This is a genomic window from Paracidovorax konjaci (genome assembly GCF_900112675.1).
Lineage (GTDB): Bacteria > Pseudomonadota > Gammaproteobacteria > Burkholderiales > Burkholderiaceae_C > Paracidovorax > Paracidovorax konjaci.
In genome coordinates, this window is the sequence record NZ_FOMQ01000007.1 from 115,344 (window position 1) to 170,805 (window position 55,462).

Sequence of the window (55,462 nt, forward strand, 5' to 3'; positions counted from 1 at the left end):
AATCAAGGTCTTGAGTTTTCGCAAATCCATGGGGACTCCAACGCCTAAAACGAAATAGGGCGCGAATTTACCCCAATTTATGCCTTCAACCCCTATCCTGGCGCAAATTCCATTATCTTCATATGGAAAGACAGGAACTTCAGGCCAGCGAGGCCCACTGGGTGAGGTCTTCGGCGGTGACCTGGCCCATTTTACGGTGCCGAATGCTGCCATCTGCGCCCAAAAGCACGGTAAATGGAAGGCCTCCCGTGAGGTTGCCCAGGCTGCGCCCCAGGTCGGTTCCTTGCAGGCCTGCGAGCCCGACCGGGAAATCCAGGGGCACGCGGGCCAGGAACTGGCGCACCGCCGAGGGCTGGTCTATGGCCAGGCCGACGACCTGCCAGCCCTTCTCTTTATGCGCGCGATAGAAAGCGTTGAGCATGGGCAGCTCTTCCACGCAGGGCGGGCACCAGGTGGCCCAGAAGTTCACCAGCATGGGCCTGCCCCGGAACGCCTGCATGTCGAGCGCCGCGGCGCCCTGCTGCGGCGCGTCGAAGCGCTGCGCCCACAGGGCGGCCTCGGCGCCCGGCTCCACCGCATGGGGCTGCAGGCGCCACCAGGCCAGGCCGGCACCGCCCGCAGCGGCTGCGACCGCCGCGCCGGCATAGAGCGCGCGGCGCCGCGAAGGGCTCTGGGGCGGCGGTGTGCCGGCGCCCTGGCCCGGGGCCTCGGGAAGATCGGTCATGAAGGCGTGTCCTCGTTGTCCAGAAGTTTGCGCACGGCCCGCACGTCGCCCCGCTGGACCCGACCGCGCGAGTCCGGCCGGAGCGCTCCGCGCAGATCGTCCAGATCATAGACAAGCAAGTGCACACCGATCGCCTCGCCCAGCGCGGGCGAGTGGCTCGACAGGCTCAGCGCTTCCACCGATTCGCCGTGGAAGCCCGTGACCGTGCGGGGTTCGTAATCCACATGGTGGTCGATGAGCGAGATCTCGGCCGATTTGCAGTCATCGCAGAAGAGCTGCAGGTAAATGTCCGAAAGCCGCGTGGCCGTGCCGTACCACACCGCTCCGCCCAGGTGGGGCCGGAACTCGGCCATGCGCTCCATCCAGAGCAGGGCCAGCTCGCGCAGCGCGCGCAGCTCGGCCGGCTGGGTGTCGGCGCAGAAGAGGCCGATGTATTCGCGCACGGCGTCTTCGACCAGGTCGTTGTCGGGCAGCGCGGTGCGGGCCGGCAGCCCCAGCTGGCGGACGGCCCGCCGCTTGGCGGGCCCCCACTCCATTCCCTCCTCGACGACGAGGCGGGCGGCGGCGTTGGCGATCTCGGGGGCGAGGGCGTTGGGCATGGCGGCGTCCCGGGCGGAAGGAGAAGAAGCCTGCATTGTGGCGCGGAGCCACCGCCGCGCGGCGTCCAATGCGCCCGCGGTGCGCGGGGTCTTGGCAGGCGCCTGCCGTGCACACTCCTGAAAAAATAGCAGCGCTTCCAGCCTCGGCGGCGGCACCGGGCGGGCCGGACCCCAACCGTAGAATCGGCGCCCATGCATATACACATTCTGGGCATCTGCGGAACGTTCATGGGTGGCCTGGCCGCGCTGGCGCGGGAAGCCGGCCACAAGGTCACGGGCTGCGATACCGGGGTGTACCCGCCGATGAGCGACCAACTGCGGGCGCTGGGCATCGAGCTCATCGAGGGCTATGGTGCCGGGCAGCTCGATCTGGCGCCGGACATGTTCGTGGTGGGCAACGTGGTGAGCCGCGCACGGCTGGCCGATGGCAGCCCCAAGTTCCCGCTGATGGAAGCCATCCTGGATGCGGGCGCGCCCTATACCAGCGGCCCCCAGTGGCTGGCCGAGCATGTCCTCCAGGGGCGCCACGTGCTGGCCGTGGCCGGCACGCACGGCAAGACCACCACCACCTCGATGCTGGCCTGGATCCTGGAATGCGCCGGGCTGCAGCCCGGCTTTCTGGTGGGGGGCGTGCCCCTCGATTTCGGCGTGTCCGCGCGGCTGGGCACGGCGCAGCGGCCGGTGGCCTCGGACGGGCCGGCCGGCAGCGCGCCGCTCTTCGTCATCGAAGCCGACGAATACGACACCGCTTTCTTCGACAAGCGCAGCAAGTTCGTGCACTACCGCCCACGCACGGCCGTGCTGAACAACCTCGAATTCGACCACGCCGACATCTTCGACGACCTGCGCGCGATCGAGCGGCAATTCCACCACCTCGTGCGCACCGTGCCGCCTTCGGGGCGCGTGGTGGTCAACGGCCTCGAAGAAAGCCTGGCCCGCGTACTGCACGAAGGTTGCTGGAGCGGCGTGGCCAGCTTCGGCGCCGCCGTCAGCGATTTCTCCGCCCGGGGCGAACCCCAGGCCTTCGACGTGCTGCGGGGCGACCGCCCGGTGGCGCGCGTGGAGTGGGCGCTCACCGGGGTGCACAACCAGCTCAACGCTCTGGCGGCCATCGCCGCGGCCGAGCATGTGGGCGTCGATCCCGCCGACGCGGCGTCGGCGCTGGCCCGGTTCCAGAACGTCAAGCGACGCATGGAACTGCGCGGCACGGCCAACGGCATTGCGGTGTACGACGATTTCGCCCACCACCCCACCGCACTGCGCACGACCCTCGACGGCCTGCGCCGCCGCCTCGGCCCGCAGGCGCGCATCCTGGCCGCCTTCGAGCCGCGCAGCAACACGATGAAGCTGGGCACCATGAAATCGCAGCTGCCGTGGGCCCTGGAAAGCGCCGACCTGGCGTTCTGCCACACGGCAGGGCTGGACTGGGACGCGACCGCCGTGCTGGCCCCCCTCGGAGACCGGGCGCGCACCGCGGCAGACGTCGATGCGCTCGTGGCACAGATCGCCGCAGCGGCCCGGCCGGGCGACCATGTGGTCTGCATGAGCAACGGCAGCTTCGGGGGCATCCATACCAAGCTGCTCGATTCGCTACAAAAACAATAGCAAACTTCTGAATAGATACGGCGGCATGGAGCATTTTTCACCCCGAATCCACGCCTGCCACGCTCCGGGCTCCCGGCCTTCACCATCGGCCTGCGTTGCGCCAGACACCCAGCGGGAAGCCGCGGACCGCCATGCCGCGCAGCGGGCCCAACCCGCCACGTTCACCGGTTGACGGGCATCGGTATCAGTAGCTGATCGCCATGGCCGGCAGATCGACCCGCACGACCGGCCGGGCCAGCGCCGCGGTGGCCGCCAGCGCGAATTCGCGGCCCCAGCCCTGGGCCAGCAACGCAGGCCCTGCGGCCTGCGCCACCGTGAGCACCTTGTCGGCCGTCAATACCTTGCCGCTGGCACGCAGCGGCTCGCATTCCAGGCGCACGAATTCGTCGTCGAGCCAGCGGCGCGCGATCTCGTGGGCCATGGGCGCCTCGCCTTCGAGGTCGAATCGGAATTCCTGGCCGGGTCCGAGGAGGACGGTGACTTCGCTGCGCATGGGGATCTCTTTCGGCGGGTCGAGGGAAACGCAGGGAGGCCACCACCCGCACGCACCGGGCCCCGCTGCATCGGGCATCTGCCGAAAAGCTTACACGGCCCTTCGCGCCGGGGTCCGCGGGAAACCCCTCCCCCGGCCTGCCGGCCGGGTGCGGTCAGCGGGGGACGACCTTGAAGTTCACGCCGTCCGAATCGATGGAGACCTGGATGTTCTCCCGGCCGGCTTTGCCGGGCACCTGCACGGGGATGCCCGCGGGAACCACCAGCCGGCCCAGGCGGTCCACGCGGACTTTCATGTCGAGCAGTGCGCGGAATGTCTGCAGCCACTCCTGCAGATCCGCCATCTCCCGGAACACGGGAGACGCTTCAAGCAAGGCCTTCAACGCCTCCAGCCGATCGTCCGGAGGGGTGCTGCCCGCAGCGTTGCTTTCATTCGATGGCATGGTGCTTCCTGACTGAGCAATGAGCAAGGGTCCGCTGTCAGGCCGCCAGGGCCACGGCGCTGCGGCGCGCCGCGACGGCGGTGGACAGTTCGGCCAGCACCCCGAGCGAATCGTCCCAGCCCAGGCACGCATCGGTGATGCTCTTGCCGTACTCGATCGCGCAGACATCGTCCTTGCCGGGCGTGAATTTCTGCGCACCGGCCACCAGATGGCTTTCGATCATCACACCGAAGATGCTGTGCGATCCGCCCGCGATCTGGCCGCCGATGTCGCGCGCCACGTCGCGCTGGCGCTCGTGCTGCTTGCTGCTGTTGGCATGGCTGCAGTCCACCATGAGCGTGGGCGGCAGCTTGGCGGCTTCCAGGTCCTTGCAGGCGGCGGCCACGCTGTCGGCGTCGTAATTGGGGGTCTTGCCGCCGCGCAGGATCACGTGGCAGTCGCGGTTGCCCTGCGTGTTGACGATGGCGACCTGGCCGTTCTTGTGCACCGACAGGAAGTGGTGCCCGCGGCTCGCGGACTGGATCGCGTCGGTGGCGATGCGGATGTTGCCGTCCGTGCCGTTCTTGAAGCCGATCGGGGCGGAGAGCCCGGAAGCCAGTTCGCGGTGCACCTGGCTTTCCGTGGTGCGCGCCCCGATAGCGCCCCAGCTGATGAGGTCGCCGATGTACTGGGGCGAAATCACATCGAGGAACTCGCTGCCGGCCGGCACACCCAGGCGGTTGATGTCGATGAGCAATTGGCGCGCAATGCGCAGGCCCTCGTCGATGCGGTAGCTCTCGTCGAGGTAGGGATCGTTGATGAGGCCCTTCCAGCCCACGGTGGTGCGGGGCTTCTCGAAATACACGCGCATCACGATCTCCAGCGTGTCGGCGTACTGCGCCCGCACCGACTGCAGGCGGCGGGCGTACTCCAGTGCGGCGGCAGGATCGTGGATGGAACAGGGGCCGATCACCACGAGCAGCCGGTCGTCGCGGCGCGCCATGATGTCCTGGATGCGCTGGCGCGTGCGGGAGATGAGGGTCTCTATCGGCGTGCCCCGGATGGGGAAGAAGCGGATCAGATGTTCGGGAGGAGGCAACACGGTGATGTCCTTGATACGTTCGTCGTCGGTCTGGCTGGTTTTCTCGACGTGGCGGTACCAGGCATCGCTGGCGGACTGGGCGGAGTGGACTGGGGCCGTCATGGCTGCTTCCTCGTGGGTGGATTCGGTGAAAAAGAAAGAGATCGGGACAGAAAACGGGAGGCTGGAAAAACAAAAAACCGCCGGGCTTTTCAGCTTCGGCGGTCGTCAGGGGGTAGGTGCTTTGGGTGGTTGCGCGCTAACCTCTCATCCGCCAGGGACAGAGAACCAAAAGGACCAAAAATAAAACGCGCTGCGAATCGGCATGGCTGGCAATGTAGCACTCTTTTTCGCGGCGCGGCACACTGCCGCGTTGTGCGATGGCGACAGGAGCCACGTCCGGCGCGGCATACAGGCGATCAGCGCCCAGCACGGCCCCGCGCCAGCCAGCCTCCGAGGCGGCCCCACCAGCCGCGTCGGCGCCCGGGCGGCGGCTCGCTGCCGCCCAGCAGGCCTTGCAGCTCACTGGTACCCATGCCGCCCTGCTCGTACATGTCGATGACGAGCACGGCCTCCCCGAGCGCACGCCACGCATGGCTTTCGAAGGCCTGGAAACACTGGGCTTCGTTGCGGCTGCGGCGTTGCAGGGCTTGCTGCCATGCCAGCGTGGTGCGGACGAGCTGGCGCATGGCGTTCTCGTAGGCGGCGAATTCGTAGAGCGCATGCCACGCCGAACCCAGTCCGGTCAGAAACCGCTGGTGCTCTCGGGCCTCTTCGAGCAATTGGCCGGCACACTGCAGCACGGCGTCGGGATGGGCGCCGGGCGCCCGGCGGGTCTGCAGGGCTTTCTCGACCAGCCCCGACAGCGCGGTGAGGGCATCACGGAACTGCCGCGAATCTTCGTCCGCCACGCCCTCGCGCAGCAGCCGGCTGATATCGCCGAAGGTCTGCAGGCTGGTGGGGAGCTGCGTGCGGGTGATGGCCATGGTGTCGGGGCGTGCAACCTCAGCCGCGCGGCCCCTTCCCGGCCGAGCATTGCTTCCGAGGCTGCGGGGCACCGCCCGGCAGGCACGGACGGCAGTCGGGGAAGGGACCGTCAGGCATGGGGCCAATGTAACAAGACTTTTGCAGGCCGGAGCATTCCCTGTGCTGGCGAGCACGGCCGGAATCCGCGTGAGGGCCGAACCGAGGGGCCTGGTTCGCTCGACCGTTCGGCAGTTGTCGTACGGCCATCGGGTGCATCCAGGGACGCAGACGGCTACGGCAGATTCCCCAGCGCGGAGGCGCTCGCAAAAAAGCCCGGCGGGATAGCCCACGCCGGGCTTTTGGTGGTTCTGCCTGCGCAAAAAAACGCGGGCCGCCGGCACGCGGCCGGCCCCACGGGCAGAGGGTCAGGTCATGCCGTCCCGCCGACGGTCAGGCCGTCGATGCGCAGCGTGGGCTGCCCCACCCCCACCGGTACGCTCTGGCCTTCCTTGCCACAGGTGCCCACGCCGCTGTCGAGCGCCATGTCGTTGCCGATCATCGTCACCTTCTTGAGCGACTCGGGGCCGCTGCCCACGATGGTGGCGCCCTTGACGGGATAGAGGATCTTGCCGTTCTCGACCCAGTAGGCCTCGCTGGCAGAGAACACGAACTTGCCGCTCGTGATGTCCACCTGCCCGCCGCCGAAGTTGGTGGCGTACAGGCCGCGCTGGATGCTGGCCACGATCTCTTCCGGGTCCTTGTCGCCGCCCAGCATGTAGGTGTTGGTCATGCGGGGCATGGGAATATGCGCATAGCTTTCGCGGCGGCCGTTGCCCGTGGGGGCCACGCCCATCAGGCGCGCATTCATCGCATCCTGGATGTAGCCCTTGAGGATGCCGTCCTCGATGAGCACGTTGCGCTGGCTGGCATGGCCCTCGTCGTCCACATTGAGCGAGCCGCGGCGGTCGGCGATGGTGCCATCGTCCAGCACGGTGACGCCCTTGGCTGCCACGCGCTGGCCGATGCGGCCACTGAAGGCGCTCGAGCCCTTGCGGTTGAAGTCGCCTTCGAGGCCGTGGCCCACGGCCTCGTGCAGCAGCACGCCGGGCCAGCCGGGGCCGAGCACCACGGTCATCTCTCCGGCCGGCGCGGGGCGGGATTCGAGGTTGACGAGCGCCGCGTTCACGGCCTCGTCCACGTACTGGTTGATCTGCGCATCGTCGAAATACGCGAGGCCGAAGCGTCCCCCGCCGCCGGCGGAGCCCACCTCGCGGCGCCCGCCCCGCTCGGCGATCACCGTCACCGACAACCGCACCAGCGGGCGCACATCGGCCGCGAGCGTTCCGTCCGCACGGGCGACGAGCACGACGTCGTACTCGCCCGCCAGGCCCGCCATCACCTGCGCCACGCGCGGGTCCTTGGCACGGGCGCGTTGCTCCACCTTTTCCAGCAGCGCCACCTTGGCCGTGCTGTCGAGCGTGGCAATGGGGTCCACGCCGGGGTAGAGCGACCGGCTGCTCGCGATCTTCTTCCTCGAGGCGACCTTCGCCCGGCCCTGCTGGGCGGCGGAAGCGATGGAACGCACCGTGCGCGCGGCGTCGATCAGGGACGCTTCGGAGATGTCGTCGGAATAGGCGAAAGCCGTCTTCTCGCCGCTCACCGCCCGCACCCCGACGCCCTGGTCGATGCTGAAGGAGCCCGTCTTGACGATGCCCTCCTCCAGGCTCCAGCCTTCGCTGCGGGTGTACTGGAAGTACAGGTCCGCGTCGTCCACACGATGCGCCCGGATTTCCGCCAGAGCGCGCGAGAGGTGGATTTCGTCCAGCCCGAAGGGTTCCAGCAGCAGCTGGCGGGCGATGGACAGGCGTTCGATGGTCGGTTCGCGGGAGATCATGGGCGGATTCTAGAAGCCCGGGGCAGCCCTCGTCCGATGCACGGGCACATCCCGCACGGCGGCGTGGCCTCTCGTTCGGCCTGCAAGAATGCGCTTCGCGCTTTTGCCCGCTACTTTTCAGGAGACTTTCCGCATGCCCTCCCGCCCACTCCCGCCGCTGCGCGCCCTCGCACGCGCCCTGAACGACGGCACGACGACGAGCGAAAGGCTGGTCGAAGAGGCCCTGGAGCGCATTGCCGGGCACCGTGCCGCCGGCGGCACGGCCTACATCGGCGAGGTGGATGCGCAGTCGGCCCGCCTAGCGGCCCGGGCCAGCGATCTGGCGCGTGCCGCAGGCCCCGTGCCTTCGGTGATCGCCGGCCTGCCGGTCTCCATCAAGGACCTCTTCGATGTGCAGGGCCAGGTGACGGGCGCCGGGTCCGCGGTGTTCGCGGACAACGCCCCCGCCACGGACGACGCTCCCGCGGTGGCCCGGCTGCGTGCCGCGGGCGGCATCCTGCTGGGCCGTACGAACATGAGCGAATTCGCGTTCTCGGGGCTGGGGCTCAACCCGCACCATGGCACACCCGCCCATCCGCAGGACCCCTCCCGCATCACCGGCGGATCGAGTTCCGGCGCGGCCGCCACGGTGGCGCTGGGGCTGGCCGCGGCGGCCCTCGGCACCGATACGGGCGGATCGGTCCGCATCCCGGCCGCCTTCTGCGGGCTCACCGGCTTCAAGCCGACCGCGCGCCGGGTCCCGCTGACCGGCGCCTACCCGCTGTCGCGCAGCCTCGACTCGGTCGGCCCGCTGGCACGCAGCGTGGACTGCTGCGCGATCCTGGACGCCGTGCTCAGCGGCGAAAGGCTCGACACCCGCCCGGCGCCGCTCGCGGGCCTGCGGCTGGGAGTCACCGACGATTTCGTCATGGAGGGCCTCGAGCCGGAAGTGGCCGCGGCGTTCGACGCGGCGCTGCAGCGGCTGTCGGCAGCCGGCGCACGCATCGAGCGGGTGGCCTTCGCGGAGCTGGCCACCCTCCCGCAGGTCAACGCGGCGGGCGGCCTCATCGCGGCCGAAGCCTGGCAGGTGCACCGCCACCGCCTGGCCGATGACGGCACCGCCCGGCGCTACGACGCGCGCGTGGCGCAGCGCACGCGGCGGGGCGAGGCGATCTCGGCGGCGGACTACATCGATGTGCAGGACGCGCGGGCGCGGCTGCAGGCCACGGCGCGCGATCGCCTGGGGCACCTGGATGCCTGGCTCATGCCCACGGTGGCGATCCGCGCACCGCAGCGGGCGGCCCTGGAGCCGGACGACGCCACGTTCTTCGCCACCAACGCGCTGGTGCTGCGCAACACGTCGGTGATCAATTTCCTGGACGGCTGCGCGCTCTCGCTGCCCTGCACCGGACCTGGCGAGCTGCCGGTGGGCCTTTCGGTGTCCGGGCTCCACGGCGCGGATGCCCGCGTGCTGCAGGTGGGGCGGGCCGTGGAGGCCTGCATCCGCGCGCCGTACCCGCAACAGTGACCGCAGCGGCCGCCTGCGCTAGCTGTCGGCCAGCGGTTGCCGCTGCGCCCGGGCGATGGACATCAGCACCCCCAGCGCGAGCCCGAGGGTGACCATGGCCGTGCCGCCGTAGCTCACGAAGGGCAGCGGCACGCCCACCACCGGCAGGATGCCGCTCACCATGCCCATGTTCACGAAGGCATACGTGAAGAAGATCATCGACACCGCTCCAGCCATGAGACGGCCGAACAGCGTGCCGGCGCCCAGCGCGATGGCCAGCCCGCGCCACACCAGCAGCAGCAGGCAGACGATGAGGAAGATGTTGCCGGCCAGCCCGAACTCCTCCGAGTAGGCGGCGAAGATGAAGTCGGTGGTGCGCTCGGGGATGAATTCCAGGTGGGTCTGGGTGCCGGCCATGAACCCCTTGCCCCAGAGGCCGCCCGAGCCGATGGCGATCATCCCCTGGATGATGTGGAAGCCTTTGCCGAGCGGGTCGCGCGTGGGGTCGAGCAGTGTGCAGATGCGCTGCTGCTGGTAGTCGTGCAGGACCGGCCAGCGCACCCCGTCGGCGCAGAGCTGGGGCTCGAACCAGACGATGAGGGCGATGCCGATGCCGCCCAGGATCACGGGCGGCAGCACGAGCTTCCACGGCAGGCCGGCGAAGAAGATCACCGAGAGCCCCGCCGCCAGCACCAGCAGCGAGGTGCCCAGGTCGGGCTGCTTCATGATGAGGCCCACCGGCATCGCGAGCAGTGCGCCGGCCACCACGAAGTCCAGCGGGCGCAACTGGCCTTCGCGCTTCTGGAACCACCAGGCCAGCATGAGCGGCATGGCGATCTTGAGGATCTCGCTCGGCTGGATCACGATGCCGATGTTGATCCACCGCTGCGCGCCCTTCTTGACGATGCCGAAGACCGCCACCGCCACGAGCAGGGCCACGCCGGCGGCATAGAGCGGCACCGCGAGCTGCATGATGCGCTGCGGCGGAATCTGGGCCACGACGAACAGGATGCCCGCCGCCAGGACCATGTTGCGCCCATGGTCGTAGAACCGGGTGCCGTGGTCGTAGCCCGACGAATACATCGCCACGAGCCCCGTCGCGGACAGCAGCAGCAGGACCGCGATGAGCGGCCAGTCGAAGCCCCGGAACAGGGGCAGGATGCGCTGCGGCAGGGAGGGCTTGTCGAAAACGGCGGACATGGGGCGGCATTATCGGGGGCACCCCGGCCGCGGCAGGGCCGCGCGGCACAATGCCCGCTCCGCCCCGATGCCATCCCGCGCCATGACGCACGCCACCACCCACCTGCTCTACCTGCACGGCTTCCGTTCGTCGCCCCGCTCGGCCAAGGCGCAACAGATGGCCGACTGGATGGCCGCCCACCGGCCGGACGCGCATTTCTGGTGCCCGCAGCTGCCGCCCTCGCCCCGCGAGGCGATGGCCCGGGTCGCAAGCGGCATTGCGGACTGGCCGGCCGCGCGCATGGCCGTGGTGGGTTCTTCGCTCGGCGGTTTCTATGCGAGCTGGGTGGCGCAGCAGAAGCCGGGTTGCGCCAGCGTGCTGCTGAACCCCGCCGTCCACCCGGCCCGCGACCTGGAACGCTACATCGGCCAGCAGACGGCCTGGCACGACCCTTCGGAGTCGTTCTATTTCCGCGCCGAGTACATCGCCGAGCTGCGCGCGCTGGAAGTGTCCGGCCTGCCGCCCGCCGGCCCGGAACTGGCCATCATCGCCAAGGGCGACGAGCTTCTGGATTGGCGGGAGATGGCAACCCGCTATGCACACGCCCGCGTGCTGCTGCTGGAGGGCGGCGACCATGCCCTCGGCGATTTCGCGCAGCACATCCAGGCCGTGGTGGAGTTCTGCGGCCTGGCCTGACTGCGGATGCGGCGCCTCACCCCGGGGCGCTGGCTGCCGGTGGCCGCTTGCGCAGCCAGATGCCGTATTCCTGCGGATAGGCCGCGCGGTAGCGCTGCATCTGCTGCGCGGCTTCCTCCGTCCGTCCCAGCAACGCGGCGCTGTCGATCAGCGCCTCGATGACGCGTGGCTCGGGGGAGTAGTGGACGATGCGCCGGGCCATGGCGTACACGTCGGCGGCATTGGCCGGCGTGGGCTGCGTGGTCGTGAGCACCGCGAAGTCGAGCGTGTCGCGGAAGAACACGGTGGATGCCGCCACGCGCCGCGTGGTGTCGTGCCGAAAGGCCGGATCGCGCTGGTCCACCGCCAGGTAGAGCTGCGAGACACGGTGGTAGTCGCGCACCAGCAGCCATCCGCATGCCAGCCAGAGCCCGGCGGTCAGGGCGCCCGCGCCCAGCAGCGCCGTGCGGAAGGCCGCCCGCACCGGCGCACGCCACAGCCCCGGCCAGAGCAGCGCCAGCGCGCAGAGCGCGACGAGCTGGAAGGGCCCGTACCAGAGCGGGAACTCCAGCAGGCTGTGCACGCCGACCACGGCCAGCAGGCCCCAGGCCAGCTGCCGCGCCGGCTCGGCTTCCCGCCAGGGCCGGGCGCGCCATGCCAGCCACAGCGCCAGGCCGCACGCCGCCAGCGCGAACGGCAGGCCCAGCTCGACCGCCAGGTGCAGGGGCAGGTTGTGTGCGTTGTCCACCAGCAGGCAGAAACGCGTGCCGGGAAATTCGGTGCTGTAGTGCGCGTAGGACAGCTCGCCCCATCCCCAGCCGGTGAAGGGCCGCTCCAGGATGAGCTGCACCACGTTGGCCCAGAGCACCCGGCGGTTGTCGCAGACATGACCCTCGGCCGAGAACCGCGTGAAAAGGCCGTCGACGGCGAATCCCGTCCACCGCTCCAGCAGGACGGGCAGCAGCCAAGCGAATGCCGCATAGAAGGCGATGCCCAGCACCCCGAGCGCGAGTGCCGGCGTGCCGAGGGAGCGGCGCCAGAGCAGCAGCAGCACGAGCAGGGCGCCCCATTCGAGCGCGCCGGTGCGCGATGCCGTCGCGGCCGCACCGGCGGCCAGCAGCGCCAGCGACCATGAAGCCAGCATGCCGAGCCCGATGAAGCCCGGCCGCAGGCCGCGGCCCGGCTCGCCCGGCTGCGCAGCGTCGCCCTGCATCCGTGCCACCCACCAGGCGAGCGCCCACACGCCCATGCACAGCAGCGTGGCCTGCTGGTTGCGCTGGCGCAGGTTGCCCATGGCGATGCCGTGCGTGGAGGGATAGACCCACGGCGCCCAGCCCGGATCGCCCCAGAAGAACTGCGCCAGACCGATGAACGCCGCCACCAGCGCGGCGCCCAGCACCCCGGCCGCCACGACACCCGCGGCCTGCCGGCGCAGCCCGGCACCCGAAGCCCCGGGGGGCTGGCCGGCCCAGGCCACCGCGAACGCCGCGGCCACCACCAGCGCGCAGAGCCCCGACGCGATCAGGGGCCAGAAGTTGGACAACGGCGCCGCGGTGTAGCCGTACAGGAACGGCAGCGCGATGGCCACCGCGGCAAGGATGGACAGCAGCGGCGGCAGCAGGTAATGGAGACGGGTGGGGGGCGCGGAGAGGGGCGCGGTCATCGGAAGGTGGGGGCCTGGAGGGCTGCGGACGAGCGGGCGGATGGCAGGCGGCCCGGGGGGCCGCCGCGGTGGTCGAGCGCCCGATCATAGGGGGCCGGCCGCGGTGCCTGCCGCCGGGCGACCGGGGCCCCGGGGCGCGCATGGGAGAATCCGCCCATGCACGCACTGTTTGAAGAAGCCGGCAAATTCCTCGCCGGCCGCATCCTGTCCGAGGCCGAAAGCTCGGCCCAGATCGAGCTCGATTCGGGCAAGCGGGTGAAGGTAAAGGCCGCCCACATCCTGATCCGGTTCGAGAAACCCGCTCCCGCCGAACTGCTGCGCGAAGGCCAGGCCGTCTCCGCGACCATCGAGCTGCCCCTGGCCTGGGAGTTCGCCCCGGAGGACGAATTCGGCTTTGCCGACCTCGCGCGCGACTATTTCTCCGAGCACGCCACGCTGGCCCAGCAGGCCGGCGCGCTGTTCGCCCTGTACGAGGCGCCGCATTACTTCCGCCGCGCCGGCAAGGGGCGCTTCAAGAAGGCGCCCGCCGAGATCGTGCAGCAGGCGCTCGCCGCCATCGAGAAGAAGAAGCTGGTCCAGCAGCAGATCGCCGACTGGGCCAGCCAGCTCGGCCAGGGCGAATGCCCGCCGGCGATCCGCGAGCAGCTCTACAAGATCCTGTTCCGGCCCGACAAGAACGCACCGGAATACAAGGCCGTGGTCGAGGCCAGCCGCGCCACGCACAAGGCGCCCCTGGACCTGCTGCAGCAGGCCGGCGCGATCGACTCGCCCTACCAGTTCCACTGGAAGCGCTTCCTGTTCGACAACTTCCCCAAGGGCACGGGGTTCCCGACCCTCACGGCCCCGCAACCGCCGGCCGACCTGCCGCTCGCGCCCGTGCAGGCCTATTCGATCGACGATTCGCAGACCACCGAGATCGACGACGCGCTCTCGGTGCAGGGGCTGGGCACGGGGACCGTGGTGCTGGGCATCCACATCGCGGCGCCGGGCCTCGCCATCGTGCCGGGCACGCCGCTCGACCAGCTCGGCCGCCAGCGCCTCTCCACCGTCTACATGCCCGGCTACAAGATCACCATGCTGCCGGACGAGGTGGTGCGGATCTACACCCTGGACGAGGGCCGCGCGAACCCCGCCGTGTCGCTCTACGCAACCATCGACGAGGCCACGCTGGAGATCACCGGCACCGAGACGAAGCTCGAACGCGTTCCCGTGGCCGTGAACCTGCGCCACGACCAGCTCGACCACATCGTCACCGAAGCCTGGCTGCAGGACCCGTCGGTGCAGGTCGAGAACACGCCGGCGGCGCTGGCCGAGCGCCGCGCGGAACTGTCGTTCCTGCACCGGCTCGCCCAGAAGCTCAAGGCGCAGCGCGAAGTGGTGCGCGGCAAGCCCGAGACCTTCAACCGGCCCGACTACAACTTCCGCCTGGCCGGCGTGCCCGATGGCGGCGAGCCGCTCGGCACCGAGGTCGTCTCGATCACCACGCGCCGCCGCGGCGCACCGCTGGACCTGATCGTGGCCGAGGCCGCCATCGTCGCCAACAGCACCTGGGGCGGCCTGCTGGCCGAGCACGGCGTGCCCGGCATCTACCGCAGCCAGGCCAGCCTGGCGCCCGGCATGAAGGTGCGCATGGGCACCAAGGCCCTGCCCCACGCGGGCATCGGCGTGAAAAGCTATGCCTGGGCCACGTCGCCGCTGCGCCGCTACGTGGACCTGGTGAACCAGTGGCAGATCATCGCCTGCGTGCGCAACGGCAAGACCGCTGCGCTGGTGGCGCCGTTCAAGCCCAAGGACGCCGACCTGTTCTCCATCATCAGCAGCTTCGATGCGGCCTACAGCGCCTACAACGGCTACCAGGCCGGCATGGAGCGCTTCTGGACGCTGCAGTACCTGCGGCAGCACGGCATCACCGAAATCGACGCGAGCGTGATCAAGGACGGCGGCGGCGGGAATTTCCTGGTGCGTGCGGACACGCTGCCGCTGGTGCTGCCCGTGCTGGGCGCCCAGGGCCTGCCGCGCGGCGCACGCGTGCGGGTCAAGCTCGGCGAGATCGACGACATCACCCTCGACGTGGGCGGCACGGTGGCCGAGCGCCTGGACGACCCGGCGGACCCCGGGGACGACGCCCCGGTGGACGAGTCCGAGGGCGACGACGAAGAAGCCGTGGCCGGCCCCATCGCCATCGCGGTGGATGTGAGCGAAGCCGAGGCAGGCAGCGCCGCCGCGCCGGCCGCCGCTTCCTGAACCCCGTGCGCGCCGCCCCGCCCTGGCCACTGGCGCCTTCCGGGCCGGGCCGGCACGACCCCATGCCCGCATAATCGGCCGCCGTGAAACGTCCCGACTTCCTCCTCCGGTTCAGCACGCTGCAGATCGCGCTCGCGTTCTCGGTCCTGGTGCACGCAGCACTGCTGTCGGTGCGCTTCGTCGACCCCGAGAGCTTCAACCGGGTCTTCCAGGACACGCCGCTCGAAGTGATCCTGGTCAATGCCAAGTCCAGCGAACGGCCCGACAAGGCGCAAGCCATCGCCCAGTCGTCCCTGGCCGGCGGTGGCGATGCGGCCCAGGGCCGCGCGACCAGCCCCCTGCCCTATTCCGCCATCACCCATGTGGGCGAGGATTTCGAGGAGGCGCAGCGCAAGCTCGACGCCATGCAGGAGCAGCAGGCCCAGTTGCTCGCCCAGTTGCGCAAGCAGCTGGCGAGCCTGCCGCCGCCCGATCCGCGCGACCAGAGCCCGAACACCGACCGCGTGCAGCAGGAAGAAAAGCGCCGCCAGCTCCTGAAGCTGCTCGCCGAGATCGAAAAGCGCATCAACGAAGAGAATGCGCGCCCCAAGAAACGCTACATCAGCCCCGCCACGCGCGAGGAGGTCTATGCGATCTACTACGACGCGCTGCGCCGCAAGATCGAGGACAAAGGCACGGAGAGCTTTCCCGAACAGGGCGGCAAGAAGCTCTACGGCGAGCTGACCATGATCGTCACGGTGAACCACGACGGCCGCGTGCTCGACACCGAGATCGTGCAGGGCTCCGGCAACCGCCTGCTCGACCAGCGCGCACAGGCCATCGTGCGCGCCTCGGGCCCCTTCGGGAATTTCGGGCCCGCCATGCGTGCCAAGGCCGACCAGATCGCGGTGGTGTCGCGCTTCAAGTTCACGCGCGAGCAGACGCTGGAGACCAGCGTGCGCTGACGCGGCGCGCTCCGCGCCGCACTTTTTGCCGCCGTTTTTTTCTTCCCTCCCCCGCCATGACGACATCTTCCGCCCCGGACACGTACTGCGTGATGGGCCACCCCGTGGAACACAGCCGCTCGCCCTGGATCCACGCGCGCTTTGCCGAACTCACGGGCGAGCGCATCGCCTATGGGCGCCGGCTGGTGCCGCTGGACGGCTTTGCGGCGGCGCTGGCGGACTTCGCGGCGGCCGGGGGGCGCGGCTGTAATGTGACGGTGCCGTTCAAGCACGATGCGGCCCGGCTGGCCACCCACGCCAGCGATCGCGTGCGCCGCGCCGGCGCGGCCAACACGCTCAGCTTCCAGGCCGACGGCACGGCCCATGCCGACAACACGGATGGCCTGGGCTTGGTGGCCGACATCGTGCGCAACGCCGGCGTGCCGATCGCCGGTCGCGACGTGCTGCTGGTGGGCGCCGGAGGGGCGGCGGCCGGCGTGCTCGCGCCGCTGCTGGAGCAGGGGCCGCGGAGCCTCGCCGTGGTCAACCGCACGCAGTCGCGCGCCGATGCCCTGGTACAGGCGCATGCCGACATCGCTTTGCTACAAAAAACAGAGCTAAAAACCCAATGGATCCGGCGGCATGAGGCCGATTTCGATGTGATCATCAACGCCACGGCCAGCAGCCTGTCCGGCGACGCCGTGCCGGTGCCGGCCGAGGTGCTGCGCCCCGGGGCGCTGGCCTACGACATGATGTACGGCCCCGCCGCGCAGGGTTTCATGGACTGGGCGCGCGCGCATGGCGCCGTGCCGCGCGACGGGCTGGGCATGCTCGTGGAGCAGGCCGCGGAAGCCTTCGCGATCTGGCGCGGCGTGCGCCCTCCGGCCGCGCAGGTGCTGCAGGAACTGCGCGCTCAGCTATGAAGGCCTGCCTGCCGGGCCCCGCCGCACGCCCACGGTCCGGGGGCCGCCCATGAAAGCCCTGCTCCGGTGGATCGGGTGCGTGCTGCTGGCCTGCGTGGCGCTGCAGGCGTTCTTCATCCTGCGCATCGCGGCGATGGCGGTGGTCGATCCGCAGTCCACGAGCTTCCAGCGATCGGAAGCCTGGGCGCAGATCGCCGGCGGCGGGCTGCGCTGGCGGCAGGAATGGGTGCCCTATGCGCGCATCGCGGACACCCTCAAGCGCGCCGTGATCGCCTCCGAGGACGACGGCTTCGCCAGCCACGACGGAGTGGACTGGAACGCGATCGAGAAGGCCTGGGAGCGCAATGCCCGCGCCGAGGCGCAGACCGCCCGGCTGCAGGAAGCCCAGCCCGGGCGCAACGTGCGTGCCGCGCGCATCCGGGGCGGCTCGACGATCACGCAGCAGCTCGCGAAGAACCTGCTGCTGTCGGGCGAGCGCACGCTGCTGCGCAAGGGCCAGGAATTCGTGCTCACGCTGGCGCTGGAACAACTGCTCTCCAAGCAACGCATCCTGGAGATCTACCTCAACAGCGTCGAGTGGGGCGAAGGCGTCTTCGGCGCCGAGGCCGCGGCGCAGCGCTATTTCCGCAAGAGCGCATCGCAACTGAGCGCCGCCGAGGCCGCGCGCCTGGCGGTGATGCTGCCCGCGCCCCAGCGGTTCGAGAAGAACCCGGGGTCGGCCTACCTGTCGGGCCGCACGCGCGTCATCCTGGGCCGCATGGGCAGCGCCGAGCTGCCCTGAACGGGCACCGGCCGGGCGGGCGCGGTGCCCGGGCCGCGGTCAGGCGGCCACGGGGTGGGCAGGCGCCAGGCCGGCCATCGCCGCCAGGGACTGCGGCGCGGCCAGCATCCCGGCCGTCTGCGGCGGCATCGCCATGCTGGGCAGTTGCGAAGACACCGAAGCCTCTTCGCCGATGCGCGCGGCGGTGGACTGCACGAGCGAGAGGAAGCGCTTGAGCATGCGGTCGTCCATCTGGCTCGCGAAGGTCGAATACACCAGCGCACCGCGCAGCACGCCGCCGCCGAACACCGGCACCGCAAAGGCCGTGCTCTCGGAGTTGTTGCGGGCGTAGCGGATCGCGTAACCCTGGCGGCGCGTCTCGCGCACGATCTTGCGCAAAGCCCACATGTCGGTGATCTTCTGGTGCGGCTCGCCGTGGGTGTTGGCGGCCTCCACGAGGATGCGGCGCTCGGCGCGGGTGCAGTAGGCCAGGTACGCGCGGCCCAGGGCCGAGGGCAGCAGGTCGTAGCGGCGGCCCAGGCTCGACGGCCGGATCGCGTAGGGGCTGTAGGGCATGGTGCAGAACACCACGCGCATCTGGTGCCCGTCGATCACGGCCAGCGAGAGCGGCCACTTGATCTGGCGCGTGGCCGAGATCATCAGCGGCGCGGCCAGTTCGGCCAGCCGCAGCTTCTCGTTCACACCGCTGCTGAGGTTGCCCACGGCCAGCGTGAGCTGGTATTGGCCATAGGCGTGCGGGTCGCTGCGCACGTACTTCTCGTGTTCGAGCGTGCCCAGCAGGCGGTGCAGCGTGGATTTGGCCAGCCCCGTGCGCTGGTGCAGCTCCTGCAGGCTCCAGGTGGAGCGCTCGTTCATCACGCGCAGGATCAGCAGCGCACGTTGTACGGAACGGACTTCGGTACTCATGGTTATTTCTCTCTGTGGGGGGTGGAGGCCGGCGGGACTGGCTCAGGGGAGTCGATGGCGCGCGGGACCCGCGGACACGCGCGCAGCAAGGGCATGGGGTTTCGCATCGCCCGGCAGGGCCCAGCGGTTCGGAAAGGATGGTGCATGCATGGTTCGGCTCCCCGGAAAGACGGCTCCAGCGGAAATACGGCGCTCAGGCCGTCTCGGATTCGATCGCGTCGGCCATGACCTGCCGCGCCGCATGGCGCAACAGGGCCTGGTCGGACCCGACCACGAAGAAGGACACGCCCTGCACGGCCAGAAGGGGCACGGCGCGCACATCGGGCACGAAGCAGCCGACGGCCCGGCCGGCCGCCCGGCCGGCGGCGCTCACGGCCGCCACCGCCTGGGTCACGCGCGGGTCGTCCAGGCCCCGCGCGCCCAAGGAGACGGCCAGGTCGGCCGGGCCCACGAAGAGGCAGTCCACGCCCGGCACCGCGGCGATGGCGGCGGCCTCGGCCACGGCCTGGGCGCTCTCGATCTGCACGATGACGGTGGTGTGCGCGTCGCTCGCGCGCAGGTGCTCGGCCATGCCTCGGGTGCCATAGCCGCCCGCCCGGGAGGAGTTGGAGAACCCGCGGCTGCCGCCCTGCCCGTAGCGCGCCGCGCGCACCACCTCGGAGGCGATGCGTGCGTCGTCCACGTGCGGCACCATCACGCCCGCCGCACCGAGGTCCAGCGCCTGCTGGATGGCTGCCGCCCGCGGGTACGGCACGCGCACGAGCACGGGCAGGCTGCAGGCGTGCGCCGCGAGCAGGCTGCGGTCGAGGCTCTCCGGCCCGAAGGGCGCGTGCTCGGCATCGAGCACGAGCGTGTCCAGCCCCGTGGCCGCCAGCACTTCCACGGTCTGGTGCGAGGTGGTCTTGACGAAGGTCGCGAGGAGCCGGTCGCGTGCCAGGATGCGCTGGCGCAGCCGGGCGGCCGGTGCGGTATCGGCCTGCAGGGAGTCCAGGGCGGTGTTCATAAGAGGTAGTCCGGCCGTGCGGGCGTGAAGACGTCCAGGTTGAGCACGGGTTCGTCGCCCACCACCACGCCGTAGTGCTGCACGTTGGGCGGGATGAGCAGGAGCCCGCCCGGGCCGAGCCGCACCACCTGGTCGTCCACGTGCACGTCCATCTGGCCCGCCAGGATGTACATCACCTGTTCGTTCGGATGGGAGTGCGGCCGGGGCTCGTGGCCCGGCATGAGCCGGTGCAGCGCCAGCGTGACGTGGTCGCTGCCGAAGGCCTTGCGCTCGATGCCGCGGCGCACGGGCTTCCACTCGAGCGCGCTCCAGTCGACGCTGTGCAGGGTGGCCGTGGCGGCCGGCGGCAGGGTGGCGGGGATGGAGGGTGTCATTCGGGGGCGATCCGCAGGGATTGGATGGTGTGCGACCACAGGTCGTGGTCGGCCTGGAGCACCGCACGCAACTGCAGCGGCGACAACGGGGCCCGCACCATGCCCAGGCCCTTGAGCCGCTCGGCGACTTCGGGCAGGGCGGTGACGCGGTTGATTTCCTGGTTGATCTGCGCGCGGCGGGCCGGGTCGAGCCCGCGCGGCGCGAACACGCCGTACCAGTTGGTCACCTCGAAGCCCTTGAGCGTCTCGGAGGCGCTGGGCACGTCGGGCAGCAGGTCGGTACGGCTTTTCTCGGTCACGGCGATGAGGCGGATCTTGCCGGCCTGCGCATGCGGCAGCAGCAGCGAGGCACCGCCCGCGAACATCTGGCATTCGCCCTGCAGCAACGCCGCCACCGCCGGGCCGCCGCCCTTGTAGGGCACGTGGACGATGTCGAGGTTGGCCGTCTTGGCCAGCAGCGCCAGGGTGAGGTGGTTGTGCGTGCCGATGCCGCCCGAGGCGTAGTTGATCTTGCCGGGGTTGGCGCGGATGTAGGCCAGCAGCTCGGGGAACGTGCGCACCGGCAGGCTGGCGGACACGGCGATCACGTTGATGGCGTAGGCCAGCATGGCGACGGTGTCGAAATCGTTCATCGGATCGAACGCGAGCTGCTTGTAGAGGCTGCCGTTCATCGCGTGCGTGGACATCGCACCGATCTCGAGCGTGTAGCCGTCGGCGGGCGCGCGGGCCACCACGGCCGCGCCCAGGTTGCCGCCGGCGCCGGCGACGTTCTCCACCACCATCGGCTGGCCGCTGGACGCGAAAAGGTGCTTGGAGAGCAGGCGCGCGAGGATGTCGGTCGAGCCGGCCGGAGCGAAGGGCACGATCAAGCGCACCGGCTTGACCGGAAACTCCCCCGCCGCAGCGGAACCCTGCGGGCCCTGGGCGTGCACGGCCCAAGGCAGTGCGGAACCCGCCAGGCAGAAAGCGAGCGCTTTGCGGCGCGACAACACGGTGGTGGATGGCATACGATCGGTCCCTCTTCTGATTAATCTGAAAAAAACGATTCGAAAATCATTTTTAAATTCGCGATTGGGCAAGTCTAGAAGCCATATTCGCCAAATAGGAGGCGGACTTTCCAGATTCCGAACAATGGAACGAAGAGGGCACTTTCCGCAAACAAGCCCCCTGCCGAGGCATGGATTTCGGGGCGCGCCGCGCGCCCGCACATTGCGGCGGCAAGCGGGGTGCGCCCCCGTATCATCCCGGCCCATGTTGTCCAAGTTGATGAGCCTTTTCCTGCTCGGGCTGGTGCGCTTTCTCACCGGCTCGCAGGCCCGGTGGTACGGGTGCCCGCCCAAGGCGGAGCAGCGTATCTATTTCGCCAACCACCAGAGCCATGCCGATCTCGTCATGATCTGGGCGGCGCTGCCGCAGGAGTTGCGCAGCATCACGCGGCCCATCGCCGCCAAGGACTACTGGACCAAGACGCCGTTCCGCCAGTGGATCACCACGGCCGTGTTCAACGCGGTCTATGTGGACCGGGTCGCCGGCCCCCCCGGCCCCCGCCCGGCGGCAGACGCCGCCGGCCCGGGAGAAGCCGCCGCCGCGCCCGTGCCCGTGCCCCCGATGGAGCCGCCTCCCCCCGCCCCTTCCGCGACGGACGCCCCGCGGGTTCCGGCCCAGAGCGTGCTCGAGGGCTTCCAGGGCCTGGGCGGCGTTCCCGCCCCCGCCGCAGCCGTGGACGCGCCCCCGCAGGCGCCACCGCCGGCCCCTGCGCCCAGCCCCGAGGCGCTGCGTGCCGCGCTGCCGCAAGGCGACCCGCTGGAGCCCCTGGTGCGCGCGCTGGAGAGCGGCGATTCGATCGTGATCTTTCCCGAGGGCACGCGCGGCCACGGGGACGAGCCCCAGCCCTTCAAGTCCGGCCTCTACCGGCTCGCGCAGATGTTCCCGCAGGTCGTGCTCGTGCCGGCCTGGATCCAGAACGTGCAGCGCGTCATGCCCAAGGGCGAGGTCGTGCCCGTGCCGATCCTGTGCTCGGTGACCTTCGGCGCACCCATCGAACTCGCGCCCGGCGAAGAGCGCCGGGCTTTCCTCGACCGTGCGCGGCGCGCGGTCATCGCGCTGCGGGAGGTGTGACGTGGAATTCCTGCGCAACCTCACCACCACGCAGCAGATCGGCGCGCTGTTCGTCGCGATGTTCGGGCTGCTGTCGATGGTGACGCTCTACGCGTTCTTCCAGACGCTGCGCGAGGCACGCGGCACCGGCGCCGCGGACCAGGCCGCGCACGAGGCGCACCTGCAGGAATGGCGGCGCTTCTGGAGCCTGCTCAAGACCTCGTGGGTCATGGCCACCGTGTTCTGGGTGGGCTGGGCGCTGGGCGATGCGGTCGCCACGGTGCTCTTCGCCATCGTCGCGTTCCTCGCGCTGCGCGAGTTCATCACGCTCTCGCCCACGCGGCGCGGGGACCACCGCAGCCTGGTGCTGGCCTTCTTCGTGGTGCTGCCGCTGCAGTTCGCCATCGTGGGGCTGCGCAAGTTCGATCTGGTCACGGTGTTCATCCCGGTCTACGTGTTCCTCGCGCTGCCGGTGGCGAGCGCGCTGGCCAACGACCCCGAGCGCTTCCTGGAGCGCAACGCCAAGCTGCAGTGGGGCATCATGGTCTGCGTGTACGGCATGAGCCATGTGCCGGCCCTGCTGCTGCTCGACTTCCCCAACTACGAAGGCAAGGGCGCGTTCCTCGTCTTCTTCCTCGTTGCCGTGGTGCAGACCAGCGTCATCGTGCAGCACCTGCTGGGCCGCCGGTTCCCGCACCGGCCCGTGGCGCCGCAGGTGAGCCAGAGCTTCCAGTGGCTGAGCTGGATCATCGGCGTGGGCGTGGGCGGGCTGGCGGGCGTGGCGCTGTCGTTCATCACGCCCTTCAAGCCGGGCCAGGCGCTCGGCATGGCGCTGCTGGCCTGCCTGGCCGGCAGCCTGGGCCATCTGGTGATGAAGGCGCTCAAGCGCGACCGCGGCGTCACCAGCTGGGGCATGCAGGGCCAGTCCACCACGGGCGCCGGCGGCCTGCTGGACCGTGTGGACGCGCTGTGCTTCGCGGGGCCGGTGTTCTTCCATTCGGTGCGCTGGTATTTCGGACTTTGAGTGTTTTCGCACCCATGCCGCCGGAAACATTCGATAGTTAGCTACAAAAAACATAGCAAATGAGAATCCTGGGCATCGATCCCGGCCTGCAGACCACCGGCTTCGGCGTGGTGGACGTGGACGGGCACCAGCTGAGCTATGTGGCCAGCGGCACCATCCGCACCTCCAGCGTGGCGCTGGGCGACCTGCCCGCGCGCCTGAAGGTGCTCTTCGACGGCATCACCGAGGTGGCCGCGCGCTACCAGCCCGACGTGTCCACGGTCGAGATCGTCTTCGTGAACGTGAATCCGCAGTCCACGCTGCTGCTGGGGCAGGCGCGCGGCGCCTGCGTCACCGCGCTGGTGGCCAGCGACCTGCCGGTGGCCGAATACACCGCGCTGCAGATGAAGAAGGCCGTCGTCGGCCACGGCCGCGCGGCCAAGTCGCAGGTGCAGGAAATGGTGCGCCGCCTGCTGCAGCTGCCCGGCCTGCCCGGCACGGACGCGGCCGACGCGCTGGGCCTGGCCATCACCCACGCCCATGCCGGCGCGGCCATGGCCAGGCTCGGGCAGGCCGGCACGCTCACGCGCCGCCAGCACGCCATGTACAAGGGCGGCAGGAGCTACTGACGCTCCCCGGCCGCCCCGGGCACGCCGGGCCCGGCACGGTGGGGGCTCCCCGGTGGCCCGCCGGCCACACCAAGCCCTGGCTGACGCCAGCGACAGCGCATGTGCCTTCATCGGCAGGCAGCCGGCAGGCCCGGTCTTTTTTCAGCGAAAAACGATCTGCGCGATGACGCCCGAGCCGACCGTGACCAGCAGGTAGTCCGGGCCGTTCTGCACCCAGTGGTAGCCGCGCGGCGGCGGCGCGAGCTGGTGCACGCGCCAGTCCTGCACCACATAGTGGCGCGAACGGTACATCGGCGGTACGTGACCGCCCTGGTACCAATCGTGGTGCGGCCCGGCGCCGCGCCGGCCGTGGGCGCGCGCGTGCGGCGGAGGACCGGGGTGGTGGCGTGGCCCGGCATGGGGTGCGTAATAGCCCGGTGGCGGCGCGTGGCGGGGGCCGGCGTGCGGACCGTGGTGGCCGTGGCCAGGGCGCTCCCGATCGCCGTGCCGGCCGTCCCGGTGCGAAGGGCCGTGCCCGCGCTCGCGTTCACGCTCGCGGCCCGGTACGCCGTCGTAGGGTTGCGCCTGCGCGGACAGGAAAGCGGTGCCCAAGGCCAGTGCGAGGCCGGCGGCGCGCAGGGCGCGCGGCACGCCCCCGCGCGGCGGCTGGGCAGGAAAGGATTCGGTACGTGGCATGGCTCGGCCTCCGGCAAAAGCCGCAGGGTATCACCCGCCGGCCGCCCGTCTTTCCGGCCGGCCCCGCAGCCACGCGCCCCGGTTCAGACCGCCGGTTCGTGGCGCACGAGACCCGCCACTGCGCCCGGTGCGCGGGGCGGCACCGCGAGCGCGATCGCCGCCGCGTTGCCGTCGTCGAGGTGGAAGCGGCTCACCGCGCCGATGAGCTGGACCGCCTGCTCGCGCAGCGATTCCGATGCGGCCGTGGACTCTTCGACCAGCGCGGCGTTCTGCTGCGTCATCTGGTCGAGCTGGCTCACCGACTGGCTGATCTGGCCGATGTTGTCGCTCTGCTCGGCCGAGGACGCCGTGATCTCGGAAATCATCTCCGACACGCGGCGCACGCTGTCCACGATCTCGGTCATCGTGCTGCCGGCCTGGGTGACGAGGCGGGAGCCGTCTTCCACGCGCTCGACCGAAGACCCGATGAGTTCCTTGATCTCCTTGGCCGCAGAGGCCGAGCGCTGGGCGAGGCTGCGCACCTCGGCCGCCACCACCGCGAAGCCCCGGCCCTGCTCGCCCGCGCGCGCGGCCTCCACGGCGGCGTTGAGCGCCAGGATGTTGGTCTGGAAGGCGATGGAATCGATCACGCCGGTGATGTCGGCGATCTTGCGCGAGCTTTGGGTGATCTGGCCCATCGTGTCCACCACCTGCGAGACCACGCTGCCGCCGCGCGCCGCCACCTGGGCCGCCGTCGAGGCGAACTCGCTGGCCTGCCGCGCCGACTGCGTGCTCTGCTGCACGGTGCTGGTGAGCATCTCCATCGACGAGGCCGTCTCCTCGAGGTTGGCGGCGGTCTGCTCGGTGCGCTGGCTCAGGTCGTGGTTGCCCGACGCGATCTCGGTGCTGGCCGTGGAAATGCTGCCCGAGGCCTCCTGCACTTGCCGCACGAGACCGCGCAGCGCATCCTGCATGCGGCCCATGGACATGACGAGCTGGCCGACCTCGTCCATCTGCGCGGGGCGGACCTCGTGGGACAGGTCGCCGCCGGCGATGCGCTCGGCCAGCGCCTGGGCCTGGGCCAGCGAACGCGTGATCGAGCGCACGCTGAAGAAGGTGAGCGGAATCAGCACCGCCAGGCCCAGCAGGAGCGCGATGCCGATCACGGCCGACATCGTGGCCGTGCGGGCTTCCACGCCCTGCCGCGCCTCTTCCATCTGCTGGCGCGCGCTCTGCGCCAGGCTCGCCAGGATCTGGTCGGTCGCCTCCATGTGCTGGCGGAACCGGTCGGCGTAGGCCGCCCCGCCGGCGCCGTCGAGCTGCGCGCGCTCGATCTGCTCGAAGATCGGCGAGATGCCGGCCTGGTACTGCTGGATCTCGGCCAGGGCCTTGTCGATGGCTCCCACGAAGTCGGCATCGCCGGCCTGCACCTGCCGCACGTCGGTGAGGCTCTTGCGCAGCGCGGCGAGGGTCTTGCCCCAGGTCTCGCGCTGGGAGGCGACTTCGACCGAGTTGTTGAAATTGAGAATGATGTCCTTCTCGGTGCGGCGCAGCGTGCCCAGCGTCGTGCGGAGGTCGGCCATGTCGGTCAGCGTCTGCACGCGCTGCGAAAAGAGCACCTGCAGCGTGTCGCGGGTGCGGTCGAGGGCTGAATAGCCCAGGCCCCCGATGACGACGAGCAGCACCAGGGAAAAGATCGTGCCGAAGTACAGGCGCGTACGGATCGACAGGCGTCCCAGAGCGTTCATGGCTTCCTCTACAAAACGTTACACGGAGCGCAAGCAATAAACGCGCCCACCCCAAAAGCCACCTCGTGGGTTGCCGGGCCGCCCACTATAGGGCGGCGGCCCGCAGCCACTTGCAGGGTAACCACGACTGGCGAAGTCACGGTTGTCATGCCCGCAGGAGATCCAGGATAAACAAATTGTCACAAGAGCGGTGCACAGTCGCACTGATCGCGGGCAAAGCCTGCGCTACCAGCCGCCCGCCGCGGACACCACCGTGACTTTCTTCATTTCTTCCATAGACAACTTCGGCCCTCGCACGGCACCCGATAGCGCGCCGCATCCCGCCGCCCCACCCGCGGTGGGTGGCGCCGGAACGGCCCCATCCACCCGCCTGGGAACGCTGGGCCGCAGGCTGCTCGGCGCCTTCCTGGCGGTGCTGGCGCTCAATGGCATCGGCTCGGCCATCGGCGTGGTGGCGCTGCAACGGATCGGCCATTCGGCGTCCGAAATGGTGGACCGCCGCGTCGCCACCGAACGCCTGGTGGCCGATGCGCACCGGCTGCAGGCCATGAACGCCGAGCGCTACAAGGCCGTCGCCCTCAGCTCCGAGCCGGAAGTGGGCGAGATCCTCGGCGCCGACATCGCACGCACGCAGCAGCAATACGACGCGTTGCTGGCGCAGTTGGCCGAGCGTCTGCAGGGCACCGAGGACGCGCAGCGCGTGGCGGCGGTGCGCACCGCCGGGGCGGATTTCCGCAAAGCCTGCGAGGCCCTCATCGCCGCACGCGACTCCGGGCTGACGGAGCGCATCCGCAAGGTGTATGGCGAACAATTCGTGCCGGCGGCGGCGCGGCTGCTCTCGGCGCTCGGCGGGCTGTCGCAGTCGCAGCGCCAGGCCATCGACGCCGGCGCCTCGGAGGTGGCCGCCCTGGGCGCCACCGGGCGCTGGGCGCTGCTGGCCTTCGGCGCGCTGTCGCTCGTCCTGGGCACGCTGCTGGCCCTGTGGCTCGTGCGCCGCATCACCCGCCCCATCGCCCTGGCCAGCGCCACCGCGGACCGCGTGGCCGGGCTGGACCTGCGCCAGGAGATCCAGGGCCACGGCCGCGACGAGACGGGCCGCATGCTGGCATCGCTCGCCGTGATGCAGACGGCACTGCGCAACCTCGTGCGCCGCGTGCAGGCCCTGGGCCAGACGATCAACGTGGCCTCCTCGGAAATCGCCGGCGGCAATGCGGACCTGTCCAGCCGCACGGAAGAGACGGCCGCGCGCCTGCAGGAGACGGCGGCGTCGCTGGAGCACGTCACGCGCCGCGTGTCCGACGCGGCGGATTCCGCGCAGCGCACCGAACGGCTCGCCTCGGAGGCCGCCCAGGTGGCGCGCGAAGGCAACGGCGTCGTCGGCCAGGTGGCGCAGACCATGCAGCAGATCGCGGCCAGTTCGCGCCGCATCGCCGACATCACCGGCGTGATCGACACCATCGCCTTCCAGACCAACATCCTGGCGCTCAACGCGGCCGTCGAATCGGCGCGCGCAGGCGAGCAGGGCCGGGGCTTCGCCGTGGTGGCCGCCGAGGTGCGCAGCCTCGCCAACCGCTCCGCCGAAGCGGCCCGGGAAATCAAGCACCTCACCACGGCTTCGGTGCAGCAGGTGGAGGCGGGCGCCGGGCTGGCCGAGCGGGCGGGCCAGACCATGCACCGCGTGGTGGCCACCATCGAGGACACGGCCCGCACGATGGGCGAGATCCGCAGCCATGCGCAGTCGCAGAACGAGGACATCGCCGCGATCCATGCCGCCATGACGCGGCTGGACGAGATGACCCAGCAAAACGCCGCGCTGGTGGAGGAATCGGCCGCCGCAGCCGAAAGCCTGCGCGGGCAGACCCACGATCTCGCGAGCCTCGTGGACCGGTTCGTGCTGCCGCCGGTGCAGCAGCAGCGCCCCGGCGCGGCAGCCCCGGCCATCGCGGCGCCCACCCTGCCCGTTCCGCAGCCGCGGTTGCAGCCGCAGCGCCTGGCCGCCACCGGCTGAACGCTGGCGGCCGGGCGGCGGCGGGTCAGACCGGCTGGATCGGCACGTAGAGTTCGCCGCCGCCGGTACGGAACTCCTTCGACTTCTCCTGCAGGCCCTTGGCCGCGAATTCACGCACTTCCTGCGTGATCTTCATGGAGCAGAACTTGGGGCCGCACATCGAGCAGAAGTGCGCCACCTTGGCGGAATCCTTGGGCAGCGTTTCGTCGTGGTATTCCTGCGCGGTCTCGGGGTCCAGGCCCAGGTTGAACTGGTCCTGCCAACGGAAATCGAAACGCGCCTGCGAGAGCGCATCGTCGCGTGCCCGGGCCCCCGGATGGCCCTTGGCGACATCGGCCGCATGGGCCGCGATCTTGTAGGCGATGATGCCCTGCTTCACATCGTCGCGGTCGGGCAGGCCCAGGTGCTCCTTGGGCGTCACATAGCACAGCATGGCCGTGCCCATCCAGCCGATCATGGCGGCGCCGATGGCGCTGGCGATGTGGTCGTAGCCCGGCGCGATGTCGATGGTCAGCGGCCCCAGCGTGTAGAACGGCGCTTCGTGGCAGTGCTTGAGCTGCTCGGTCATGTTGGCCTGGATCATGTGCATGGGCACGTGGCCGGGGCCTTCGATCATGGTCTGCACGTCGTGCTTCCAGGCGATCTGCGTGAGTTCGCCCAGCGTCTGCAGCTCGGCGAACTGCGCCTCGTCGTTGGCATCCGAGCCGCTGCCGGGGCGCAGGCCGTCGCCCAGGCTGAAGGACACGTCGTAGGCCTTCATGATGTCGCAGATGTCCTCGAAATGCTCGTAGAGGAAGCTCTCGCGGTGGTGCGCCATGCACCACTTCGCCATGATGGAGCCGCCGCGCGAGACGATGCCCGTGCGCCGGTTGGCGGTGAGCGGGATGTAGGGCAGCCGCACGCCGGCATGGATGGTGAAGTAGTCCACGCCCTGCTCGGCCTGCTCGATCAGCGTGTCGCGGAAGATCTCCCAGGTCAGGTCTTCGGCGATGCCGCCCACCTTCTCCAGCGCCTGGTAGATCGGCACGGTGCCGATGGGCACCGGCGAATTGCGGATGATCCAGTCGCGCGTGGTGTGGATCGCCTTGCCGGTGGAGAGGTCCATCACGTTGTCGGCGCCCCAGCGGATCGCCCAGACGAGCTTCTCGACCTCTTCCTCGATGCTGGAGGTCACGGCCGAATTGCCGATGTTGGCGTTGATCTTCACCTTGAAGTTGCGCCCGATCGCCATGGGCTCGACCTCGGGGTGGTTGATGTTGGCGGGGATGATGGCGCGGCCGCGGGCCACCTCGTCCCGCACGAACTCGGGCGTGATGATCTTCGGAATGCTCGCGCCCATCGGATTGCCGGCCAGGCGCTGCTCGCGCGCGGCGTCCTGCTGGTACTGCTCCATCCACTCGCGGCGGCCGTTCTCGCGCAGCGCGACGTATTCCATCTCGGGCGTGACGATGCCCTGGCGGGCGTAGTGCATCTGGCTCACGTTGCGGCCAGCCTTCGCGCGCAGCGGCTTGCGCTGCAGCGCGGCGGCCTCGGCCCGCAGTTGCGCCAGCCGTGCCGCGTCTTCGCTCTTCTGGCCGTCGTCCAGCGCCACGGGCGGGCGGCCCTCGTAGGTTTCGGTGTCGTTGCGGTCGGCAATCCAGGCGCCGCGCACGCTGGCCAGGCCCTGGCGCACGTCGATCGCCGCGGCAGGGTCGGTGTAGGGACCGGAGGTGTCGTACACGCTCACCTGCTCGCCGTTGGTGAGCGCGATGTCGCGCACGGGCACGCGCAGATCGTCCCGGCTGCCGGCCAAGTAGCTCTTGGCCGATGCGGGAAAGGGGGCGCGCGTGAGCGCGAGGAGGTGGGCGAACTTGTCGGGGGCGTTCATGGGGTGCACTCCAGGGTGGGTTTGGAATGCTCCGCCATCGGCCGCGTGCGGCCGCGCGCCGGACGGACCGGCGGCGCGGGAACGCACACTGACTGCAGCTCTTCTTACGCTGGTACTAACCAGATCAAGTTCGCGGTTCCGGCGGTCAGGTCCGCCGTCTCAGCACGCCACTACGTGCACCCCGGAGCAGCGCGAGTATAGGAGCGATGCCCGGCGGTGTCACCACCGCGCCGGCGCGGGTTCAGAGGAAGCGTTCGAGTGCCAGCACGGCGAAGAAGGCGAACGCAGAAATGACCGTCCACTTGACGATGGCGACGCCGAATCGCTTGTAGCGCGCCTGCCCCGTGGCCATGTAGAGCACGAACGACACGCCGGCGGTCAGCAGCAGCAGAAGGAAGACCCAGCGGAAGAGCAGCATGGCCGCTCACCACGCCTGCGCGGCGGCCGCGAACCCGGCGGGCGCCTGCCGCTCGCTCTCGAACGTGGCGATCTCCCAGGCATCCTCGTCCGCCAGCAGCGCACGCAGCAACTGGTTGTTCATCGCGTGGCCGGAGCGGAAGGCGCTGTAGGCCGCCAGCAGCGGCTTGCCGACGATGTAGAGGTCGCCGATGGCGTCGAGGATCTTGTGCTTGACGAACTCGTCGTCGTAGCGCAGCCCGTCGGCATTGAGCACCTTGTAGTCGTCCATGACGATGGCGTTGTCGAGCCCTCCGCCCAGCGCCAGGCCGCTCGCGCGCATCATCTCCACGTCCTTGGTGAAGCCGAAGGTGCGGGCGCGCGCGATGTCGCGCGTGTAGCTGCCCGATCCCAGATCGAACTCCACGCTCTGCCCTGTGGAGTCCACGGCCGGGTGCGCGAAGTCGATCTCGAACCGCAACTTGTAGCCATGGTAGGGATCGAGCCGCGCCCACTTGAGCTGGTGCCCTTCGCCCTCGCGCACTTCCACGGGCCGCGTCACGCGGATGAATTTCTTGGGTGCGTTCTGCAGCGTCACGCCCGCGCTCTGCAGCAGGAACACGAACGAGGCCGAGGACCCATCGAGGATGGGAACCTCCTCGGCCGTGATATCGATGTAGAGGTTGTCCAGGCCCAGCCCGGCGCAGGCGGACATGAGGTGCTCGACCGTGTGCACCTTGGCCCCCCCCACGCCGATGGTGGAAGCCATGCGCGTATCGACCACGGATTCGGCCCGGATGGGAATGTCCACGGGCTCGGGCAGATCGATGCGGCGAAAGACGATGCCCGTGTCCGGAGCGGCCGGACGCAACGTGAGTTCGACCCGCTGGCCGCTGTGCAGGCCCACGCCGACGGCGCGGGTGAGGGTCTTGATCGTGCGTTGCTGGAGCATCCCGCGATTTTAGGTGGCGGCTCCCTTCCCTGCTCGTATCCAAGGCTATGGCGCGCATAGCCCGAACGTCACATCGGAAACAAAAAACCGCCCCGCTCCGTGCAGGAGCGGGGCGGTCGGAGGCTGCATTCAAGAACACCAAGTGCCATGCACACGACATTGCGGAGCGGGGGGATGTTCACCGCTACCGCCACCGTCCAGACAGCACGCGACGGAACCCTGCTTCTGAGCACAACGCCAGAAAGCAAACGGCCTCCCTCGTCGGGAGGCCGCGGAGCAGGCCATACCAGCAGACGCCGTGGAACCGGCTTCGCCGGGCCACCGGCGGCGTCCCCCTTGGGGGAAGGCGCCGAAGGCGGCTCAGGGGGGAGCCAATCAATCCGCCTGCTTACGCAGGAACGCCGGGATCTCCAGATCGTCCATGCCGCCGGAAGACAGCGCATCGACGCGCGCGGCCGCCTGCGTGCGGTTGGTGCGCCAGACGCTGGGGACCGACATGCTGCCGTAGTCGGCCTGCGTGGTGGCGCCGCCCACCAGACCGCCGGCCATGCCCACACCGGCACCCGCGATGGGCATCTGGTAGGCGAGGTTGTCGGTGCCGGTGCGCAGGCCGCCCTGCACCACCGAGATGGGCTGGCGGCGCGCGTTGGCGCGCGAGAGACCCGTGGCCACCACGGTCACGCGGATGTCTTCGCCCAGGCTGTCGTCATAGGCAGCGCCGTAGATCACGTGCGCATCGGGCGATGCGTAGGCGTTGATGGTGCTCATCGCCAGGCGCGACTCGGACAGCTTCAGGCTGCCCTTGGCCGCCGTCACCAGCACCAGCACGCCCTTGGCGCCGGACAGGTCGATGCCTTCCAGCAGCGGGCAGGCCACGGCCTGCTCGGCGGCGATGCGCGCGCGGTCCGGGCCGCTGGCGGTGGCCGTGCCCATCATCGCCTTGCCGGGCTCGCCCATCACGGTGCGGACGTCTTCGAAGTCGACGTTCACATGGCCGTATTCATTGATGATCTCGGCAATGCCGCCCACGGCGTTCTTGAGCACGTCGTTGGCATGCGCGAAGGCCTCGTCCTGGGAGATGTCGTCGCCCAGCACTTCCAGCAGCTTCTCGTTGAGCACGACGATGAGCGAATCGACATTCGCTTCGAGTTCGGCCAGGCCGTTGTCGGCGTTCTGCATGCGGCGGCCGCCTTCCCAATCGAAGGGCTTGGTCACCACGCCCACCGTGAGGATGCCCATTTCCTTGGCCACGCGCGCGATCACGGGTGCGGCGCCCGTGCCCGTGCCGCCGCCCATGCCGGCCGTGATGAAAAGCATGTGCGCGCCCTGGATGGCCTGGCGGATGTCTTCCTGCGCGGCTTCCGCGGCCTCGCGGGCCTTCTCGGGCTTGCTGCCGGCGCCCAGTCCGCTGTGGCCCAACTGGATGACGCGGTGCGCGGTGCTGCGGGTGAGCGCCTGCGCGTCGGTGTTGGCGCAGACGAACTCCACGCCCTGCACGTGGCGCGAGATCATGTGCTCGACGGCATTGCCGCCGCCGCCGCCGACACCGATCACCTTGATCTGAGTGCCCTGGTTGAATTCTTCGGCTTCGATCATTTCGATGGTCATGCTGGTGCTCCTAGTCCTGGTCTTTCACGTGAGATGTGCGATTGGCCGATTCGGCCGGTCGGGGATTCAAAAAAAACGGTGCTGCGGCGGAGGAAGGCGGGCCGGTGCTCCGCCATCGTTGGCGGCAGAAAGCCAGGGGACTTCCGCGGGCAAGCCGGTGCAGATGGGCATACATCTCAGAAGTTCCCGATGATGAAATCTTTGAAGCGGCCGAATGCGGTTTTCACCGAGCCGCTCTTCTGCGCCACCTTGAACCCCCGAAGACGGGCCTGCCGCGCTTCTTCGAGCAAACCCATGACAGTAGCAGCACGCGGCTGGGCCACCATGTCAGACAAAGCGCTGGAATACTTCGGAATGCCGCGCCGCACGGGCTTCAGGAAGATGTCCTCGCCCAGTTCGACCATGCCCGGCATGATGGCGCTACCCCCCGTCAGGACGATGCCCGACGAAAGCACTTCCTCGTAGCCCGATTCGCGGATCACCTGCTGCACGAGCGAGAAGATCTCCTCCACGCGCGGCTCGATCACGCCGGCCAGCGCCTGCTTGGACAGCATGCGCGGGCTGCGGTCGCCCAGGCCCGGCACCTCCACCTGGGCCTCGGGATCGGCGAGCAGCTGCTTCGCGTAGCCGCTCTCGACCTTGATGTCCTCCGCATCCTTGGTGGGCGTGCGCAACGCCATGGCGATGTCGCTCGTGATGAGATCGCCCGCGATCGGGATGACGGCCGTGTGCCGGATGGCGCCGCCCGTGAAGATCGCGACGTCGGTCGTGCCCGCACCCACGTCCACCACGGCCACGCCGAGTTCGCGTTCGTCGTCGGTCAGCACGGCCTGGCTGGAGGCGAGCGGATTGAGCATCAGCTGCTCCACTTCCAGGCCGCAGCGGCGCACGCACTTGATGATGTTCTCGGCCGCGCTCTGCGCGCCGGTCACGATGTGGATCTTGGCCTCCAGGCGGATGCCGCTCATGCCGATGGGCTCTTTCACGTCCTGCCCGTCGATCACGAATTCCTGCGGCTCCACGAGCAGCAGGCGCTGGTCGCTGGAGATGTTGATGGCCTTGGCGGTCTCGACCACGCGCGCCACGTCGGCGGGGGTGACCTCCTTGTCCTTCACGGCCACCATGCCGCTCGAATTGAGGCCGCGGATGTGGCTGCCCGTGATGCCCGTGTAGACGCGCTGGATCTTGCAGTCGGCCATCAGCTCGGCCTCTTTCAAGGCCTGCTGGATGCTCTGCACCGTGGCGTCGATGTTGACCACCACGCCGCGCTTCAGGCCGTTGCTCGGCGCCACGCCCAGGCCCGCGAGCTTCAGCTCGCCGCCCGGCAGCACCTCGGCCACGACGGCCATCACCTTGGCCGTCCCGATGTCCAGCCCCACCACCACGTCTTTGTATTCTCGTGCCATATCTTGTGTGTCCTGACTTGGGTCAGCGATTCCTCGGGGGCTCCCGCCGCGCGCCCGGGTTTGTGTTCCGTTGGGCTGCCCGCGCCCGTGCCGGTGCGGCACGGGGCGCATCGCCATCCACCGTGGTCACGCCGCGCAAGCGCATGGCGTAACCGTCCGGATGGCGCAGATCGGCCGATTCCAGGGCATCGGGCCTGCGCCCGTACTGGCCCGCCACGCGCGCCACCGTGCGCACGAAGCGCCGGGTGCGTGCTTCCACTTCGTCGGGCGTTCCGCCCCCCAGTTCGATCGCGGCGCCGCTCGCCAGCGAAGCGCGCCAGCTGCCGCGCTTCGAAAGCTCCAGCACGGCCAGCCGCGCGCCCAGGGGCTCCACGGCCGGCGCGAGCCGCTGGTACATGCGCATCACTTCGAGCGACTGCCCCTGCGGACCCTGCAGCCGCGGGAGCTCGTCGTCCTCGACATCGTCGGCGCTGGCCTCGAAGACCTCGCCTTCGGTGCTGAGCAATGTCGCGCCCTCTTCCGGGCCCCAGTAGGCAAAGGCGTCGTGCTCCTGCAGCTCCACCCGCAGGCCGTTCGGGAACTCGCGCCGCACCAGGGCCCGGCGGACCCAGGGCACCTGCTCGAATGCCTCGCGCACGGCCTTCAGGTCCATGGTGAAGAAGTTGCCCACGAGGTGCGGGCCCACGTTGGCGCGCAGCGTCACCGCGTTGTTGTGCACCAGCTCGCCCTGCACCACGATGCGCCCGATGGCGAACATCGGGTGGTGGCGCGCCCACGACCCCGCCGCCATGAGCACGGCCGCGGCACAGCCCACGAAGAGGACCGTGGCGGTCCAGTTCATGAGTTTGACGTCGAACGGCGCAGGCAGCGTGGCGGAGGTCATGCGGCTCCCGGGTTCCCGGTGGCGGGCTCGTGGCCCTGGCTGGCATCGAGCGATGCGCCCGCGAGGATGCGCACGCACAGCTCTTCGTAGCTCACGCCCATGGCGCGCGCCGACATCGGCACCAGAGAATGGCCCGTCATGCCCGGCGAGGTGTTGATCTCCAGCAGGAAGGGCTTGCGGTCGCTCGCGCGGACCATGATGTCCGCCCGAGCCCAGCCGCGGCAGCCCAGCGTGCGGTAGGCCTCGACGACGAGGCGCTGGATCTCGCGCTCCTCGGCCTCGGGCAGGCCGCTCGGACAGCGGTACTGGGTCACGTCGGTGAAGTATTTGTTCTGGTAGTCGTAATTGCCCTGCGGCGCCACGATGTGGATGAGCGGCAGCGCGTGCGCGCCCGCACCCTGTCCCATCACGGGACAGGTGGTCTCGTCGCCTTCGATGAACTGCTCGCACAGCACTTCGGGGTCGTAGCGCGATGCGAGGCGGTAGGCCTGCTCGCACTGCCCGGGCGACGTGACTTTGGTGAGCCCGATGGTCGAACCCTCGCGCGCAGGCTTCACGATCATGGGCGCACCCAGTGCCTCCAGTGCCTGTGCGGTTTCCGCCGCGCTCGCGACGAGCCGCCAGTCCGGCGTGGGCAGGCCCTCGAAGCGCCAGATGCGCTTGGTCATGATCTTGTCCATGGCAATCGCGGAAGCCATCACGCCAGGCCCCGTGTAGGGGATGCGCAGCAGCTCCAGCGCGCCCTGCACCGTTCCGTCCTCGCCATGGCGGCCGTGCAGCGCGATGAAGCAGCGTGCATAGCCATGCCGCTTGAGTTCGGACAGATCGGTCTGCGAAGGGTCGAAGGCGTGCGCGTCCACGCCGCGCGCGCGCAGCGCCTGCAGCACGCCGCCGCCGGACATGAGCGACACCTCGCGCTCCGCCGAGTCGCCGCCCATGAGCACAGCCACCTTGCCGAGGGCACGCACGTCGATTTCAAGGTCTTTCGGATTCAATGCCGCCGTCCTTATTGAATAGTTTGCTCTTCTTTTTGTAGCATTTCGAGCACCTTAGCGGGCACGGCCCCGATGGAGCCCGCGCCCATGCAGAGGACCACGTCGCCTCCGCGCGCGTTGTCCGCGATGCGCTGCGGCAGTTCGGCGATGTCGTCGATGAACACCGGCTCGACCTGCCCGGCGACCCGCACGGCGCGCGCGAGCGAGCGGCCGTCCGCCGCCACGATCGGGGCCTCGCCAGCCGCATACACCTCGGTGAGCAGCACCGCATCGGCGCTGCCCATCACCTTCACGAAGTCCTCGAAGCAGTCGCGCGTGCGGCTGTAGCGGTGTGGCTGGAACGCCAGCACCAGGCGCCGGTCCGGAAAGGCACCGCGTGCCGCGGCGATCGTCGCCGTCATCTCGACCGGGTGGTGCCCGTAGTCCTCGATCAGGGTGAACGTGCCTCCGCCCTGCGCGGGCAAATCGCCGTAGCGCTGGAACCGCCGGCCCACGCCCTTGAACTGCGCGAGCGCGCGCAGCAGCGCCTCGTCGGGGATGTTCAGCTCCACCGCCACCGCGATGGCCGACAGCGCGTTGAGCACGTTGTGCTCGCCCGCGAGGTTCAGCACCACGTCGAGGTCGGGCAGCGTGACGCCGTTGCGCCGCTCGACCCGGAAGCGCATGCGGCCCGCATCCGCGCGCACGTCCACCGCCCGCACCTGGGCACCTTCGGCGAAGCCGTAGCTGGTGACAGGGCAGGTGACGTCGGGCAGGATCTCGCGGATCGCCGGGTTGTCGGTGCAGAGGATCGCCGTGCCGTAGAACGGCATCCGGTGCAGGAAATCCACGAAGGCCGACTTCAGGCGGTTGAAGTCGTGGCCATAGGTTTCCATGTGGTCGGCGTCGATGTTCGTCACCACCGCCATCACCGGCAGCAGGTTGAGGAACGAGGCATCGGACTCGTCGGCCTCCACCACGATGTAGTCGCCCTCGCCCAGCTTGGCGTTGGCGCCGGCGCTGTTGAGCCGCCCGCCGATCACGAACGTCGGGTCCAGCCCCGCTTCGGCGAGCACGCTGGTCACCAGGCTCGTGGTGGTCGTCTTGCCGTGCGTGCCGGCGATGGCGATGCCGCGCTTGAGCCGCATGAGTTCGGCCAGCATGAGCGCGCGCGGCACCACCGGGATCTTGCGTTCGCGTGCGGCCAGCACTTCGGGGTTGTCGGCCTGCACGGCGGTGGAGGTGACCACCGCATCGGCGCCTTCGATGTTCGAGGCCGCATGGCCGACGTGCGTGGCGATGCCCAGGGCCGCGAGGCGGCGCAGCGTGGCGCTGTCGGAGAGGTCCGAGCCCGATATCTCGTAGCCCAGGTTGAACAGCACCTCGGCGATGCCGCACATGCCGGCGCCTCCGAGGCCCACGAAATGGATATGGCGGATGGCGTGCTTCATGCGGCCAGTTCCTCGCACGCGTTGGCCACTTCGCGGGTGGCGTGGATCTTCTGCATCGTCTTGGCTTTCAGGGCGCGCTCCAGCAACGCCGGGCGCTCGGTATCTTGTAGCAGCCGGGCCAGTCCGTCGGCGGACAGGTCGCGCTGCTGCACGAGCCATCCCCCCCCGGCATCGGCCAGGAAACGGGCGTTGGCCGTCTGGTGGTCGTCCACCGCATGCGGGAAAGGCACGAAGACGGCCGCCGCGCCCACGGCGGCGATTTCGGTCACCGTGCTCGCACCCGCGCGGCAGACGATGAGGTCGGCTTCGGCGAATGCGGTGGCGGTGTCATCGATGAAAGGGGTCAGCGTGGCGTCCACGCCGGCAGCGGCGTAGTTCGCACGCAGCGCGTCGATCTGCGTGGTGCCGCTCTGGTGCACCACCACTGGGCGGCGTTCCGCGGGAATCAGCGCGAGCGCCTGCGGCACGATGTCGTTGAGCGCCTTCGCGCCCAGGCTGCCCCCCACCACCAGCAGGCGCAACGGCCCGCTGCGGCCCGCAAAGCGCGCCTCGGGCGCAGGCTGCCGCGTGAAAGGCGCCCGCAGCGGATTGCCGACCCAGGCGCCCTGCTTCAACGCCTGCGGGAACGCGGTGAACACCCGGTCGGCCACTCCGGCCAGCACCTTGTTCACCAGGCCCGCGACGGAGTTCTGCTCGTGCACCACGAGCGGCTTGCCGCACAGAACGGCCATCATCCCGCCTGGGAAAGTGACGTACCCGCCGAGGCCCACGACCACGTCGGGCTTCACGCGGCGCACCACGGCCAGCGCCTGCCAGAAGGCGCGCAGCAACCGCAGCGGCAGCAGCGCCAGGGTGGCGAGGCCCTTGCCGCGCACACCCGAGAAATCGATGGGCTCGAACGCAAACCCCTGGGGCGGCACGATGCGCGACTCCATGCTGCCCGGCGTGCCCAGCCAGTGCACACGCCAGCCGCGCGCGCGCAGCTCCTCGGCCACGGCCAGGCCCGGGAAGATATGGCCTCCGGTGCCACCGGCCATCACGAGGGCGGTCTTGGGGGTGCTCATACGCGGCCTCCGCGCATGAGGTGCTTGTTTTCATAATCCACCCGCAGGACCACCGCGATGGCCACGAGGTTCATGAGGATGGCCGAGCCGCCGAAGCTCATGAGCGGCAGCGTCAGGCCCTTGGTGGGCAGCGCGCCCAGGTTCACGCCCATGTTGATGAAGGCCTGGAAGCCCATCCAGATCGCGACACCCTGCGCGACGAGTCCGGCGAACACGCGGTCGAGCGCGATGGCCTGGCGGCCGATGTGCATGATGCGGCGCGTCATCCAGAAGAAGAGCGCGATCAGCACGAGCACGCCGGCGAGGCCGAACTCCTCGCCGATCACCGCGAGCAAAAAGTCGGTGTGCGCCTCGGGCAGCCAGTGCAGCTTTTCCACGCTGCCGCCCAGGCCCACGCCGAAGATCTCGCCGCGCCCGATGGCGATCAGCGAATGCGAGAGCTGGTAGCCCTTGCCGAGCGCGTGGGCTTCGCTGAACGGATCGAGGTAGGCGAAGATCCGCTCGCGCCGCCAGGGGCTTCCCATCACCATGATGGCGAAGGCCAGCACGAGCACGGCGGCAATCAGGAAGAACATCCGCGCATTCACGCCGCCGAGGAACAGGATGCCCATGGCGATGATGGCGATCACCATGAAGGCGCCCATGTCGGGCTCGGCCAGCAGCAGCACGCCCACCACCGCCACCGCCACGCCCATGGGCAGCACGGCGCGGAAGAAGCGCTCTTTCACGTCCATCTTGCGCACCATGTAGTCGGCCGCATAGATGAGCACGGCGAACTTGGCCAGCTCGGACGGCTGGAAGTTCATGACCCCCAGCGACAGCCAGCGGCGGGCGCCATTGACCACCGTGCCCACGTGCGGCACAAGCACCGCCACCAGCAAGACGATGGAAAGCAGGAAAAGCCACGGCGCCACGCGCTCCCAGGCGGACATGGGCACCTGGAAGGCAAGCAGCGCCGCCACGAATCCCAGCACCAGGGCAATGATGTGCCGCATGAGGAAGTGGGTGGGCGCGATCTTCCCGAAGCGCGGGTTGTCCGGCATGGCGATGGAGGCCGAATACACCATCACCAGGCCCCAGGCGAGCAATGCCACCACCACCCAGAGCAAAGCCTGGTCGAACCCCAGCACGCGCGCCGGGGTGGTCGTGGTCTGGCGGTATTCCGTCCCGCCCACGCGCACAGGGAGCACGTCGGCCGCGGGCGCGGCACCGCCTCCGAACCAGCCGGTCATGCGCTGCCAGAGCCCTGCCGATGGTGCACCCGCGCTCATGCGAGCCCCCCTTCCAGTGCCTGACCCGCTTCGTCCGCCAGCGCCTGCACGGCCTCGCGGAAGACTTCGGCGCGGTGCTCGTAGTTCTTGAACATGTCGAAGCTCGCGCACGCCGGGGACATGAGCACGGCATCGCCCGCATGGGCCCGCTGCGTGGCCAGGCGCACGGCCTCGGGCAGCGTGGCCGCATCGAGCAGGGGCACGCCCGCGCCCTGCAGGGCGGCGCGGATCTGCGGGCCGTCGCGGCCGATGAGCACGGCGGCGCGTGCGTAGCGGGCCACGGGCATGGCCAGGGGCGTGAAATCCTGCCCCTTGCCGTCGCCGCCCAGAATCGCGACGATGCGCCGGTCCGCGCCCAGGCCGTTCAGGGCCGCCACGGTGGCGCCCACGTTGGTGCCTTTGCTGTCGTCGAAATACTCCACCTCGTTCACGCGGCCCAGGGGCTCCACGCGGTGCGGCTCCCCGCGGTATTCGCGCAGGGCGTAGAGCATGGGCGCGAAGGCGCAGCCCGCGGCGTGGGCCAGTGCCAGCGCGGCCAGTGCATTCACCGCGTTGTGCCGGCCGCGAATGCGCAGCGCATCGGCCGGCATTAGCCGCTGGATATGCAGTTCTTCCTCCGACTGGCTGCGGGAGCGCCGGGCGGTTTCGTCGGATTCCTGGGCGCGCACCAGCCAGGCCATGCCATTGACCACTTCGATCCCGAAGTCGCCCGGACGCCGGGGCATGTCGCCGCCGAAGGTGACGTGGGGGCGCAGCTGGGGCTTTTGCAGTTTCACGCGCACGGGCGGAGGCAGCATGGCCATGACCGCGGCATCCTCGCGGTTGAGCACCATGAGGCCCGAGGCTCCGAAGATGCGGGCCTTCGCGCCGGCGTAGGCATTCAGGTCTCCGTGCCAGTCGAGGTGGTCCTGCGTGATGTTGAGCACCGTGGCTGCCGTCGGCTCGAAACCGTCGGCGCCTTCGAGCTGGAAGCTGGAGAGTTCGAGCACCCATACCTGCGGCAGCGCATCGGCATCGAGGTGGCGGCCCAGCGTATCGAGCAGGGTCGGCCCGATATTGCCGGCGACCGCCACGGAACGGCCGGCGCATTCCACCAGCAAGCCCGTGAGGGATGTCACCGTGGTCTTGCCGTTGGTGCCGGTGACGGCCAGAACGGCCGGGGCATAGCCATGCGAGGACTGCAGTGCGCCCAGGGCCATGGCGAAGAGGCCCAGCTCGCCCCCGGTCGCGATGCCTTCCGCGCTGGCGGCCACGAACACGGGCGCCACCACATCGGGGCTCAGCCCCGGGGAGCGGTAGACCGCGTGCAGCCCCCGGCCCTGGACCAGTGCCGCGTCGAACGCACCGGGCACGAAGCGTACCTGCGGCAGTTCGGCCTGCAGCATGGCGAGCTGCGGAGGCGCCTCGCGCGTGTCGGCCACGGTCACCTCGTTCGCGCCGCAGCGGACGCACCAGCGCGCCATGGCAAGCCCCGACGCGCCCAGCCCCAGCACGAGGATGCGCTGCCCCGCCAGAGGACGAAGCGTATCGGCGGGGCGTTCCAGCGGGGCCGGCTCTTCGGCATCCCTGGGGGCAGCATGTTCCTCGGCCACGGTCGCGGCGGCAACGCCGTCGTCGGCCTCTGCTGCCGCCGGGCCATCGGCCTGCACGTCGGCAAAGATGCGCGCCACGAATTCGGTGGCGGCCTGCGCCGCCGAGATGCGCGGAGCGGTCATGTCGAGTTCAGGCAGGCCCGCGCTGGCAGGCGTGCCGATGGGCGGCTCGCCCGCCTCGTGAAGGTCCGCGGCCTGCGGTTCGCCCTGCGCTCCAACCCCTTCCGAACCGAAGGCACCGGCGTTCGCCTGCGCTTCCGCGCCGTCGTCCCGCGTTGGAACAGGCACAGCCCGCTCTGCAACGGACCGTGCCGGCAAAGCATCCGGCGCCGGTACGGAGACGGCGCCAGGTTCGGGAGGGAGGCGGTCGATCGGGTTCATCGCAGCTTCAGCGTCGTGAGGCCGATCAGGCACAGCAGCATGGTGACGATCCAGAAGCGCACGACCACCTGCGTTTCCTTCCAGCCGCTTTTCTCGAAATGGTGGTGCAGGGGCGCCATCTTGAGCAGGCGCCGGCCTTCGCCGTAGCGGCGCTTGGTGTACTTGAACCAGCTGACCTGCAGCATCACCGAAAGCGCCTCGACCACGAAGATGCCGCCCATGATGGCCAGCACGATTTCCTGGCGCACGATGATGGCGATGGTGCCGAGGGCGCCGCCCAGGGCCAGCGCACCGACGTCGCCCATGAAGACCTGGGCGGGGTGGGTGTTGAACCAGAGGAAGGCGAGGCCCGCGCCCGCCATGGCCGAGCAGAAGATCAGCAGCTCTCCGGCACCGGCGATGTAGGGGAACAGCAGGTACTTGGAATACACCGCGCTGCCCGTCACGTAGGCGAACACGCCCAGCGAAGCGCCCACCATCACCACCGGCATGATGGCGAGGCCATCGAGGCCGTCGGTCAGGTTCACGGCATTGCTCGACCCCACGATCACGAGGTAGGTCAGGATCACGAAGCCGAGCACGCCGAGCGGGTAGCTCACTTCCTTGAAGAACGGCACGAGCAGGCCGGCCTGGGGCGGCAGGTCCATCGAGAAGCCCGACTGGATCCAGGTGATGAAGAGTTCGAACACGCGCGCATTGGAGTTCTCGGAAATGCAGAACACCAGGTACAGCGCGGCCAGCAGTCCGATGACGGACTGCCAGAAATACTTCTCGCGAGAACGCATGCCCTCGGGGTCCTTGCGCACCACCTTGCGCCAGTCGTCCACCCAGCCGATGGCGCCGAAGCCCAGGGTGACGGCCAGCACCACCCAGACGAAGCGGTTGGACAGGTCGAACCACAGCAGCGTGGAAATGGCGATCGCCCCCAGGATGAGCACGCCGCCCATGGTGGGCGTGCCGCTCTTGGAGAGGTGCGATTCCATGGCGTAGCCGCGGATGGGCTGACCGATCTTGAGCGCGGTCAGCATGCGGATCACCTTGGGGCCCGCCACGAGACCGATGAGCAGTGCCGTCATGGCCGCCATCACCGCGCGAAAGGTGAGGTACTGGAACACGCGGAAGAAGCCGAACTCGGGCGAAAGCCCCTGCAGCCACTGGGAAAGCATCAGGAGCATGCGGGGCTCCCTTCGGCGATGGCGCGGGCCGGGCCCGCGGCGCCCTGGCCGCTGTCGTCTTTTCGTGGGTGGCCCTGCGACACCGCATCCGGCGCTTCGAGCGCCTGCACCACCTGTTCCATCTTCATGAACCGCGATCCCTTCACCAGCACGCTGCCCACCCCGGGCACGGCGTCCCGCACCGCCACAAGCAGCGATGCCATGTCATTGAAATGCCGTGCCTCCGGCCCGAAGGCCTGCACGGCGTGAATGCCGAGCGATCCCAGCGCGAACAAACGGTCGATGCCCCGATCGCGCGCCTGTCCGCCGGACTCCGCGTGGAACTGCGGGCCCTGGTCGCCCACTTCGCCCATGTCGCCCATCACCAGCAGGCGCGGGCCCGGCAGCTCGGCCAGTACGTCGATGGCCGCTCGCATGGAGTCGGGGTTGGCGTTGTAGGTGTCGTCCACCGCCGTGAGGCGCCGTGGCGAACCGTCCGGCCCCCGCACCGCAGCGGTGAAGGCGCGCGAGCGCCCCTTCACCGGTTCGAAATCCGCGAGCCCGCGCGCGATGGCGCCGAGCGGCGCGCCGGCAGCCAGCGCGCAGGCCGTGGCAGCCAGCGCGTTGGCCACGTTGTGGCGGCCCGCGATGCGCAGCGTGGCATCGAAACCACCCTGCGGCGTGTCGATGTGTACATGCCAGGCGCCGGACGCCCACTGCGCGCGCGTGCAGCGCACGTCCGCATCCGCTTCGGGGCCCGCACCGAACACTAGGCAGCGGCGCGCGCCTGCCAGGCCGCGCCAGAGCGGCGCATAGGCATCGTCGGCGGGGAACACGGCCACGCCGTCGGCGGGCAACGCGGAGATCACCGCACCGTTTTCCTCGGCCACGGCCTGCACCGTGTGCATGAATTCCAGGTGCTCGCGCTGCGCATTGTTCACCAGTGCAACCGTGGGCTGCGCGATGCCGGCCAGCACGGCGATCTCGCCCGGGTGGTTCATGCCCAACTCGATCACCGCGGCCTCGTGTGCGGCGCGCAGGCGCAGCAGCATGAGCGGCACGCCGATGTCGTTGTTGAAGTTGCCTTGCGTTGCAAATGCGGCGTCGCCTTTCCAGGCCCGCAGCACCGATGCCGTCATCTGCGTGACGGTGGTCTTGCCGTTGCTGCCGGTCACGCCGATCAGCGGAAGGGAGAACCGCTCGCGCCAGCCGGCCGCGAGCGCGCCCAGCGCGGCCAGGGTGTCGGGCACCTCGATGCCGGGCAGCCCCACGGACTCCAGCCGGCCCGGATGGGCGATGGCAGCCGCTGCGCCTGCCGCCTGTGCGCCGGCCAGGAATTCATTCGCATCGAAGCGCTCGCCCCGCAGCGCGACGAACAGATCGCCCGGCTGCAGCGTGCGCGTGTCGGTATGCACCCGGCCCAGCAGCGTGCCGGGTGCGCCCACCAGCCGCGCCTGCGGGATGCGCGCCTGCACCAGGGCATGGGCCTGCTGCAGCGTGAGCATGGCCGAGCCGTTCATGCGGACGCTCCCCGGCCCTGCACCGCGGCGGAAGCCCCGCGCGCGTCCAGCGTGGCGCGTGCATGGGCGGCATCGGAGAACGGCCGGCGTACGCCGGCGATCTCCTGGTAGTCCTCGTGGCCCTTGCCGGCGATGAGCACCACGTCGCGCTCGTCGGCCTCGGCAATGGCCCGGGCGATGGCCACGTCGCGCTCGGGCTCGGCCTGCACCGACGTGCCCGCCACGGTGCCCAGCAGGATCTCGTGCAGGATGGCGGCCGGCTCTTCGTTGCGGGGGTTGTCGCTGGTGACGATCACGGCATCGGCGCGCTGCTGCGCGATGCGTCCCATCAGCGGCCGCTTGGCGCGGTCGCGGTTGCCCCCGCAGCCGAACACGCACCACAGGCGCCCGCCGCGCTGGGTGGCCACGGGCCGCAGCGCCTGCAGCGCCTGATCGAGGGCGTCCGGCGTGTGGGCATAGTCCACGGCCACCAGCGGCTGGCCCGGCAGATGGATGAGTTCCATGCGGCCCGGCACGGGCGCGAGCTGCGCAGAGGCCCAGAGCGCATGCTCCAGCGGCACGCCCAGCGCGCGCAGCGTGGCGATCACGGCGAGCAGGTTGTGGATGTTGTAGTGGCCGATCAGGCGCGTCTGCAGCACGTGTGACTGCACGCCTTCGGCCACCGTGAAGCGCAGGCCACCATCGCCCCACGCGATGTCGCGGGCCTGCAGCCGGGCCGGTCCGATGATGGAGGTGCTCCAGAGGTCGAGCGGGCGCTGGGAAAGCGTGTCGTGCAGTTCCGCGCCGCGCGGATCGTCGATGTTCACGATGGCCGCCTGCAGGCCGGGCCAGTCGAACAGCGCGCTCTTGGCCTGCCAGTACGCCGCCATGCCGGAGTGGTAGTCCAGGTGGTCCTGCGTGAAGTTGGTGAACACCGCCGCCCGTACGCGCATGCCGGCAAGGCGGTGCTCCGCGAGTCCGATGGACGAAGCCTCGATGGCGCAGGCACCCAGTCCGTTCTCGACAAAGCCGGCGAATGCGCTTTGCAGCCGCACGGGATCGGGGGTGGTGAGCCCGGTGCTTTCCAGTTCGGGCGGCACGCCCACGCCCAGGGTGCCGATCAGGCCGCAGCCGCCGCGCGTGACCAGTCCGCTGCCCGCGAGCAGGTTGATCGCGTCGGCCAGCCACCAGGTGGTGCTCGTCTTGCCATTGGTGCCCGTCACCGCGACCACGTCCAGGCGCTGGGTGGGAAGGCCGAACCACTCGGCCGCCAGCAGGCCCGTGACCGCCTTCAGGTCGCGCAGCGCGGCAACGCCATCGGCGCCGAAGCGGAAGGCCTCGACCCCCTCGTGTTCGACGAGGCAGGCCGCCGCACCGCGCGCGAGCGCCTCGCCCACGTGCATGCGCCCGTCCGTGGCCGCACCGGGCCATGCGATGAACACGTCACCGGGCCCGACCTCGCGGCTGTCGGTCTTGAGCGTGCCCTGGACGGCGCGCGCCCGCAACCAGGCCATGGCCTCCTGCACGGAGCCGAGCAGGGGCGGCATCGGAGTTTCGGACGCGACGGCAATTTCGGTCATAGCGACTCCTCGGCGCTGTTGGCGACGATCCGGGGCTTCACGGCCATGTCGGGCGGCACGCCCATCATGCGCAGCGTCTGCTGCACCACCTCGCTGAAAACCGGCGCGGCCACGGCACCGCCGTAGAACACGCCGTTGCTGGGCTCGTCGATCATCACCGCGACGATGATGCGCGGTTTGTCGATGGGCGCGAGTCCGGTGAACCAGGCACGGTACTTCCCGGAGGCATAGCTCTTGCCGATCTGCTTGCGCGCCGTGCCGGACTTTCCTCCCACGGAGTAGCCCACGGTCTGCGCCTGCTGGCCGGTACCGCCGGGGCCTGCGGCCATCTGCAGCATCTTGCGGATCTGCAGGGCCGTGCGCTCGGAGAACACCGGCACGCCCACCGCCGGCTCATGCGTCTTGAGCATGGTGGCGGGAATGATCTTGCCGTTGTTCGCGAAGACGGTATAGGAGCGCGCCATCTGCAGCAGGCTGGCCGAGAGGCCGTAGCCATAGGACATGGTGGCCTGCTCGACCGGCCGCCAGGTCTTGTAGGGGCGCAGCCGGCCGCTCACCACGCCGGGGAAATGGATCTGCGGCTTCTGGCCGAAACCCGCCGCCGAGAAGGTTTCCCACATTTCCCGGGCGGGCATCTGCATGGCGATCTTGGTCGTGCCCACGTTGCTCGACTTCTGGATCACGCCTTCCACCGTGAGCACTCCATGGTTGCTGGTGTCGGAAATGGTGGAGCCCGTCACCGTGACTCGGCCGGGGTTGGTGTCGATGATCGTCTCGGGCTTCACGCGGCCGGACTCCAGCGCGAGCCCGATGGTGAAGGGCTTCATCGTGGAGCCGGGCTCGAACACGTCGGTGATAGCGCGGTTGCGCAGCTGCTCGCCGGTCAGGTTCTGCCGCTTGTCGGGGACATAGCTCGGGTAATTGGCGAGCGCCAGCAGCTCGCCCGTGTGCGCGTCGATCACCACCACGCTGCCGGCCTTGGCCTTGTGCAGCGCGACCTGGTCGCGCAGCTTTTGGTAGGCGAAAAACTGCACCTTGCTGTCGATCGAGAGCTGCATGTCCTTGCCGTCCACGGGCGGCACTTCGGCCCCCACGCCTTCCACGACGCGGCCGAGCCGGTCCTTGATGACGCGGCGCGACCCGGCCTTGCCGGCGAGGTCCTTGTCGAACGCGAGCTCCACGCCTTCCTGCCCGTGGTCCTCGACATTGGTGAAGCCCACCACGTGCGCGGCGGATTCGCCCTCGGGGTACTGGCGCTTGTATTCCTTGCGCTGGTAGATGCCCTTGATGTCGAGCGCGGCGATCTTCTGCCCCAGCTCCCAGTCGAGCTGGCGCTTGATCCAGACGAAGGTCTTGTCTTCGTCTGCCAAGCGCGACTGCAGCGCCGGCAGCGGCATCTCCAGCAGCTTGGCCAGCTCCTGCAGCTTGGCGCGCACTTCCGGCTTGTCCTGCTCCACGTCCTCGGGAATGGCCCAGATGCTCGCGGCCGGCACGCTGGAGGCCAGGATCAGGCCATTGCGGTCCACGATGCGGCCGCGGTTGGCGGGCAGTTCGAGCGTGCGGGCGAAACGCACTTCGCCCTGCCGCTGGAAGAACGCGTTGCCGAACACCTGCACATAGGCCGCGCGCCCCCCCAGGGCCAGGAAGCCCAGCGCCACCATGGCGACGATGAACTTGCTGCGCCACACGGGCGTCTTGCTCGCGAGCAGCGGGCTGGAGGTGTAGAGGACGCTGCGGCTCATCGGCGCGCTCCCGCAGAGGCGGCACTCACGGAGGCGCCCGCCATGGGCGCGGCAGCCGTCACGACGGGCGTGCCGTCGTCGGCCACGTACTGCGTGATCGCAGGCGTGGCCGTGCGCATGTGCAGTCGGTCGCGCGCGAGCTTTTCCACGCGCAGCGGCGTGGCCTGGGCGCGCTTCTCCACCTGCAGGCGCTGGTGTTCCGTTTCCAGCCGGCGGGACTCGGCGATGGCGCGGTCCAGCTCGGTGAAGAGGCGGCGCGACTCGTATTGCGTGTGCACGAGATAGAGCGCGCTGGCCAGCACGGCCAGCAGCAGGACGAGGCTCAGCCGGGTCATGGCAGCAGCCCCGCTGTCGCACGCCGCGCCGCCGGGCCCGCCCGGAAAAAGGCCGCGTTCATGCCGCCACCTCGGTGCGTTCGGCCACGCGCATCACGGCACTGCGCGCACGCGGATTGGCCTCCACTTCGGCGGCGCCGGGCTTGATGCGCTCCAGGGCCCGCAAGCGCATCGGCTGGGGCGCGGCGAACGGCGCTCGGCGGTCGTAGACCTCCTTGGAGTGCTGCGCGATGAATTGCTTGGCGATGCGGTCTTCCAGCGAATGGAAGCTGATGACCACCAGCCGCCCACCCGGGGCGAGCACGCGCAGGCTGGCTTCCAGCGCTACCTGCAGCTCTTCCAGTTCAGCGTTGATGAAAATCCGAAGAGCTTGAAAGGTCCGTGTCGCGGGGTTCTGGCCAGCCTCGCGGGTCTTGACCGCGCCAGCCACGAGCTGGGCCAGCTCGGCGGTGGTGCGGAGCGGGCCGCGTTCCGTGCGCCAAGCAACAATCGCCTTTGCAATGGGGCCAGCAAACCGTTCTTCACCGTATTCACGAATCACCTCCGCAATCTGCCCCACATCGGCCGAGGCCAGCCAGTCGGCCACGCTTTCGCCGCGCGTGGTGTCCATGCGCATGTCGAGGGGGCCGTCGAAACGGAAACTGAAGCCCCGCCCGGGGCTGTCGATCTGCGGCGAACTCACGCCCAGGTCCATCAGGATGCCGGCGGCGCTGGCGGCCGGCAGGTCGGCCACGTGGCGAAAGCCCTCGTGCCGAATGGAAAAGCGCGCATCGGTGATGCGCGCTGCTTCCTGGATGGCCTCGGGGTCCTTGTCGAACGCCACGAGGCGGCCCTGCGGCCCCAGCCTCTCCAATATCCGCCGGGAATGACCGCCCCGGCCGAAGGTCGCATCGACCCAGGTGCCGGCCGGCGACGGGCCGGCGCCCCCCAGCAGGGCGTCGACCGCTTCGTCCAGGAGGACGGTGGTGTGCCGAAGCAGCGATGTGGTGTCTTCCATGGCCTTCAGAAAGAAAAGTCCTTGAAGGCTTCGGGCATCTCGCCCTGCATGGCCTGGGCTTCCTGGGCCTCGTAGGTGGCCTTGTCCCAGAGTTCGAAATGGTGGCCCATGCCCAGCAGCATGGTGTCCTTGGAGATGCCGGCGGCCTGGCGCAGCTCGGGTGCGACGAGCACGCGGCCCGTGCCGTCCATGTCGACGTCCTGGGCGTTGCCGAGGAAGATCCGCTTCCACCACTGGGCGGACATCGGCAGTTCGGCGATGCGCTCGCGGAACTTCTCCCATTCGGGGCGGGGAAAGACCATGAGACAGCCGTGCGGGTGTTTGGTGATGGTGAGCTGGCCGCCGGCCGTCGCGCTGAGGACGTCACGATGCCGGGTGGGCACCGAAAGCCTCCCCTTTGCATCCAGACTTAGCGATGACGCCCCTTGAAACACGGATCAGACCTTGACATGTTGTCGCCGCCAACGTCCGTGAAAACGGGGTTGGAAGGCACTTTTCACCACTTAATTGCACTTTTTTGCACTGTATCAGGAAAAGCCCCGAGCACATGGACAGGTGCAACAAAGTTTTGCAATGAAATCAAGGACTTAGCGCTGATTGCGCAGAGAGCAGTTTGGGGAATTTCCTTCCTGGATAAGCACTTAGCCAACCCTGTGCATGTGTTACCTGAAGGTGAGCGGCCAAATCGGAATCCGGACAGGCGCCGGCGCCGGGGGAGGATCGGCGGTGGGGCGCCCCGCCGGCCTCCGGACGTCCGGGCGGCGCAGCCCCTCTACCGGCGATCCACGCGGCCGCAAACGGCACCGCCGCCTGGACGGTCCCGTCCGGCGGCGGCACAGAGCGGTCCGCGCCGGGGCGCCACCGCAAGTCGGGGGAAAAGAGCGCTTCTTACAGGATGTAGCGCGAAAGGTCTTCGTTCTGGCTGAGGCTCTCCAGGCGCCCGTCCACATACGCGGCATCGATGCGCACGGTCTGCCCGGCGAGCCGGGTGGCACCGAAGCTCACTTCGTCCAGCAGCCGCTCCATGACGGTCGAGAGGCGCCGCGCGCCGATGTTCTCGGTGCGCTCGTTGACCTCGAAGGCGATGTGCGCAAGCCGCGTGATGCCTTCGGGCACGAACTCCAGCGTCACCCCCTCGGTGGCCAGCAGCGCCTGGTACTGCTTCACGAGCGAGGCGTGCGTCTGGGTGAGGATGGCCTCGAAGTCGCCCACGGACAGCGATTCGAGTTCGACGCGGATGGGAAAGCGCCCCTGCAGTTCGGGGATCAGGTCGCTGGGCTTGGCGAGGTGGAAGGCGCCGGACGCGATGAAGAGGATGTGGTCGGTCTTCACCATGCCGTACTTGGTGCTGACCGTGGTGCCTTCCACCAGCGGCAGCAGGTCGCGCTGCACACCCTGGCGGGACACGTCGGAGCCGCTCGCCTCCTGCCGCGTGGCCACCTTGTCGATCTCGTCGATGAAGACGATGCCGTTCTGCTCGGCGTTCTGCACGGCCCGGGTCTTGATGTCCTCTTCGTTCACCAGCTTGCCGGCCTCCTCGTCGGTGATCAGCTTGAGGGCCTCGGCGATGCGGAGCTTGCGCGTCTTGCGCCGCTCCTGGCCCATCTGGCTGAACATGCCGCGCAGTTGATCGGCCATTTCCTCCATGCCCTGCGGGCCCATGATTTCCAGCTGCGGGCGCGCGTCGGCCACGTCGATCTCGATCTCCTTGTCGTCCAGCAGGCCTTCGCGCAGCTTCTTGCGGAACACCTGGCGCGCCGTGCTGTCCGCGGGCGCCTCGCCGGTGCGCGCGGGCGGAATGAGCACATCGAGGATGCGGTCCTCGGCGGCGTCTTCAGCGCGGGTGCGCACCTTCCTGGTGTCGGCCTCGCGCGTCTGCTTCACGGCCACCTCGATCAGGTCGCGGATGATCGAATCGACGTCCTTGCCCACATAGCCCACCTCGGTGAACTTGGTGGCCTCGACCTTGATGAAAGGCGCATCCGCCAGCCGCGCGAGGCGCCGTGCGATCTCGGTCTTGCCCACGCCCGTGGGGCCGATCATGAGGATGTTCTTGGGCGTGATCTCCTGGCGCAGGCCGGCATCGACCTGCTGGCGGCGCCAGCGGTTGCGCAATGCGATGGCAACGGCGCGCTTGGCACCGGCCTGGCCGACGATGTGGCGGTCCAGTTCGGAGACGATTTCCTGGGGGGTCATGGAAGACATGGTGGACACTGGAAGCAAAAGGGGCCGTATGCCGGCGGATTCATTGAATACTTTGCTATTGATAACATAGCAAAGCACGGCAGGGGCGGACGGCGGTCAGAGCGTCTCGACGGTGTGGTGCATGTTGGTGTAGATGCACAGCTCGCCCGCAATGGCCAGCGACTTGCGCACGATCTCCTCGGCCGGCAGCTCGGTGTGGTTCAGCAGCGCCTTGGCGGCCGAATGCGCATAGGCACCGCCCGAACCGATGGCCACGATGCCCTGCTCGGGCTCCAGCACGTCGCCGTTGCCCGTGATGATCAGCGAGGCGCTGGTGTCGGCCACGGCCAGCATGGCCTCCAGGCGGCGCAGCACCCGGTCGGTACGCCAGTCCTTGGTGAGCTCGATGGCGGCGCGGGTCAGGTGGCCTCCGTGCTTTTCGAGCTTGGCCTCGAAGCGCTCGAACAGCGTGAACGCATCGGCCGTGGCGCCCGCGAAGCCCGCGAGCACCTTGCCGTGGTGGAGCTTGCGCACCTTGCGCGCCGAGCCCTTGACGACGATGTTGCCGAGGGTGACCTGCCCGTCGCCGCCGATGGCGACCTGGATGGTGCCGTCCGCGGCCTGCCGGCGGACGCTGAGGATGGTGGTGCCGTGAAACTGTTCCATAGCGTCCGGACTTGGGGGTGGACGCCGGGATTGCAACAGGGCGGCGGAGCACCGTACCCGCCAGGGACGCCGCCCTGCCGGAACGGCCGGAACGCCGGTTCAGTTCTTGCGCGGAACGATGCGCGCGTGCTCGTTGACGCCGATCACGTTGAAGAACACCGCCACCAGGCGCTGCACCTGCGTGAAATGCACCACGTTGCCCAGGGCCTGCTGCGCGGCAGCCCAGTTCAGCACCGAGCCGGCGGCCGCGAAATCGACGCGCGCCAGCCGGTCGCAGCCAATGGCGAAAGGCACGCCGCTGCGCAGGTGCGCCTCCAGGGGCTCCAGCATGGGCGTGGCGTCTCCCTCGATGTGCCCGGACAGCAGCGCGGCCGGCACGGCGGGCTCCAGGCCGCCCGACTGCGAGGCCGGATCGCCGAAGCCCGAGACGAAGGAATCGACCTCGAAGCCGGGCGCCGCGGCGGCGGCTTCGGGCACACCGCCCCCGTCATCCGAGTAGCTGCACCGCGGAGGCGCCCAGGACGGCGGCGACACCTCGTAGGTGACGCAGTAGTCCAGCGCGACCAGTTCGAATTCGTCGGGCTTGCCCATGAGCCGCAGCGCCGCCATGCGCAGGCGCCACCATTCGGGCGAGATGTCCCGGTCGCCCGACGGGGTGCGCGCCTCCAGCAGGCTCACGAGCGCATCCACGCCCTTGAACACGATGGTGTCGGTGCGGTCCGCCCATTGGCCGAAAAGCTGCGCCAGGCCCGGCACGGCCGGCTCCTCGATGGTCATGAGGCGCGCCCAGGCGAAGGTCCAGGGCGGGGCGGAACGCGCGATGGCCGCCTGCAGCGCCGCCACCGACTGGGTGGCGAGCACGGACGGCGCGTTCCACAGGAATTCGCGCTGCGGTGCGGCCAGCGCGGCGGCGCTCGCTGCGGCCGGCACCTGCAGGCCGAGCAGTTCGGGCATGGAGAACCACAGTGGGGCCGAGCGGCCGAACCGCGCCGCGAAATCGATCGCGAGCGCGTCGAAGCGCTCGTGCTCCCCGATGGCGCGGTAGAGGTCGAACAGCGCCATCCAGAACTCGGCCTGGCGCTCCAGGTCGTCGCCCTCGTGCTGGGAGAGCACTTCGAGCAGGCCCGATTCAGCCCCGGCATAGTCGCCGTTCGCGAAGCGGATGGCGGCCTCTTCCAGGTCGGGCTCGTGGACGAAGGGCGGCGGCTCGGGTGCCACGAACACGGGAGGGACCGGGTCGGCGCGCTCGGTGAGCATCGGCGGCACGAGCGGCCGGGCGCCCTCGGGCTGGCCGGCGCCGGGCAGCGGCAGGGGCACCGTGGCGGCCGCGAAGTCCGCGGCCGGCGGCAGGCTGTCGCCGGAGAAAAGGGGGTGGACGCCCGCGCCGGCCGCCAGCCCCGCCGGCAGGCTGGCCGGCGCGGTGGGGGCGAACGCGCGCGCATGCGCGTCGGTGGTGGAATCGGGGGCGCCGAGCGATGCCGGCTCGGTGGGCGCCAGCGCGCCGGGCGCCGTGGCGCCGGTGGCGGGCTGCTTGCTCTTCCACCACTGCTGGGACATCTGCGCCTCGATCTCGTCGATCTTCTTGAGCGTGACCGCCCGGTCGTCCGGGGAGGTCATGCTGGTATGGAAGAACGAGGGGCGCGCGGTCTGGTCGTCCGAGCGCTGGCCGTGCAGCGCCTCGCGCTGGCGCAGCTTGCGCAACTGATCGAATTCGCGGCGCCGCACGAAATCGTTGCGGCGCTTGCGCTCGATCATCTCCTTGAGCATCTGCTTGCTGTACTGGCTCTCGCGGTCCTCGTTGATCGAGTCGAGTTCGTTCCAGTTGACGGTGGGGTTGCGCACGAAGCGCACCACCTTGGACAGCAGGCCGCGGGAGGATTCTTCCTTGCTCATGGGTCGTCGTGGCTCAGGGGCAGGCGCCGCGGCGCATGGGTCGGAGGAAAGGGACGGACGGGCGGGAAGCGATGCCGTGCGGAGCGGGCGGCAGGCGGGGGCCTGTCAGTCCCCGAACATCTTCTGCTTCAGCTCGCGGCGCTGCTGTGCCTCCAGGGACAGGGTGGCCGTGGGGCGGGCCAGCAGGCGGCCCACGCCGATGGGTTCGCCGGTTTCGTCGCAGTAGCCGTAGTCGCCCGCATCGATGCGGCCGATGGACTGCTCGATCTTCTTGAGCAGCTTGCGCTCGCGGTCGCGGGTGCGCAGCTCCAGGGCGTGCTCTTCCTCGATGGTGGCGCGGTCGGCGGGATCGGGCACCACGACGGTGTCCTCACGCAGGTGCTCGGTGGTCTCGCCGGCGTTGTTGTGCATGTCCTGCTTGAGCATGACGAGCTTGTGCCGGAAGAAGGCCAGCTGCTTCTCGTTCATGTATTCGCTGTCGGGCATGGAAAGCACTTCGGCGTCGGAGAGTTCCTCCGCCGACTTGGTCTTCCAGTTGTTGGCCAGCTTCGGGTCTTTCTTGGCGGCCGCGACGGGCGATTGCGCTTGCAGGGTCGTAGGCATGATGTGTATTGGCTGGCTGTGCCGGCGAGGGTGGCCGGCTGTGGTGCCGTGGATGGTACGGTCAATTGCTCCAAACGGGAAGAAGGCCGACTCCTATGCCCTCCCCCTTTTTCGCAGAGCGGGTTCGCAGGCGCGGAGTACCGCATTCCGCCCGGGCATCCGGCGGTCCGGGAAACGGACGGGGTGGCTTCTCTCCCCCGGTTTTTGCCGGGGCGCGATTGTATACATCCACCCCCGCTGCGCGCGGCCGTCCCGATAGAAGTAGTGGTTATCCTACAAGCCCGGTCCGGCCACCGCCGCAGCCCTCAGGCCAGGCACTGTTCCAGCCCCTGCTGGAAGATGTCCTGCGGCAGGTCGATGCCGATGAAGACCATCTTGCTCTGGCGGCGCTCGCCCTCGGCCCACTGCGGGCCCAGGTCGCTGCCCATGAGCTGGTGCACGCCCTGGAAGATCACCTTGCGCTCGGTGCCCTGCATGTTCAGCACGCCCTTGTAGCGCAGCATGCGGGGGCCGTAGATGTTGACGATGGCGCCCAGGAAATCCTCCAGCTTGGCGGGATCGAACGGGCGGTCGGCGCGGTAGACGAAGCTCTTTACATCGTCGTCGTGGTGATGGTGGTGGCCGTGGCTGCCGTGCTGGTGCGAAGGATGGCTGCACTGCTCGCCGTGCGCATGGTCGTGGTCGTGGTCATGGCCGTGCGCATGGTCACCATGGTCATGGTCATGGTCATGGTGGCCGCCCTCTTCCTTGAGGAAGTCGGGATCGATGTCGAGCTTGGCGTTCAGGTTGAAGCCCCGCAGGTCCAGCACCTCGGAGATCGGCACTTCGCCGAAGTGCACGGCCTTCATCGGCGCGCGCGGGTTCATGTGCTTGAGGCGGTGGAT

At 69.4% G+C, this 55,462-nt stretch carries 51 protein-coding genes and 1 riboswitch (2 of these 52 only partly in view); of the genes, 12 read left to right on the forward strand and 39 right to left on the reverse strand.

The window, feature by feature from the left end:
* From accB to BM144_RS12565, 3 genes are all read right to left on the reverse strand, one after another.
* Positions 1–30: the start of an acetyl-CoA carboxylase biotin carboxyl carrier protein gene (gene accB, locus BM144_RS12555; RefSeq protein ID WP_092952715.1), read on the reverse strand. It extends 420 nt beyond the left edge of the window; only the first 30 of its 450 coding nucleotides appear in the window; it begins with the start codon at positions 28–30; the stop codon falls past the left edge of the window.
* A 109-nt stretch (positions 31–139) separates the two neighbouring features.
* Positions 140–724 (reverse strand): TlpA disulfide reductase family protein, encoded by a 585-nt coding sequence (locus BM144_RS12560; protein WP_092952717.1) that lies wholly within the window; start codon positions 722–724, stop codon positions 140–142.
* Positions 721–1,323, reverse strand: coding sequence for a hypothetical protein (locus BM144_RS12565; RefSeq protein ID WP_092952719.1), 603 nt, complete (start codon positions 1,321–1,323; stop codon positions 721–723). Before BM144_RS12565 ends, BM144_RS12560 begins: the two co-directional genes overlap by 4 nt.
* A gap of 192 nt (positions 1,324–1,515) precedes the next feature.
* On the opposite strand from BM144_RS12565, the gene mpl reads away from it, so the two are divergent.
* A complete protein-coding gene (gene mpl, locus BM144_RS12570; protein ID WP_092952721.1) occupies positions 1,516–2,928 on the forward strand; it encodes a UDP-N-acetylmuramate:L-alanyl-gamma-D-glutamyl-meso-diaminopimelate ligase in 1,413 nt (470 codons plus the stop codon).
* Positions 2,929–3,112: 184 nt separating this feature from the next.
* Here the strand turns inward: mpl and BM144_RS12575 are convergent, their stop codons facing one another.
* From BM144_RS12575 to BM144_RS12585, 3 genes are all read right to left on the reverse strand, one after another.
* Positions 3,113–3,421: a hypothetical protein gene (locus BM144_RS12575; protein ID WP_092952723.1), complete on the reverse strand. Its 309-nt coding sequence runs from the start codon at positions 3,419–3,421 to the stop codon at positions 3,113–3,115.
* 154 nt (positions 3,422–3,575) lie between these two features.
* Entirely contained in the window at positions 3,576–3,863 is a 288-nt protein-coding gene (locus BM144_RS12580) for a hypothetical protein (RefSeq protein ID WP_139225707.1), read from the reverse strand.
* Between the two features lie 37 nt (positions 3,864–3,900).
* Positions 3,901–5,046: a 3-deoxy-7-phosphoheptulonate synthase gene (locus BM144_RS12585; protein ID WP_092952727.1), complete on the reverse strand. Its 1,146-nt coding sequence runs from the start codon at positions 5,044–5,046 to the stop codon at positions 3,901–3,903.
* On the opposite strand from BM144_RS12585, the gene BM144_RS22760 reads away from it, so the two are divergent.
* Positions 5,045–5,230 carry a hypothetical protein gene (locus BM144_RS22760; RefSeq protein WP_139225708.1) on the forward strand — a complete coding sequence of 62 codons (186 nt, stop codon included), beginning with the start codon at positions 5,045–5,047 and terminating at the stop codon, positions 5,228–5,230. The two genes, BM144_RS12585 and BM144_RS22760, sit on opposite strands and share 2 nt — an antisense overlap.
* Before the next feature lie 112 nt (positions 5,231–5,342).
* Here BM144_RS22760 and BM144_RS12590 read toward each other — a convergent pair whose 3' ends face one another.
* Together BM144_RS12590 and tldD are read right to left on the reverse strand one after the other, a co-directional pair.
* Positions 5,343–5,909, reverse strand: a complete 567-nt coding sequence (locus BM144_RS12590) for a hypothetical protein (protein WP_092952729.1) — start codon at positions 5,907–5,909, stop codon at positions 5,343–5,345.
* A 410-nt stretch (positions 5,910–6,319) separates the two neighbouring features.
* On the reverse strand, positions 6,320–7,783 hold the full coding sequence (gene tldD / locus BM144_RS12595) for a metalloprotease TldD (protein ID WP_092952731.1): 1,464 nt from the start codon (positions 7,781–7,783) through the stop codon (positions 6,320–6,322).
* Positions 7,784–7,916: 133 nt separating this feature from the next.
* Between tldD and BM144_RS12600 the strand changes: the two genes are divergently transcribed.
* Positions 7,917–9,290, forward strand: coding sequence for an amidase (locus BM144_RS12600; RefSeq protein WP_092952733.1), 1,374 nt, complete (start codon positions 7,917–7,919; stop codon positions 9,288–9,290).
* Between the two features lie 18 nt (positions 9,291–9,308).
* On the opposite strand, the gene rodA is transcribed toward BM144_RS12600, so the two are convergent.
* A complete protein-coding gene (rodA, locus tag BM144_RS12605) occupies positions 9,309–10,469 on the reverse strand; it encodes a rod shape-determining protein RodA (RefSeq protein ID WP_092952735.1) in 1,161 nt (386 codons plus the stop codon).
* Between the two features lie 82 nt (positions 10,470–10,551).
* Between rodA and BM144_RS12610 the strand changes: the two genes are divergently transcribed.
* Complete coding sequence (locus tag BM144_RS12610; protein ID WP_092952737.1) at positions 10,552–11,145, forward strand: YqiA/YcfP family alpha/beta fold hydrolase; 594 nt, start codon at positions 10,552–10,554, stop codon at positions 11,143–11,145.
* 16 nt (positions 11,146–11,161) lie between these two features.
* Here BM144_RS12610 and BM144_RS12615 read toward each other — a convergent pair whose 3' ends face one another.
* Positions 11,162–12,787, reverse strand: coding sequence for a Wzy polymerase domain-containing protein (locus tag BM144_RS12615; RefSeq protein WP_175526009.1), 1,626 nt, complete (start codon positions 12,785–12,787; stop codon positions 11,162–11,164).
* 156 nt (positions 12,788–12,943) lie between these two features.
* Here BM144_RS12615 and BM144_RS12620 point away from each other — a divergent pair, with 156 nt between their 5' ends.
* From BM144_RS12620 to mtgA, 4 genes are all read left to right on the forward strand, one after another.
* Entirely contained in the window at positions 12,944–15,031 is a 2,088-nt protein-coding gene (locus BM144_RS12620) for a ribonuclease catalytic domain-containing protein (RefSeq protein ID WP_092952739.1), read from the forward strand.
* Positions 15,032–15,114: 83 nt separating this feature from the next.
* Positions 15,115–15,975 carry an energy transducer TonB gene (locus BM144_RS12625; RefSeq protein ID WP_092952741.1) on the forward strand — a complete coding sequence of 287 codons (861 nt, stop codon included), beginning with the start codon at positions 15,115–15,117 and terminating at the stop codon, positions 15,973–15,975.
* 56 nt (positions 15,976–16,031) lie between these two features.
* A complete protein-coding gene (gene aroE, locus BM144_RS12630; RefSeq protein WP_092952743.1) occupies positions 16,032–16,877 on the forward strand; it encodes a shikimate dehydrogenase in 846 nt (281 codons plus the stop codon).
* A gap of 49 nt (positions 16,878–16,926) precedes the next feature.
* The gene (mtgA, locus tag BM144_RS12635; RefSeq protein WP_092952745.1) at positions 16,927–17,658 is read left to right on the forward strand and encodes a monofunctional biosynthetic peptidoglycan transglycosylase; all 732 of its coding nucleotides are present in this window, start codon (positions 16,927–16,929) and stop codon (positions 17,656–17,658) included.
* A 39-nt stretch (positions 17,659–17,697) separates the two neighbouring features.
* Here the strand turns inward: mtgA and BM144_RS12640 are convergent, their stop codons facing one another.
* The 4 genes from BM144_RS12640 to BM144_RS12655 all read right to left on the reverse strand — a co-directional run bounded on the left by BM144_RS12640 (position 17,698) and on the right by BM144_RS12655 (position 20,948).
* Positions 17,698–18,564 (reverse strand): IclR family transcriptional regulator domain-containing protein, encoded by an 867-nt coding sequence (locus BM144_RS12640; RefSeq protein ID WP_092952747.1) that lies wholly within the window; start codon positions 18,562–18,564, stop codon positions 17,698–17,700.
* A gap of 193 nt (positions 18,565–18,757) precedes the next feature.
* Positions 18,758–19,567 carry an HpcH/HpaI aldolase family protein gene (locus tag BM144_RS12645; RefSeq protein WP_092952749.1) on the reverse strand — a complete coding sequence of 270 codons (810 nt, stop codon included), beginning with the start codon at positions 19,565–19,567 and terminating at the stop codon, positions 18,758–18,760.
* Positions 19,564–19,941 (reverse strand): cupin domain-containing protein, encoded by a 378-nt coding sequence (locus BM144_RS12650; RefSeq protein ID WP_092952751.1) that lies wholly within the window; start codon positions 19,939–19,941, stop codon positions 19,564–19,566. The genes BM144_RS12645 and BM144_RS12650 overlap by 4 nt, the downstream gene beginning before the upstream one ends.
* Positions 19,938–20,948: a Bug family tripartite tricarboxylate transporter substrate binding protein gene (locus BM144_RS12655; protein WP_092952753.1), complete on the reverse strand. Its 1,011-nt coding sequence runs from the start codon at positions 20,946–20,948 to the stop codon at positions 19,938–19,940. Before BM144_RS12655 ends, BM144_RS12650 begins: the two co-directional genes overlap by 4 nt.
* Positions 20,949–21,192: 244 nt before the next feature.
* Here BM144_RS12655 and BM144_RS12660 point away from each other — a divergent pair, with 244 nt between their 5' ends.
* The 3 genes from BM144_RS12660 to ruvC are packed head-to-tail and all read left to right on the forward strand — an operon-like array spanning position 21,193 to position 23,670.
* Entirely contained in the window at positions 21,193–22,059 is an 867-nt protein-coding gene (locus BM144_RS12660) for a lysophospholipid acyltransferase family protein (RefSeq protein WP_092952755.1), read from the forward strand.
* A 58-nt stretch (positions 22,060–22,117) separates the two neighbouring features.
* Positions 22,118–23,062, forward strand: coding sequence for a phosphatidate cytidylyltransferase (locus BM144_RS12665; protein WP_092953007.1), 945 nt, complete (start codon positions 22,118–22,120; stop codon positions 23,060–23,062).
* Positions 23,063–23,121: 59 nt separating this feature from the next.
* Positions 23,122–23,670: a crossover junction endodeoxyribonuclease RuvC gene (gene ruvC, locus BM144_RS12670; protein ID WP_092952757.1), complete on the forward strand. Its 549-nt coding sequence runs from the start codon at positions 23,122–23,124 to the stop codon at positions 23,668–23,670.
* Between the two features lie 141 nt (positions 23,671–23,811).
* On the opposite strand, the gene BM144_RS12675 is transcribed toward ruvC, so the two are convergent.
* Positions 23,812–24,345, reverse strand: a complete 534-nt coding sequence (locus BM144_RS12675; protein ID WP_092952759.1) for an RcnB family protein — start codon at positions 24,343–24,345, stop codon at positions 23,812–23,814.
* Between the two features lie 83 nt (positions 24,346–24,428).
* Positions 24,429–26,072: a methyl-accepting chemotaxis protein gene (locus BM144_RS12680; RefSeq protein WP_092952761.1), complete on the reverse strand. Its 1,644-nt coding sequence runs from the start codon at positions 26,070–26,072 to the stop codon at positions 24,429–24,431.
* Between the two features lie 370 nt (positions 26,073–26,442).
* On the opposite strand from BM144_RS12680, the gene BM144_RS12685 reads away from it, so the two are divergent.
* Complete coding sequence (locus BM144_RS12685) at positions 26,443–28,080, forward strand: methyl-accepting chemotaxis protein (RefSeq protein WP_434802666.1); 1,638 nt, start codon at positions 26,443–26,445, stop codon at positions 28,078–28,080.
* A gap of 25 nt (positions 28,081–28,105) precedes the next feature.
* On the opposite strand, the gene thiC is transcribed toward BM144_RS12685, so the two are convergent.
* The 23 genes from thiC to BM144_RS12795 all read right to left on the reverse strand — a co-directional run.
* Positions 28,106–29,947 carry a phosphomethylpyrimidine synthase ThiC gene (gene thiC, locus BM144_RS12690; protein ID WP_092952765.1) on the reverse strand — a complete coding sequence of 614 codons (1,842 nt, stop codon included), beginning with the start codon at positions 29,945–29,947 and terminating at the stop codon, positions 28,106–28,108.
* Between the two features lie 84 nt (positions 29,948–30,031).
* Positions 30,032–30,141: riboswitch (TPP riboswitch) on the reverse strand.
* Between the two features lie 47 nt (positions 30,142–30,188).
* Complete coding sequence (locus BM144_RS23140; protein WP_175526010.1) at positions 30,189–30,365, reverse strand: hypothetical protein; 177 nt, start codon at positions 30,363–30,365, stop codon at positions 30,189–30,191.
* 6 nt (positions 30,366–30,371) lie between these two features.
* A complete protein-coding gene (gene lpxC, locus BM144_RS12695) occupies positions 30,372–31,295 on the reverse strand; it encodes a UDP-3-O-acyl-N-acetylglucosamine deacetylase (protein WP_092952767.1) in 924 nt (307 codons plus the stop codon).
* Positions 31,296–31,670: 375 nt separating this feature from the next.
* The gene (ftsZ, locus tag BM144_RS12700) at positions 31,671–32,903 is read right to left on the reverse strand and encodes a cell division protein FtsZ (protein WP_092952769.1); all 1,233 of its coding nucleotides are present in this window, start codon (positions 32,901–32,903) and stop codon (positions 31,671–31,673) included.
* A 176-nt stretch (positions 32,904–33,079) separates the two neighbouring features.
* Positions 33,080–34,309 carry a cell division protein FtsA gene (gene ftsA, locus BM144_RS12705; protein WP_092952771.1) on the reverse strand — a complete coding sequence of 410 codons (1,230 nt, stop codon included), beginning with the start codon at positions 34,307–34,309 and terminating at the stop codon, positions 33,080–33,082.
* Positions 34,310–34,331: 22 nt separating this feature from the next.
* A complete protein-coding gene (locus tag BM144_RS12710) occupies positions 34,332–35,192 on the reverse strand; it encodes a cell division protein FtsQ/DivIB (RefSeq protein WP_092952773.1) in 861 nt (286 codons plus the stop codon).
* Positions 35,189–36,187, reverse strand: a complete 999-nt coding sequence (locus BM144_RS12715) for a D-alanine--D-alanine ligase (protein WP_092952775.1) — start codon at positions 36,185–36,187, stop codon at positions 35,189–35,191. Before BM144_RS12715 ends, BM144_RS12710 begins: the two co-directional genes overlap by 4 nt.
* An 11-nt stretch (positions 36,188–36,198) precedes the next feature.
* A complete protein-coding gene (gene murC, locus BM144_RS12720) occupies positions 36,199–37,617 on the reverse strand; it encodes a UDP-N-acetylmuramate--L-alanine ligase (RefSeq protein ID WP_092952777.1) in 1,419 nt (472 codons plus the stop codon).
* The gene (gene murG / locus BM144_RS12725) at positions 37,614–38,681 is read right to left on the reverse strand and encodes an undecaprenyldiphospho-muramoylpentapeptide beta-N-acetylglucosaminyltransferase (protein WP_092952779.1); all 1,068 of its coding nucleotides are present in this window, start codon (positions 38,679–38,681) and stop codon (positions 37,614–37,616) included. Before murG ends, murC begins: the two co-directional genes overlap by 4 nt.
* A complete protein-coding gene (ftsW, locus tag BM144_RS12730) occupies positions 38,678–39,952 on the reverse strand; it encodes a putative lipid II flippase FtsW (RefSeq protein WP_092952781.1) in 1,275 nt (424 codons plus the stop codon). The genes murG and ftsW overlap by 4 nt, the downstream gene beginning before the upstream one ends.
* Positions 39,949–41,925 (reverse strand): UDP-N-acetylmuramoyl-L-alanine--D-glutamate ligase, encoded by a 1,977-nt coding sequence (gene murD / locus BM144_RS12735; RefSeq protein WP_175526011.1) that lies wholly within the window; start codon positions 41,923–41,925, stop codon positions 39,949–39,951. Before murD ends, ftsW begins: the two co-directional genes overlap by 4 nt.
* Positions 41,922–43,100 carry a phospho-N-acetylmuramoyl-pentapeptide-transferase gene (mraY, locus tag BM144_RS12740; protein ID WP_092952783.1) on the reverse strand — a complete coding sequence of 393 codons (1,179 nt, stop codon included), beginning with the start codon at positions 43,098–43,100 and terminating at the stop codon, positions 41,922–41,924. The genes murD and mraY overlap by 4 nt, the downstream gene beginning before the upstream one ends.
* Positions 43,091–44,599 (reverse strand): UDP-N-acetylmuramoyl-tripeptide--D-alanyl-D-alanine ligase, encoded by a 1,509-nt coding sequence (locus tag BM144_RS12745; RefSeq protein ID WP_092952785.1) that lies wholly within the window; start codon positions 44,597–44,599, stop codon positions 43,091–43,093. Before BM144_RS12745 ends, mraY begins: the two co-directional genes overlap by 10 nt.
* A complete protein-coding gene (locus BM144_RS12750) occupies positions 44,596–46,158 on the reverse strand; it encodes a UDP-N-acetylmuramoyl-L-alanyl-D-glutamate--2,6-diaminopimelate ligase (protein ID WP_434802665.1) in 1,563 nt (520 codons plus the stop codon). The genes BM144_RS12745 and BM144_RS12750 overlap by 4 nt, the downstream gene beginning before the upstream one ends.
* Entirely contained in the window at positions 46,155–47,900 is a 1,746-nt protein-coding gene (locus BM144_RS12755; protein ID WP_092952789.1) for a peptidoglycan D,D-transpeptidase FtsI family protein, read from the reverse strand. The genes BM144_RS12750 and BM144_RS12755 overlap by 4 nt, the downstream gene beginning before the upstream one ends.
* A complete protein-coding gene (ftsL, locus tag BM144_RS12760; protein WP_092952791.1) occupies positions 47,897–48,235 on the reverse strand; it encodes a cell division protein FtsL in 339 nt (112 codons plus the stop codon). Before ftsL ends, BM144_RS12755 begins: the two co-directional genes overlap by 4 nt.
* A gap of 58 nt (positions 48,236–48,293) precedes the next feature.
* Positions 48,294–49,232, reverse strand: a complete 939-nt coding sequence (gene rsmH / locus BM144_RS12765; RefSeq protein ID WP_092952793.1) for a 16S rRNA (cytosine(1402)-N(4))-methyltransferase RsmH — start codon at positions 49,230–49,232, stop codon at positions 48,294–48,296.
* 5 nt (positions 49,233–49,237) lie between these two features.
* Positions 49,238–49,666 (reverse strand): division/cell wall cluster transcriptional repressor MraZ, encoded by a 429-nt coding sequence (gene mraZ / locus BM144_RS12770; protein ID WP_092952795.1) that lies wholly within the window; start codon positions 49,664–49,666, stop codon positions 49,238–49,240.
* A gap of 454 nt (positions 49,667–50,120) precedes the next feature.
* Positions 50,121–51,437 (reverse strand): ATP-dependent protease ATPase subunit HslU, encoded by a 1,317-nt coding sequence (gene hslU, locus BM144_RS12775; protein WP_092952797.1) that lies wholly within the window; start codon positions 51,435–51,437, stop codon positions 50,121–50,123.
* 96 nt (positions 51,438–51,533) lie between these two features.
* A complete protein-coding gene (hslV, locus tag BM144_RS12780; RefSeq protein ID WP_092952799.1) occupies positions 51,534–52,082 on the reverse strand; it encodes an ATP-dependent protease subunit HslV in 549 nt (182 codons plus the stop codon).
* A gap of 99 nt (positions 52,083–52,181) precedes the next feature.
* Positions 52,182–53,975 carry an STAS domain-containing protein gene (locus BM144_RS12785; RefSeq protein ID WP_092952801.1) on the reverse strand — a complete coding sequence of 598 codons (1,794 nt, stop codon included), beginning with the start codon at positions 53,973–53,975 and terminating at the stop codon, positions 52,182–52,184.
* A gap of 105 nt (positions 53,976–54,080) precedes the next feature.
* Positions 54,081–54,578 carry an RNA polymerase-binding protein DksA gene (gene dksA, locus BM144_RS12790; protein WP_092952803.1) on the reverse strand — a complete coding sequence of 166 codons (498 nt, stop codon included), beginning with the start codon at positions 54,576–54,578 and terminating at the stop codon, positions 54,081–54,083.
* 305 nt (positions 54,579–54,883) lie between these two features.
* Positions 54,884–55,462, reverse strand: partial view of a CobW family GTP-binding protein gene (locus BM144_RS12795; protein WP_092952805.1) — the 3' portion only. It continues 516 nt past the right edge of the window; 579 of the gene's 1,095 nt are visible here — the last part of the coding sequence; its start codon lies beyond the right edge, outside the window; the stop codon is at positions 54,884–54,886.

Bases quoted from the DNA above. Each gene is read 5' to 3' on its own strand.
- BM144_RS12615 (WP_175526009.1), bottom strand. From the start codon at position 12,787: ATGACCGCGCCCCTCTCCGCGCCCCCCACCCGTCTCCATTACCTGCTG.
- BM144_RS12680 (WP_092952761.1), bottom strand. From the start codon at position 26,072: ATGAACGCTCTGGGACGCCTGTCGATCCGTACGCGCCTGTACTTCGGC.
- BM144_RS12565 (WP_092952719.1), bottom strand. From the start codon at position 1,323: ATGCCCAACGCCCTCGCCCCCGAGATCGCCAACGCCGCCGCCCGCCTC.
- BM144_RS12640 (WP_092952747.1), bottom strand. From the start codon at position 18,564: ATGAGTACCGAAGTCCGTTCCGTACAACGTGCGCTGCTGATCCTGCGC.
- BM144_RS12610 (WP_092952737.1), top strand. From the start codon at position 10,552: ATGACGCACGCCACCACCCACCTGCTCTACCTGCACGGCTTCCGTTCG.
- BM144_RS12755 (WP_092952789.1), bottom strand. From the start codon at position 47,900: ATGAGCCGCAGCGTCCTCTACACCTCCAGCCCGCTGCTCGCGAGCAAG.
- ftsL (WP_092952791.1), bottom strand. From the start codon at position 48,235: ATGACCCGGCTGAGCCTCGTCCTGCTGCTGGCCGTGCTGGCCAGCGCG.
- BM144_RS12745 (WP_092952785.1), bottom strand. From the start codon at position 44,599: ATGAACGGCTCGGCCATGCTCACGCTGCAGCAGGCCCATGCCCTGGTG.
- dksA (WP_092952803.1), bottom strand. From the start codon at position 54,578: ATGCCTACGACCCTGCAAGCGCAATCGCCCGTCGCGGCCGCCAAGAAA.
- BM144_RS12600 (WP_092952733.1), top strand. From the start codon at position 7,917: ATGCCCTCCCGCCCACTCCCGCCGCTGCGCGCCCTCGCACGCGCCCTG.
- BM144_RS12675 (WP_092952759.1), bottom strand. From the start codon at position 24,345: ATGCCACGTACCGAATCCTTTCCTGCCCAGCCGCCGCGCGGGGGCGTG.
- tldD (WP_092952731.1), bottom strand. From the start codon at position 7,783: ATGATCTCCCGCGAACCGACCATCGAACGCCTGTCCATCGCCCGCCAG.
- mtgA (WP_092952745.1), top strand. From the start codon at position 16,927: ATGAAAGCCCTGCTCCGGTGGATCGGGTGCGTGCTGCTGGCCTGCGTG.
- BM144_RS12585 (WP_092952727.1), bottom strand. From the start codon at position 5,046: ATGACGGCCCCAGTCCACTCCGCCCAGTCCGCCAGCGATGCCTGGTAC.
- BM144_RS12750 (WP_434802665.1), bottom strand. From the start codon at position 46,158: ATGACCGAAATTGCCGTCGCGTCCGAAACTCCGATGCCGCCCCTGCTC.
- hslU (WP_092952797.1), bottom strand. From the start codon at position 51,437: ATGTCTTCCATGACCCCCCAGGAAATCGTCTCCGAACTGGACCGCCAC.
- BM144_RS12660 (WP_092952755.1), top strand. From the start codon at position 21,193: ATGTTGTCCAAGTTGATGAGCCTTTTCCTGCTCGGGCTGGTGCGCTTT.
- hslV (WP_092952799.1), bottom strand. From the start codon at position 52,082: ATGGAACAGTTTCACGGCACCACCATCCTCAGCGTCCGCCGGCAGGCC.
- thiC (WP_092952765.1), bottom strand. From the start codon at position 29,947: ATGAACGCCCCCGACAAGTTCGCCCACCTCCTCGCGCTCACGCGCGCC.
- BM144_RS12580 (WP_139225707.1), bottom strand. From the start codon at position 3,863: ATGCCATCGAATGAAAGCAACGCTGCGGGCAGCACCCCTCCGGACGAT.
- BM144_RS12785 (WP_092952801.1), bottom strand. From the start codon at position 53,975: ATGAGCAAGGAAGAATCCTCCCGCGGCCTGCTGTCCAAGGTGGTGCGC.
- ruvC (WP_092952757.1), top strand. From the start codon at position 23,122: ATGAGAATCCTGGGCATCGATCCCGGCCTGCAGACCACCGGCTTCGGC.
- ftsZ (WP_092952769.1), bottom strand. From the start codon at position 32,903: ATGACCATCGAAATGATCGAAGCCGAAGAATTCAACCAGGGCACTCAG.
- BM144_RS12655 (WP_092952753.1), bottom strand. From the start codon at position 20,948: ATGCCATCCACCACCGTGTTGTCGCGCCGCAAAGCGCTCGCTTTCTGC.
- BM144_RS12590 (WP_092952729.1), bottom strand. From the start codon at position 5,909: ATGGCCATCACCCGCACGCAGCTCCCCACCAGCCTGCAGACCTTCGGC.
- BM144_RS12620 (WP_092952739.1), top strand. From the start codon at position 12,944: ATGCACGCACTGTTTGAAGAAGCCGGCAAATTCCTCGCCGGCCGCATC.
- mpl (WP_092952721.1), top strand. From the start codon at position 1,516: ATGCATATACACATTCTGGGCATCTGCGGAACGTTCATGGGTGGCCTG.
- BM144_RS12575 (WP_092952723.1), bottom strand. From the start codon at position 3,421: ATGCGCAGCGAAGTCACCGTCCTCCTCGGACCCGGCCAGGAATTCCGA.
- BM144_RS12645 (WP_092952749.1), bottom strand. From the start codon at position 19,567: ATGAACACCGCCCTGGACTCCCTGCAGGCCGATACCGCACCGGCCGCC.
- ftsA (WP_092952771.1), bottom strand. From the start codon at position 34,309: ATGGCACGAGAATACAAAGACGTGGTGGTGGGGCTGGACATCGGGACG.
- murD (WP_175526011.1), bottom strand. From the start codon at position 41,925: ATGAACCCGATCGACCGCCTCCCTCCCGAACCTGGCGCCGTCTCCGTA.
- aroE (WP_092952743.1), top strand. From the start codon at position 16,032: ATGACGACATCTTCCGCCCCGGACACGTACTGCGTGATGGGCCACCCC.
- rsmH (WP_092952793.1), bottom strand. From the start codon at position 49,232: ATGGAAGACACCACATCGCTGCTTCGGCACACCACCGTCCTCCTGGAC.
- BM144_RS12650 (WP_092952751.1), bottom strand. From the start codon at position 19,941: ATGACACCCTCCATCCCCGCCACCCTGCCGCCGGCCGCCACGGCCACC.
- mraY (WP_092952783.1), bottom strand. From the start codon at position 43,100: ATGCTCCTGATGCTTTCCCAGTGGCTGCAGGGGCTTTCGCCCGAGTTC.
- BM144_RS12560 (WP_092952717.1), bottom strand. From the start codon at position 724: ATGACCGATCTTCCCGAGGCCCCGGGCCAGGGCGCCGGCACACCGCCG.
- BM144_RS12710 (WP_092952773.1), bottom strand. From the start codon at position 35,192: ATGACCTCCGCCACGCTGCCTGCGCCGTTCGACGTCAAACTCATGAAC.
- lpxC (WP_092952767.1), bottom strand. From the start codon at position 31,295: ATGCTCCAGCAACGCACGATCAAGACCCTCACCCGCGCCGTCGGCGTG.
- ftsW (WP_092952781.1), bottom strand. From the start codon at position 39,952: ATGAGCGCGGGTGCACCATCGGCAGGGCTCTGGCAGCGCATGACCGGC.
- rodA (WP_092952735.1), bottom strand. From the start codon at position 10,469: ATGTCCGCCGTTTTCGACAAGCCCTCCCTGCCGCAGCGCATCCTGCCC.
- BM144_RS22760 (WP_139225708.1), top strand. From the start codon at position 5,045: ATGGCTGCTTCCTCGTGGGTGGATTCGGTGAAAAAGAAAGAGATCGGG.
- BM144_RS12665 (WP_092953007.1), top strand. From the start codon at position 22,118: ATGTTCGGGCTGCTGTCGATGGTGACGCTCTACGCGTTCTTCCAGACG.
- murC (WP_092952777.1), bottom strand. From the start codon at position 37,617: ATGAAGCACGCCATCCGCCATATCCATTTCGTGGGCCTCGGAGGCGCC.
- BM144_RS23140 (WP_175526010.1), bottom strand. From the start codon at position 30,365: ATGCTGCTCTTCCGCTGGGTCTTCCTTCTGCTGCTGCTGACCGCCGGC.
- murG (WP_092952779.1), bottom strand. From the start codon at position 38,681: ATGAGCACCCCCAAGACCGCCCTCGTGATGGCCGGTGGCACCGGAGGC.